Consider the following 57,671-nt stretch of genomic DNA (forward strand, 5'->3'; position numbering starts at 1 on the left):
GGGTGGTCATGCGGACTCCTTCGGTGGAAGAGGTGGATGCCGGTGCGATGCGACGGCGACGGCGGTGTCGCGGCGCCCGCGGTCACGGCATCCGGGTCAGAAAGCGGGGAGGCCGAGCACTTCGTCGGGGTGCTCGTGGGTCATGTAGGCGTCGAGGGTCGCGGAGCGGTGGCGGCGCGAGGCCTTCTCGATCTCGGCGAGCGGGGCGCCCCGCTCGATGAGGACGAGGATGTTCTCGTGCTCGCGCACGGACTCGGCGGCGCGACCGGGGACGAAGCTGAACGTCGAGTCGCGCAGGTGCCCGAGTCGGGCCCACTCGGCCTGGACGAGTTCGAGCATGCGCGGATTGGCGCACTTCTCGAACAGGATCGCGTGGAACTCCTGGTTGAGAGCGGTGAAGGCGCGCGGGTCGAAGTGCTCGAGCGTCTCGACCATCAGCTCGTTCACCTGGCGGGCGCGGCGCACGTCGTCGCTGGTGAGGGCGCGCGCCGACAGGGCGGTCGCGGCGCCCTCCAGGATGCTCAGCGACTGCATGCTGAAGCGGTACGCGGTGTCGTCGACCATCGACACGCGCGCGCCGACGTTGCGTTCGAACATCACCAGGCCCTCGGCCTCGAGCTGGCGGATCGCCTCGCGCACCGGGACGACGCTCATACCGAGCTCTCCCGCGATCGTGCCGAGCACGAGCCGGTAGCCCGGCGTGAACTCCTGCGACGCGATGCGCTGCTTGATCCAGTGGTACGCCTGCTGCGACTTGCTCCGGCTCTCGGCGCCGGTGTGCGCGGTTGCGGGGGACGTGGCATCCATCAGTTCCGCCTCTCGCTCTCGTAGCGGGCGCGCCATTCGGCGTTCATCGGGAAGAGCCCGTCGACGGGATGACCGGATGCCACCTGTGCGGCGATCCACGCATCCTCCTCCTCCTGGGCGAGCGCGGCGTCGACCACTTCCTCGGCGAGCGCCGGCGGAAGGACGATCACGCCGTCGCCGTCGCCGACGAGGATGTCGCCGGGCTCGACGGTGGTGCCCCCGCAGCCGATCGCGACGTCGGTCTCCCACGGCACGTGCCGGCGACCGAGGACCGCGGGGTGGGGACCTGCGGTGAACACCGGGATGCCGACGGCGGCGACGGCCTCGGCATCCCGGACGCCGCCGTCGGTGACGATCGCGGTGGCGCCGCGCGCGTGGGCGCGGATCGCGAGGATGTCGCCGAGGGTGCCCGATCCGGTCTCGCCGCGGGCCTCGATCACGAGGACCTCGCCCTCCTCGACGGCGTCGAACGCGCGCTTCTGGGCGTTGTAGCCGCCGCCGCGCGCGGCGAAGAGGTCTTCGCGGTGGGGGAGGAAGCGGAGGGTGCGGGCCGTGCCGACGAAGCGGCTGCCCGGGGTGAGGGCGTGGACGCCGTCGATCGTGACGTCGTTCAGTCCGCGCTTGCGGAGCTGGCCGCTGAGCCCCGCGACGGGGACGCGTGCGAGCTTCGAGCGGAGCTCGGGGGTGAGGGCGGGCCGGGTGTCGGGGGCGTGGAGGACAGGAGAATCGGTGAGAACAGGAGAGTCACCGGCGGATCGTCCTGTTTCGGAACGACCGCCTGTTCTCGCGGCGGCGGCGGCCTCGGCCGAGCCCCAGGCCTCGGCGCGCTGGGTGTCGTCGGCCGAGGGGAGGGAGCCGACCGCGCCGTCGAAGGACCGGCCGCCCTGGACCACCGTGGTGCGGAGCCGGCCGGTCGAGAGCGAGCCGGCATCCACCTGCACCTCGACGAGGTCGCCGGGGACGACCACCGACGAGCCCGCGGGGGTGCCGGTGAGGATGACGTCGCCGGTCTCGAGGGTGAAGTGCTGCGACAGATCGGCGACGATCTGCGCGAGCGGGAAGAGCAGGCCGGCGGTGGTGTCGTCCTGCACGACCTCGCCGTTCACCCAGGTGCGCAGGCGCAGCGCGGCCGGGTCCACCGCCCGCGCGTCGATGAGCGCGGGACCGAGGGGCGTATACCCGTCACCGCCCTTGGAGCGGACGTTGGAGCCCTTGTCGTTCGCGCGCAGGTCGTACAGGCCGAAGTCGTTCGCGGCGGTGAGGGATGCCACGTGGGTCCACGCGGCATCCGGGGCCACCCATCGCGCGGGCTCGCCGATGATCAGCGCGATCTCGCCCTCGAAGGCGAGGAGCTCGGTGCCGGCGGGGCGCTCGATCTCGGCGCCCGAGGCGGCGAGCGAGCTGGACGGCTTGAAGAAGTAGGACGGCGCCGCCGGGCGGCGGCCGCGTTGGTCGGCGCGAGAGATGTAGGAGAGGTGGACGGCCACGATCTTGCCGGGACGCGCGCCGAGGACGGTGAACCGGTCGTCGATGTCGGTCATGGATGCTCCCTTGCGTCGTATCTGAAATCGTATACGATACGAACCACCCCAGCAACCTGCGCCTCGTCGCCGACGACGACGACCGAGGTGACGACGACGACGTCTCTAAGGAGTCCCCATGTCCCGCTCTCAACCATCGGGCCTGACGCCCACCGGTACCATCTCCACCTCGACGGACCGCCGCCGCGTGGTCTTCGCCACCGTGGTCGGCACCACCGTCGAGTGGTACGACTTCTTCATCTACGCGCAGGCCGCCGGCCTCGTGTTCGCCACGGTGTTCTTCCAGCCCGCCGGTCCCGGCATCGCCCTGATCCTGTCGTTCCTGACGGTGGGGCTGAGCTTCCTCTTCCGGCCGCTCGGCGCATTCCTCGCCGGACACTTCGGCGACAAGTACGGCCGCAAGACGGTCCTCATGTGGACGCTGATCCTGATGGGTGTCGCCACGGCCCTCGTCGGCGTCCTCCCCACGTACGCGGCGATCGGTGTCGCGGCACCCATCCTGCTCATCGTCCTGCGCATCCTGCAGGGGATCTCGGCGGGCGGCGAGTGGGGCGGCGCGGTGCTCATGGCCGTCGAGCACGCCCCCAAGAAGAAGCGCGGGCTGTTCGGGGCCTCGCCGCAGATCGGTGTGCCGATCGGTCTGCTGCTCGCCTCGGGCATGATGGCGCTCATGGCGACGATCGCCCCCGGGGACCAGTTCCTCGAGTGGGGATGGCGCATCCCGTTCCTCTTCAGCGTCGTGCTGATCTTCGTCGGCTACTACATCCGCAAGCGCGTCGAAGAGAGCCCCGTCTTCCTCGAGATCGCCGAGCGCCGCCAAGAGACCAAGACCCCGATCATCCAGCTGTTCCGCAAGCACGCGGTGCTCGTGATCATCGCCGCGTTCGTCTTCGCCGGCAACAACGCCGCCGGCTACATGTCGACCGGCGGCTACATCCAGAACTACGCGACCAACCCCGACGGCCCCCTGGGCCTCGAGCGCGGTCCCGTGCTGCTCGCCGTCACCGGCGCCTCGGTCGGCTGGCTCGTCTTCACCTGGCTCTCGGGGTGGCTGAGCGACATCATCGGGCGCCGCAACACGTACATCTTCGGCTGGATCGCGCTGGCGATCGGAGCGGTGGTGCTGTTCCCGCTGGTGAACACGGGCGACATCTTCCTGCTCTTCCTCGGGCTGCTGATCCTCACGGTCGGTCTCGGATTCACCTACGGCCCGCAGGCCGCGCTCTACACCGAGCTGTTCCCGGCATCCGTCCGCTTCTCGGGGGTGTCGATCTCGTACGCGATCGGCGCGATCCTCGGCGGTGCGTTCGCCCCCACGATCGCCACGGCGCTCGTGCAGGCGACCGGCAGCACGTGGTCGGTGTCGCTGTACCTCGTGGGTATGGCGGCCCTCGGGCTCATCGCGACCCTGCTGCTGCGCGACCGCCGGGGGATCGCCCTCGGCCCCGACGCCGAGCTGCAGCCGCAGGAGAGTCCGGTCTACGGGATGTCCAAGGCCTGAGCCGTCTCATCGGGGAACGGCCGGTGCTCCTCGCGGGGTGCCGGCCGTTCGCCGTGCTCATGGGGCGACGGTGACGTCGTCGAGCGGTGTGCCGGCGCGGTAGGGGCCGAAGAACAGGTCGGCGCCGTCCTCGGTGAGAGCGAGTTCGCGGCCAATCGCGCCGTCGAAGCAGCCGACCGTGGCGAAGGGCAGCCGCACCGCGGGGTCGTCGGGGTCGGCGATCTCCAGCGTCCACGCACCGTCGCTCTCGACGAGCGCCGGATCGGCGATGCGCACGCGCATCATGCCGTTGTGCCCGGTCAGCGTCACCGCGCCCGTGAAGCGCAGCGCGTGGCCGGGGAAGGAGAACCCGGATGCCACTTCCTCCGCGCCGTCCGACACCTCGACGCGTCCGTCCGGCATGCCGCGCACGTACGCCCGCAGCGACGACTTGATGCCCCAGGTCAGGATGGTCATCGTCCGACAGCTCCCCAATCGATCGTGCGAGCGAAGGCGATGAGGGCGGTCACCCGCTCGGGCGGTTCGTGCGTCGCCGACCAGATCACATCGATCCCCACCGGCTCGACGGTGGGGGAGATCTCCTTCGTCACGACAGGGTAGCCCTCGTAGCTCGCGGGGTTCGCGACCCTCTGGACGAGGATGCCGTACCCCAGCCCGCGCCCGACCAGGGTGCGCACCGCCTCGTAGCTCGTCACGCGATGACGGATGTGCGGGGTGAGCCCGCGTGTGGCGAACAGCGCCAGCGTGTGCGCGCTCGACGGGGGAGCATCGAGCAGGATCAGGTCGCGATCGACCAGTTCCTCCAGCCGTACCGTGTCGGCGGCGGCGAGGGGATCGGCGGCGCTCACGAGCACGTGGGCGGGCAGGGCGTAGAGCGTCTCGCGACGGGGGTGGCCGGGCACCAGGGTGTCGTACACGAACGCGACGTCGACCTCTCCGGATTCGAGGCGACCCTCCAACTGGTCGTGCGTGGCCTCGCGCACCTGCAGGTCGACACGGGGGTGAGCGCCGCCGAAGTCGTGCAACAGGGGCGGCAGTACGACCGGGGCGAGGGTCGGATAGCACCCGATCGTCAGGGGACCGACGAGTTCTCCCGGCGCCCCGCGCAGATCATCGACCAGTTCGCGCGCGTCGATCAGGAGGCCGCGCGCCCGCTCGACGACGCGGTGCCCGGCGCTGGTGAGCGAGACACCGCGCGCGCGGCGACGCACGGTGAGGGGTGTACCGAACGCGCGATCGATCTCGGCGAGGGCGTCCGACAGCGCCGACGGCGAGATGTGCAGCGACGCCGCGGCGCCGGCGACCGTCCCCGCCTCGGCGACCGCCACGAGGTACGCCAGCTGTCGCAGGGTGTACTCGGGGACCGGACCCATCGCGTAAACCTCGACTCCATCGATGTGAAACGGCGAATAAAACCGCTTTTGCCAGCGTATCGAGGAGCGCACACTGGTGGCATCCATCGACCGGATCCGACACGAGGAAGTGCCATGAGCCGTACCGCGCCCGTCGCCGATTGGGTGAGCATCCCCGATCTGTACCGCGACCCGTTCCCGATCTACGACCGCCTGCGCGCGGAGGGCGGAGTGCACTGGGTGCCGAGCGTCGGTCGCTATCTGATCACGTCCTACGAGGCGGTGCACACCACCGAGTTCGAACAGGAGACCTTCTCGGCGAACGAGGAGGGGTCGCTGCAGATCCGCGCGATGGGGCACTCGATGCTGAGGCGCGACGACCCCGAGCACTACCCGGAGCGCAAGGCCTGGCAGCCGGTGCTGCGCCCCGGCGTCGTCAAGCGCGTGTGGACGGACGTCTTCGAGCGCAACGCCGCCCGCTATCTCGATGAGATGGTCGCGAAGGGGCCCGGCGCGGATGTGATCTGGGACTTCGCGGCTCCCTACGCGGCCGAGAACCTGCGCGAGATCCTCGGGTTCCACAACGTGCACCAGGAAGACCTGCAGCGCTGGTCGCAGACGCTCATCTACGCCACCGGCAACTATGCCGACGACCCCGAGGTGTGGGCCAAGGGTCAGCGCTCGTTCGACGAGGTCGACATCGCCCTCGACGAGATGCTGCGGTGGCACGCCGACCACCCCGACCATTCGCTGATCTCGACGCTGCTGCGCATCCCCGACTACGAGATGCCGATCGAGAAGATCCGCGCGAACATCAAGATGACGATCGGCGGTGGACTCAACGAGCCGCGAGACGCCCTCGGCGTCGCCGCCTGGGCCCTGCTCACGCACCCCGAGCAACGCCGCGCCGTCGAGGCCGACCCCGGCCTGTGGCCGACTGTCTTCGACGAGGCGATCCGTTGGATCGCACCGATCGGGCTCTACTCCCGCCAGGTGACGCGCGAGACCGAGCTCGCCGGTGTCGCGCTTCCGGCGGGGGCCAAGCTCGGCATCTGCATCCTCTCCGCGAACCGCGACGAGACCGTCTGGGACGAGGCGGACCGCTTCGACATCCGCCGCGAGGTCAAACCCCACCTCGCCTTCAGCAAAGGCGTGCACGTGTGCCTGGGCGCGTGGGTGGCGAAGGCCGAGGTCGCGACCGTCGGTCTTCCCCGCCTCTTCGAGCGGCTGCGCGGCGTCGATCTGCACCCCGAGCGTCCGGCCGTCATCGGCGGGTGGGTGTTCCGCGGCATGCTCGAGCTCCCCGTCACGTGGGACACCTCGGCATCCCTCCCGCTCCCGCCCGAAGCCGTCGCGCCGCGCCCGACGCTGCGCGTGGCCATCGTGGGCGCGGGGCCCTCGGGCTGCTTCTCCGCGCAGGCGATCCGCCGAGCGTTCCCCTCGGCCGAGATCGACGTGTTCGACCGGATGCCGGTTCCCTATGGCCTCGTCCGCTACGGCGTCGCGGGCGACCACCAGGGCACGAAGTCCGTCGCGCGCCAGTTCGATCGGCTGTTCGCCGACGGCGGTGTGCGATTCCACGGCGGTGTGGATTTCGGTCCGAACGGCGATGTCGACCTGGCCGGCTTTCGCGCGGCGTTCGACGCGGTCGTGCTCGCCACAGGGGTGCACGACGACGTGCCCCTCGAGGTCGACGGCGCTGATCTGCCCGGCGTCGTCGGGGCGGGACGCATCACCCGCGCGCTCAACGGCCATCCCGCCGAGGCATCCGACGTCCCGATCCTCGGCGAGCGGGTCGTGGTCGTCGGGCAGGGGAACGTCGCCCTCGACGTCGTGCGTCTGCTCAGTCGGACCGCGGCCGATCTCGACGGCAGCGACATCGACGACGCGGTCCACGCGCGGTTGGCCGGGCGGGTGCGCACCCTCCACGTCATCGGTCGGTCCGCCCCCGGGAACGCCAAGTTCGACCCCGTGATGCTCCGCGAACTCGCCGGGCTCGATGGCGTCGCGCACGTCGTCCACGGTGCCCGTATCGACGCGGTGGAGCCCGGGAAGGACGCCCGGGTCGACGCGGTGCGGGGGCTGACGGATACCGAGGACGCCCGTGTGCGCGTCCACTGGTGGTTCGGTTCGCGCCCGACGCGCATCGCCGGAGAGGATCGCGTGACGGCGGTCGTCCTCGACGTCGACGGGGACAGCGTCGAGATCGAGGCCGACGACGTCGTCACCGCGATCGGCTTCCGGGGCGACGCCCGCTCGCTCGCCGAGGCGGGGGCGCACCCCGACGGGCGGATCGAGCCGGGACTCTATGTCGCGGGCTGGCTGCGCCGAGGTCCGCGCGGCACGATCCCCGACCAGCGCACCGACTCCCGCACCCTGGCGCGTCTGCTCGCCGACGACCTCAGCTCCGGGGCGCTGCGGATCGGATCGCCCGGCATCGGCGCCCTCGGCGATCTGTCCGGGGCGATCGACTTCGGCGGCTGGCGGCGCATCGATGCCCGCGAGACGCTCGCCGCGCCGCCCGGGCGGGTGCGCGCGAAGCTCACCTCGCTCGACGAGCTGTTCGCCACGGCGGGCGACCCGTCGATCGTGCTCCCCGACGTCGAGGCGGAGCGGATCCCGGGTGCCGCGGACGGGGGGATCGCGCTGACGATCCTGTTCGGCACGGAGTCCGGCAATGCCGAACTCGTCGCCGAGGACCTCGCACGTCACCTCGCGGATCGCGCGCATGTCGAGGTCAGAGACCTGGCGGACCTCGACCCGACGGAGATCGACGCCGGCCGCTCGCATCTCGTGGTGTGCTCGACCTATGGGGACGGCGAACTGCCGACCACCGTGCGCGAGACATACCGCGCGCTGGTGAGTGACCGGCCGGACCTCTCCCGGCTGCGCTACGGGGTGCTCGGCCTCGGTGACCGCAGTTACACCAAGACATACTCGCGCGGCAGCGAGCTCCTCGACGAGGCTCTTACGGCGTGCGGCGCGCAGCGGGTGGGCGAGTACGGCCGCCACGACGCCGGCGGCCCCGTGGAGGCCACCGAAGTTGCGCGGGAGTGGGCCGACGGCGTGGTGGCCGAGATGCTCACCCGGGATGCCGTGGTCCGCCGGGGCTGACGCGCACCGGCGTGCGCGCGCCGAACTCCGGAGATTCCGTGCTCGCGCGGGCTGAACCTGGGGCCCAGCGGGTGGAACGTGCGGTTTCTCCGGAGTCCGGCCCGGGGAGGGCGGCTGGTGGGCGTCAGATCGCCCGACCCGGGGTCAGGATGCCACGGGGGTCGAGCGCGGCCTTGATCGCGCGTTGCACGTCGAGGGCGGCGGCATCCTGCTGCCAGGGGAGTTCGTGACGCTTGACCGAGCCGATGCCGTGCTCGCCGGAGATCGTCCCGCCCAGCGACAGGGCGAGGCGCGTGATGTCGTCGATGACCCGTTCGGCGGCGGCGTACTCCTCGGGCGTCTCGCCCGCCTCGACCGTGGGGTGCAGGTTGCCGTCGCCGGCGTGCGCGACCACAGCGATACGGCGACCGTGGCGCACCGTGAGCTCGCCGATGCCGCGGAACACCGTCGCGAGCTGCGCCACCGGCACACCCACGTCGCACGAGACGCGGAGCCCCTGGGCGGTGAGCGCGGGGTTCGCGAGCCGGCGCGCTTCGAGCAGGCTGTCGGAGTCCGAGATCTCGGTCTCGACGGCGCCGTGGCGACGGCAGATCTGCGCGATGGCCTCGGCCGTCTCCTTGGCGGCGAGGCCCACCGTCTGCCCGACGAGCATCGCGGCGCCGGGCGAGGGGAGACCGCTGGGGTGGAACGCCTCGATGATCTCGACGCTGCGCGCGTCGATGAGCTCGAGCACCTCGGGCGCGGCCGGCCCCGAGACGATCGCCGTGACCGCGCGTCCGGCCTCCTCGATGTCGTCGAAGCTCGCGCGGAACGTGCGCGGCTTCCCCGGCGGCACCGGCTTCAGGCGGACGGTCGCCGCCGTGATGACGCCGAGCGTCCCCTCGGAGCCCGTGAACAGGCTCGTGAGGTCGTAGCCGGTGGTGTTCTTGCGCGTGCGGGCACCGGTGCGCATGACCCGGCCGTCGGCGAGCACTATTTCGAGCGCGGCGACGACGTCGGTCGTCACCCCGTGCGCGATGCAGCGCAGCCCCCCGGCGTTCGTCGCGATGTTGCCGCCGATCGTCGACCACTGCGCGCTCGCCGGATCGGGTGGGAAGAACAGGCCTCGCGCGAGGGCGGCGGCATCCAGGTCGGCGGTCACGACCCCGGCCTCGACGTCGGCGAGACGGTTGTCGACGTCGATGTCGAGGATGCGGTTCATCGCCTCGAGGGAGATGACCAGGCCGCCGGGGTACGCGACGGCGCCGCCCGAGAGACCCGTGCCCGCTCCGCGGACGGAGACCCGGATGCCACGGGCGTTCGCCCACGCCAGGGCCGTGGACACGTCGTCGGTCGAGGTCGCCCGCGCCACGGCGATCGGAAGCCCCTCCGGCTGCGCACGCGAGCTGTCGCCGGCGTAAGCGGCGAGGCTGTCGGCATCCTCGAGAAGGCGCTCGCCGAGCGCGGTGCGGAGCTCGTCGAGGTCGACGGCGCTCACGAGTTCACCTTGATGATCTCGCGCTGGTACGGCGCGATCACGTCGCCGCTGATGCGCAGGTCGAGCAGCAGGAACGGACGGTCCTCGGGGTCGCGGGCCGTCCAGCCGGCCACGGCGTCGAGATCGGCGACCTCCCGGACGACCACGCCCTCCGCGCCGAAGCCGCGGGCGACGGCGGCGAAGTCGACCTCGGGGATGAGCATCGGCTCGCGGGCCAGCCCCTTCAGGCCGTACAGGTTGACTTCGGCGCCGTAGGCCGCGTCGTTCCACACGACGGCGATGCCGTGTCCGCGGGCGGAGCGCACGGCGCTCTCGAGATCGGCGATGGCCATGAGCCCGCCGCCGTCGCCCGTGGTGAGCACGACGGTGGACTCCGGGCGGGCCGCGATGGCGCCCGCGACCGAGGGGAAGCCGAGACCGATCGACTGGTAGGCGGTGCCGATCATCATCACGCGGTCGGGGGAGGCGACGGGCCAGTACATGTTCGACCAGCCGAGGAAGTGCCCGCCGTCCGAGACGACCACGCGATCCTCCGGCAGCAGCTCCGCGAGCCGCGCGGCGGCGGAGCGGGGATCGAGGCGGCCGTCCGGGGCGATGCCGTCCCCCGGGTCCTGCGCGCGCAGCGGTGCGATGTCGATGCGTTCGCGCCAGCCCGACGCGGAGGCGCCGCGCGCGCGGAGCCGCTCGACGAGCGCCTCGGCCGCGATCGCGGCATCCCCTCGCACGAATCCGCCGACCTGTGCGTGGGTGGCGGTCGCGGTGACGTCGATCTGGAACACGGCGGTGTCGGGGGCGAAGAGCTCGCCGAATCGCATCGTGAACTGGTTGAGACCCGCCCCGAAGACCACCGCGACATCGGCCTCGCGCACGAGCCGCATGGCGCCCTCGGCTCCGAAGCCGCCCGTGACGCCGAGGTCGTAGCGGGCGTCGGGGAAGATCCCCCGCCCGAGAGCGGTGGATGCCGTGACCGCGCCGGTCGCCTCGGCGAGACGCCCGAGCGCGTCACCGGCGTGCGCGAGCCACGCCCCGCGACCGGCGAGCAGGAACGGACGTTCGGCGGATGCCAGGGCGTCGGCGATGCGGTCGAGGGCGGCCTCGGAGGCGGGTCCGCGCGGCGCGAGCGGGGCGGGCAGCGTCACCGTTCCGGCATCCGTCAGCGGACCCGCCTCGCGCGTGACGACGTCGTACGGGATCGCCAGCACGACCGGCACGCGGTAGGTCAGCGCGTGCTCGAGGGCGATGAGGACGGTGGCCGTCGCATCCCGGTCGCCCACCGTGTAGGTGCGCACGCCCACCGCCGAGGCGAGCGCGACCTGGTCGACACCCCACGGGCGCGGCCCCGAGGTGGGCTCGTCGCCCACGACGAGGAGGAGGGGGATGCGGGCCTGGGCCGACTCGGCCAGCGCCGTGAGGGTGTTGGTGAAGCCCGCGCCGTAGGTGGCGGTCGCGGCGGCGAGACGTCCCGAGGCGCGATAGTGGGCGTCGGCGGCGACGACTCCGCCGGACTCGTGCCGCATCGCGGTGAAGGGAAGGTCGGTCTCGCGGTGCAGCACGTCGAGGAAGTGCGCGTTCCCGTTTCCCATCACCCCGAAGACGTGGTGGAGGTGGCGGGCGAGGGTGTGCGCGACGTGGGCGGAGACGGAGGGCATGGCGAAGGTGGCCTTTCGAGACGAACGGAATGGATGCCGTATGTGTCTCGCGCCCTTCGCGCTACGTGCCCCTTTTTCGAGCAGCGACGCACGACCTCGTGCGCCTGACGAGGTGATCATATACGATCGCGCGGGCTGGGGGTGGGTGTCGGGGCCGGGGCGCGGGGCGCGGGGCAGGGCGCGGCGCGGTTACAGCGCTCCCCGGATCGCCTTCGCCGCAGCCTCCAGCCGGGCCGCGATCGCCGCGTCGTCGACCTCGGTGCTGACGTGCACGGCGGCGACCGCGGCGGGTTCGCGGCCCTGCACCGGGAGGGGGACGGCAACCGCCCGCAGCGTCGGGATCACCTCGTCGTGGCTCGTCGCCCAGCCGCGCTCCGCGGCCTCCGCCACCTCGGCCGCCAGGCGCGCGTCGACCGCGTCGGGCCACCGTCGCGGAGGCAGCTGCGCGAGGATCGCGCGACCGGGGGCGCCCCGGGTGACCGGATGCCGCGACCCGGGGCGCTGGGCCACGGCCGTGACCGCGTGCCGCGGTTCGACGCTGGTGAGGGTCACGCACTCGTCATGGTCGAGCACGACGAGGAAGCAGGTCATGCCGAGATCGTTGGCGGCAGCGGTCAGTTCGGGCAGGGCTTCGGCCTGGAGATCGGCGGCGACCCCGGCGGCCAGGGCGGCCAGGCCCGTGCCCAGGCGCACCGCGCCGGCGGCGTCGCGCGTCACGAGCCCGTGGTCCTCGAGCGTGCGCAGGAGTCGGTACGCGACCGAGCGGTGCAGACCGACCCGCGCGGCGAGGTCGTCGATCGTGAGCGGCGCCCGAGCGTCGGCGAGCTCTTCGAGGAGCCGGATGCCACGGCTCAGCGTTTGCGAGGCAGGGGGAGCGTCTTGCCGCGGGGGCATGGGTGGGCTAGCCTCTCGTTCGATAGCGGAACGTCGTGTTCGAATATAGAACTTCGCGATCCGCCCGGCAAGCCCGACATCGGAGTCAGGAGAGACGATGCAGTTCCACCACCACGGCTACATCTCGGGGGATCCGCGCGTGCAGCCCGCTGTCGGCACGGGTGTCGACCGCCCCGCGGCGCTGCCCGATGAGGTCGACGTGCTCATCGTCGGCTCCGGTCCCGCGGGGATGCTGCTGGCCGCCCAGCTGTCGCAGTTCCCTCAGCTCACCACGCGCCTCATCGAGAAGCGCGACGGGCGCCTCGTGCTCGGCCAGGCCGACGGCATCCAGCCCCGCAGCGTCGAGACGTTCCAGGCGTTCGGCTTCGCCGACCGCATCACCGCCGAGGCGTACAACATCGGCTGGATGAACTTCTGGGCGCCCGACCCCGAGAACCCCGATCGCATCGTCCGCACCACCCGAACCGAGGACTACGGCCTCAAGATCAGCGAGTTCCCGCACCTCATCGTCAACCAGGCGCGTGTGCTCGACTACTTCGCCGAGTCCGCAGCGAACGGCCCCGCACGGATCGTCCCCGACTACGGCGTGGAGTTCGTCGGCCTCACGGTGCGCGCCGACGACGTGGAGGTGCGCGTGCGGACCGCCGAGGGCGAGCGCACCGTCCGGGCGACTTACGTGGTGGGCTGCGACGGAGCGCGCAGCGGCGTGCGGCAGGCGATCGGCCGCACGCATGTCGGCGCGGCCGCACGGCACGCGTGGGGCGTCATGGACGTGCTCGTCGAGACCGACTTCCCCGACTGGCGCATCAAGTGCGCGATCAATGCGGCGGCGGGCAACATCCTGCACATTCCGCGCGAGGGCGGGTACCTCAGCCGCATGTACATCGACCTCGGTGAGGTCGCGGAAGACGACGACCACCGTGTGCGGCAGACCCCGATCGAGGAGGTCATCCGGCGGGCGAACGAGATCCTCCACCCGTACTCGATCGACGTGAAGCAGGTGGCGTGGCACAGCGTCTACGAGGTGGGGCACCGGGTCACCGACCAGTTCGTCGACGATCTCGACGACCCCCGTGTCTTCCTGACCGGCGACGCCTGCCACACGCACAGCGCCAAGGCGGGTCAGGGCATGAACGTCTCGATGCAGGACGGCTTCAACCTCGGTTGGAAGCTCGGCCACGTCCTCACCGGTCTGACATCCGCCGCTCTGCTGCGCACATACGACCAGGAGCGCCGCCCCGTCGCTCAGCAGCTCATCGACTTCGACCGCGAGTGGTCCTCGCTCATGGCGCGCAAGCCCGGCGAGATCACCGACCCCGACGAGCTCGCGACCTACTACCTGGCCACGGCCGAGTTCCCCTCGGGCTTCGGCACGCACTACGCGCCGTCGGCGCTGGTCTCGGACGCGGCGGCGCAGGATCTGGCATCCGGGTTCCCGGTGGGCAAGCGGTTCCACAGCGTCGAGGTCGTGCGGGTGTGCGACGGCAACGCCGTGCACCTCGGTCACCACGCGAGAGCCGACGGGCGGTGGCGGATCTACGCCTTCGCGGATGCCGAGGGCTCGGCGCTGCGCACGTGGGCGGACGCCGCACGCGCGATCGTCGAGCGCTTCACGCCGGCCGGCGCCGACCCCGACTCCGTGTTCGACGCCAAAGTCGTCTTCCCGGGGCGGTGGGAGGACGTCGTGGATGTGCCGGACCTGTTCCGGCCGCGGTCGGGACCGCTCGGCCTCACCGACCTCGAGAAGGTGTTCGCCGCCGCGCCCTCGGCGTGGACGAGCGCCGACATCTTCGCCGAGCGCGGGATCGGAGCCGACGGCGCGGTGGTGGTGGTGCGCCCCGACCAGTACGTCGCCCACGTGCTGCCGCTGACGGACCCCGCCGGCCTCGAACGGTTCCTGTCCGGCGCCCTGCGCGCCCCGGTCCCGGCCTGACGGCTGCGTCCGCCGCCGCCCGCCGCCCGCCCCGCCCCCGCTGCTCCCGACAGCGATAAACGCGATCCACGGGCAGAAACGGGACGTCGTCACGTTTCCCGCCGTAGATCGCGTTTATCGCCGGGCCGCGGATGCCGCCGCCTCCCTCGCCCGTCCACGGCGGCGACATTGCGGCTCGCTTTGTACAGCACGTATATCGGCGCGGAGCCCCGCGCTGACCAGAATGAGCGGGAACGCCCCGCACCGACACAGGAGGACCCATGACCGACCCCCGCGAGAGCGAGCTGCTGGCATCCGTACCGACCGGCCTGCTGATCGGCGGCGAGTGGCGTGCGGCCGAGGGGGGCAAGACCGTCGCGGTCTCCGACCCCGCCACGGGCGATGTCATCCACGAGATCGCCGACGCGTCCGTCGCCGACGGCGTCGCGGCGATGGATGCCGCTGCTGAGGCGTTCCCGTCGTGGGCGGCGACGCCCGACCGCGAGCGTGCCGAGATCCTCCGCCGCGCGTTCGATCTCCTGCAGGAGCGCAAGGAGGACGTCGCGCTGCTGATGACCCTCGAGATGGGCAAGCCCCTGGCCGAGGCGCGCGGCGAGGTCGCGTACGGCGGCGAGTTCCTGCGCTGGTTCAGCGAGGTCACCGCCCACACCCAGGGTCGCTACGGCGCGAACCCCGAGGGCACCGGTCGCATGATCGTCACGCAGCACCCGGTCGGCCCGTGCTACCTGATCACGCCGTGGAACTTCCCGCTCGCGATGGCGACCCGCAAGATCGCGCCCGCGCTCGCCGCCGGCTGCACCGTGGTCATCAAGCCCGCGACGCTCACGCCGCTGACGACGCTGTTCTTCGCCCAGATCCTGCAGGACGCGGGCGTCCCCGCGGGTGTCGTGAACGTCGTGACCACCACGAACACCGGTGCGGTCTCGGAGCGCATCATCTCCGACCCGCGGCTGCGCAAGCTCTCGTTCACCGGGTCCACCCCGGTCGGCGTGAAGCTGCTGCAGCAGGCGGCTCCCGGGGTGCTGCGCACCTCGATGGAGCTCGGCGGCAACGCCCCGTTCGTCGTGTTCGAGGACGCCGACCTCGACAAGGCGGTCGACGGCGCGATGCTCGCGAAGTTCCGCAACATCGGGCAGGCGTGCACCGCCGCGAACCGTTTCATCGTGCAGCGCAGCGTCGTCGAGGAGTTCACGCGCCGCGTCACCGAGCGCGTGCAGGCCATGAAGATCGGCCGGGGCACCGAGGACGGCGTGCAGATCGGACCCCTCATCGACGACCGCGCGGTCGACAAGGCCAAGAGCCTGGTGGGGGATGCCGTGGAGCGCGGCGCCACGGTCACCACCGGCGGTTCGCCCGTCGAGGGCCCGGGCACGTTCTTCGAGCCCACCGTCGTGTCCGACGTGCAGCCGGGCAGTGACATCCTCCGCGAGGAGATCTTCGGACCGGTGCTCGCGATCGTCCCGTTCGACACCGAGGACGACGCCGTGCGCATCGCCAACGACACCGAGTACGGTCTCGTGTCCTACGTCTTCACCGAGTCGCTCTCGCGCGGCCAGCGCATGATCGAGCGCCTGGAGACCGGGATGATGGGCCTCAACGTCGGCGTCGTCTCCAACGCGGCCGCTCCGTTCGGCGGGTGGAAGCAGTCCGGCCTCGGTCGCGAGGGCGGCGACGAGGGCATCCACGAGTACCTGCAGACGAAGTACACGCTCACGGCGAACCCCTACGCCTGAGACACCGGATGCCACGGCCCGCCGCTCCTCGGAGCCCCGGGCCGTGGCATCCGTCGTTCGGGGCCACCCACGGCGGTGTGCCGGGCTCCGGACTATCGCGCGTGACGGCCCTGTATTGCGTGAGCAGGCGGCGGGTTTGGGCGGGCTGTTCCGGAGCGCGGCACGTGGACGGGAAGATCAGCGGCGCCGCGCCCCCGGCCGGAGGCCGCCTCAGTCGCCGGCGTGACGATCCAGGAACGCGAAGACCTCGGCGTCGTCGACGCCGGGGAACATGCCGCGGGGGAGCGGCGAGAACATGTGCCGGTGCACGCGCGCACTCGGCCAGGCCTTGCCCGACCAGCGCTCAGCGGCCTCCGAGTCGGGGCGGCGGCAGCACGACTCGTCGGGGCAGCGTGAGACGCCGCGGGTCGTGGTCTCACGCCCGCGGAACCACCGGGCGTCGTCGAAGGGCACGCCGACGGTGATGGAGAAGTCGCCGTCCGAGGTCGTCCCGGTCTGGGTGGAGCACCAGAACGTGCCGGCGGGGGTGTCGGTGTACTGGTAGTGCTCGGTGGTGCGGTTGTGCTCGGCGAACGCGGCGCGGGCCGAGAACTTCTTGCACACGATCTGTCCTTCGACCGAGCCCGTGACGTCGGTCGGCAGCGGCAGCCCATCGTTCTCGTAGACGCGTGAGATCGCCCCGTCGCCGTCGACCCGGAGGAAATGCTGACGGATGCCGAGATGCACCGTCATCAGGTTCGTCATACGCATCGCGGCGGCTTCGTGCGTCACACCGAACGCGTCGCGGAAGTCCTCGACGGCGAGGTTGCGGTCCTTCTTCGCCTGCGCGAGGAACGCGACGGAGCTGGTCTCCGGCATCAGGCAGCATGCGGCGTAGTAGTTGATCTCGAGCCGCTGCTGCAGGAAGTCGGCGTAGTCGGTCGGCGGGCGGTGCCCGAGCAGGCGGTGGGCCATCGCCTGCAGCGCCATCGAACGCAGCCCGTGTCCGCCGGGGATGGATGCCGGCGGCAGGTAGATGCGTCCGTTCTCGAGGTCGGTGACCGACCGCGCGGAGTGGGGGAGGTCGGCGACGTAGATGAGCTCGAACCCGAGCTGCTCGGCCATGATGCTCACGGTGCGGTGGGTGAGCGCGCCCGAGGTGTGACCGGCGGCCTTGAGCTGCTTCTCGGCGAGCTTCTCGATGTCGGGGAGGTGGTTGTCGAGCGCGCGCATGCGCAGACGGAGCTCGGTGTTGGCGCGACGGGCCTCCTCCGGACTCGCGATCGTCTCGCGCTCACGACGTTGCAGCTCGCGGTGCAGGCCCAGCACGGCCTCGATGGTCTCGTCGCTCGTGCCCTTGCTCACTTTGATGGCGGGGATGCCGAGCTGCCGGAAGAACGGGCTCGACTGCGCGCGCTCCAGCTCGATCTCGAGTGCCGCTCGACGGTTCGGCGGCTCGGTCGAGAGCAGCTCGGTGACCTCGGTCTCGGTCGCGCGCGCGATCTCCTGCAGGAGCGACAGCTTCGGTTCGCGCTTGCCGTTCTCGATGAGGCTCAGCTGGCTCCCCGCCACCCCGACCAGCGCCCCCAACTCGTCGAGGGTGTATCCGCGGGCGAGGCGGTGGTGTCGGATGCGGTGTCCGAGCGTGGTCAGTTCGAGCGACGAGGCCATTCCTTGACGATAGCGAAAGAAGTGCACTTCTTGTGGCGATATTCACTCGAAAGTCGGGCCCTGGGGTCGCAAAGTGGAGGAAGACCACCGAATTCGCTCTCAATCGAGGAGATCGACCCATGGCACTCGCCGACATCTTCGCCGGACGCCCCTCCGGTCGCACCGCACCCGCCGTCCGACAGCCCCAGGCCGGCCGCGGCATCCGTCCCTCGGTCGAGGGCCCCGGACTCGCCGCCCTCACCGCCTGGGTCGACCAGGTCGCCGCGCTCACCCAGCCCGACCGCATCCACTGGGTCGACGGCTCCGCGGCCGAGAACGACGCACTGCTGCGCGAAATGGTCGACGAGGGCAAGCTCATCAAGCTCAACCCCGAGTGGCGTCCCGGGTCGTACCTGGCGCGTTCGCACCCGAGCGACGTCGCGCGGCTCGAGTCCCGGACCTACATCGCGTCCGAGAGCGAAGAGGATGCCGGTCCCACCAACAACTGGATCGCCCCGGCCGAGATCCGCGAGACGCTGAACGGCGTCTTCGAGGGGTCGATGCGCGGACGCACCATGTACGTCGTCCCCTTCTCGATGGGAACCGTCGGCGGTCCGCTCAGCCACATCGGCGTGCAGATCACCGACAGCGCGTACGCCGTGGCATCCATCGGCATCATGACGCGCGTCGGCACCGCGGTCCTCGAGCAGATCGCCGCGGGTGCGCCGTGGGTCAAGACCGTGCACTCCGTCGGTGCGCCCCTGGCGCCGGGCGAGGCGGACGTCGCGTGGCCCTGCAACGACGAGAAGTACATCGTGCACTTCCCCGACACGCTCGAAGTGTGGTCGTTCGGCTCGGGCTACGGCGGCAACGCGATCCTGGCGAAGAAGTGCTTCGCGCTGCGCATCGCCTCGGTCATCGGCCGCGACGAGGGCTGGCTCGCCGAGCACATGCTGCTCATCCGCGTCATCGACCCTCAGGGCAAGGCGTACCACGTCGCCGCCGCGTTCCCCTCGGCGTGCGGCAAGACCAACCTCGCGATGCTGCGCCCCACGATCCCCGGCTGGCGCGTCGAGACCCTCGGCGACGACATCACGTGGATCCGCCCGGGTGAGGACGGCCGCCTGTGGGCCATCAACCCCGAAGCCGGCTTCTTCGGCGTCGCCCCGGGCACCGGCGAGTCGACGAACGTGACCGCGGTCGAGACGCTGTGGGGCAACACGATCTTCACCAACGTGGCGCTCCGCCCGGACGGCGACGTCTGGTGGGAGGGTCTGACCGACGAGGCTCCGCCGCAGCTCATCGACTGGGAGGGCAAGGATTGGACGCCGGCGTCGGGCCGCCCCGCCGCGCACCCGAACTCGCGCTTCACCGTCGCGGCCGCCCAGTGCCCGCAGATCGCACCGGACTGGGAGACCCCCGAGGGCGTCCCGCTGGATGTCATCCTGTTCGGCGGACGTCGCGCCACGAACGTCCCGCTGGTGCTCGAGGCCACGGACTGGTCGCACGGCGTCTTCCTCGGTTCGACGGTGTCGAGCGAGAAGACCGCCGCCCAGGAGGGCACCGTCGGCGAGCTGCGCCGCGACCCGTTCGCGATGCTGCCCTTCTGCGGTTACAACATGGGCGACTACTTCGGCCACTGGCTGAAGGTCGGTGAGAAGCTCCGCTTCGACCGCGCGCCGCGCATCTTCCAGGTCAACTGGTTCCGCAAGGGCGACGACGGTCGGTTCCTGTGGCCCGGTTTCGGTGACAACGCCCGGGTGATCGACTGGATCATCCGCCGTGTCGACGGTCAGGTCGACGCGGTGGACAGCCCCATCGGACGCCTGCCCTACGCCGACGACCTCGACCTCTCGGGTCTCGACCTTCCCGAGGCCGACCTCGCCGAGCTCTTCGCCGTCGACGCGCAGTCGTGGCTGGCCGAGGCCGACCTCACCGAGGAGTTCTTCGACACGTTCGGCAGCCACCTCCCGGCCGCCCTCCGGGCCGAGCTGGCCGCCCTCCGCTACCGCCTGCAGCGCGCGTAGCCGCACAGACCCGCCCGCCCCGTCGCCCTGCGGCGCGGGGCGGGCGCGAACTCGACGCCCCTCCCTGCTCTTGGCGCGCGGGAGGGGCGTCGTCGTGCGCCCTCCCGCGGGGAGTCCCGCCCTCCGCGTTCCCACCCCCCCCCGTTGACTTCGGGGAAACGTACGCGCGGGGCGGCATCACGGGTACGTTCGGCCGAAGTCAACGCCGCGGATGCGCGTGCCTCACACCAGCAGCTGGTGCTTCGCCAGGTCGCGGTAGAGCGGGACGGATGCCACGAGCTCGCTGTGCGTGCCCTGGCCGACGACACGGCCGTGCTCGAGCACCACGATCACGTCGCTGTCGACGACGGTGGAGAGGCGATGCGCGATGACCAGCAGCGTCCGCCCGGTGGCGACGGCGTCGATCGCCTCCCGCATGCGCTGCTCATTGACCCCGTCCAGCGACGAGGTCGACTCGTCGAGCAGCAGCACCGGGGGAGCGGCCAGCAGCGCCCGGGCGATCGCGAGTCGCTGACGCTCGCCGCCCGAGAGCATCACCCCGTCTTCGCCGACCGGCGCATCCACGCCGAGCGCACTCCGCTCGAGCACGTCGCCCAGGTTCACCGCCCGCAGCACGCGCTCGCAGTCGGCGTCGGATGCCTCGGGGGAGGCGAGCCGCAGATTGTCGGCGATCGTGCCCGCGAGGGTGGGGGCGTCCTGCTCGACGTATCCGAAGCGGGCGCGCAGGTCGTCGCGGGACAGATCGCGCGCATCGACGCCGTCGACCAGGATCGCCCCGCCGGTGGGGTCGTAGAACCGCTCGATGAGCGAGAGCACCGTGCTCTTGCCCGCGCCGGAGGGGCCGACCAGCGCGACCCGCGCGCCGCGGGGAACGGTGAACGACACACCGCGCAGCACGTCGCGCGCGGTCTCGTCCGCTTCGGCCTCGGCCTCGTCGGTGGCGCGGTCGAGGTGTGCCTGGGCGAGCACCGACCGAGCCTCCTCCGCCGCGGCCTCGCGCGCCTTGACGACGTGGTCGGGGTAGCGGAAGCGCACGTCGCGGAACTCGATGGCCGCGGCATCCGGTTCGGGGGTCGCCGTGCCGGGGCGGTCGCCCGCGCTCTCCTCCGGGAGGTCGAGCACCTCCTGGATGCGCCCGAGGGCGCCGAGCGCCTGGTTGACCGACATGATGGCGCCGATCGCCGAGGCCAGGGGCTGGACGAGCAGGAAGAGGAAGATGACGAACGTGACGAGGGAAGCGACGTCGATGGCTCCGGATGCCACACGGAACCCGCCCACGCCGAGCACGACCAGGAGCGACACCTGCAGCGCGATCCCGGCCACGGGGACGATGAGCGCCGACACCTTCGCGATGCGCACGCCCGCGTGATAGGCCTCCGTGGCGGTCGCACTGACCGTCTCGACCTCGCGCTCGGTCGCCCCCGACGCACGGATGGTGCGGATCGAGCCGACGGCGCGCTCGACCCCCGAGGCCAGCTCGCCCACCTTCTCCTGCTGCGCGGCGGACGCCGCGCGGATACGCAGGCTCAGGACCGCCACCGTTCCGATCGAGACGCCGAGCACGAGCACGATGAGGCCGAGCAGCAGCGGGTCGATGAACGCCATCGCCACGACTGCCCCGACGAGGATGAGCGCGTTGCCCATGGCATCCGCGAGTCCCTGCGTGAGGACCGCGTACAGCAGAGTCGTGTCGGTACCGACCCGCGAGACGAGGTCGCCCGTGCGCCGGGCGTCGAACTCGCTGATCGGCAGACGCAGGATGCGCGCGATGAGACGCCGTCGCGACGAGTACACGACCGCGGTTCCGGTGCGCTGCAGCAGATAGTGCTGGTAGCCGGAGATGAGCGACGACAGCACGACGAACCCGATGAGCAGCCACACGAGGGCGCCGAGGGGAACCGACTCCTGCACGCGGGAGATGACCTGGCCGACGAGGAGCGGCTGGACCAGCGTCGCGCCGGCACCGAGCACGCTCAGGACAGCCACCACGACGAGCGTGCCCTTGTGTTCGAGCAGGAACGGCAGCAGCTGGCGGAAGGACGCGCGCGGGCCCTCGGGGGTGCGGCGGCCGCGGCGGCCACGGGCGGGAGCGGACAGAGACATGCTCACCTCGGGAGAAGAACGGGTCCTTCGACCGTACCCCGCCTCGCCGACACCGGAGCACGCGTCTGCTCGTCGGTGGAACGACGGATGCCACGGAGCCGAGGCCCCGTGGCATCCGATGCTCTGTGCAGAACCGGTTACGGCGCGGTCGCGCCCGCGGCGAGGTTGTCGTCGTAGTCGACGTCCTTCGTCTCGGGCGACAGGGACACCGCGATCAGGGTGAGGACGCCCATCACCGACAGGTACACGCCCACGAGCCACGGGTTGCCACCGCCCGCGGCCCACAGGGCCACGGCGACGATCGGGGCCAGGGCCGCGCCGAGGATCGACGACACGTTGTACGAGATCGCCGAGCCGGTGTAACGCGTGTTCGTGGGGAACAGCTCGGGCAGGACCGCGCCCATCGGCCCGAACGTCGTGCCCATGAGCAGGAACCCGATGATGAGGAACGCCTGGACGTAGACGCGGGTGAGACCGGCATCCGCCTGCGGCAGCAGGAAGAACGAGAACGTCAGGCCGAACAGGATGATCGCGATCGTGACGCCGATGAGCAGACGCTTCCGCCCGAACCGGTCGGCGAGAGGACCCGACAGCAGCGTGAACACGCCGAAGAACACGACACCGATGATCTGCATGATCACGAAGTCGGTGTAGCCGAAGCCGAGGCCGGGCACGAATGCGGCCGCGTCGAACGGGGTGCCCGCCTTCTCCGCGGCGGCGGCAGCGCCCTCGAGCGTCGGCTTGGTGCCGTACGAGAGCGTGAAGCTCGTCATCAGGTAGAAGAGCACGTAGGTGGCCAGCATGATGAACGTGCCCAGGATCAGCTGCACCCAGTTGCGACGGATGACCTCGCCCAGCGGGAACTTGCGGATCACGCCGCTCTTCTCGGCCTTCGCGAACGACTCGCTCTCGACCAGGCGCAGGCGCACCCACAGGCCGACGATGACCATCACGGCCGAGAACAGGAACGGCACGCGCCAGCCCCACGCGAGGAACTCCGCCGACCGCTGCGCGGTGCCGTCGGGGTGCGGAAGGGCGAAGTTGATGATGAGGAAGATGCCGTTGGCGATGATGAAGCCGATCGGCGCGCCCAGCTGCGGGAAGGTGCCGTACCAGGCGCGCTTGCCCTTCGGGGCGTTCTCGGTCGCGACCAGCGCCGCGCCCGACCACTCGCCGCCGAGCGCGAAGCCCTGCGCGAGGCGCATGATCAGCAGAAGGACGGCCGCCCACACGCCGATCTCGTTGACGGTCGGGAGGCAGCCGATGAGGAACGTCGCGACACCCATGGTGAGCAGGGATGCCACGAGCGTCGCCTTGCGACCGAACCGGTCGCCGAAGTGGCCGAAGACGACGGCTCCGAGGGGACGCGCGACCATGGCGGCGCCGAAGACGCTGAAGGACAGCAGGAGCGAGGTGGTCTCGTTGCCGGTCGGGAAGAAGAGGATCGGGAAGACGAGGACGGCCGCGGTGGCGTACGCGTAGAAGTCGTAGAACTCGATCGTCGTGCCGATGAGGCTCGCGGTGATGACACGCGAGCGCGGGTTGGCGGGCGCCGACGAAGAGCGGAGGGCGGGGGAGGAGGAGGTCATGACTGCCTGACGAGAGATCGAGCGATCGCGTCCGTCGTGAGGGCGCAGCGGTGGCGTGATTCGGTCACGGCAGGTGTGCGTGGCCGGGCGCGCGGCGGGGGGCACCGGGAAGGACCCGGGTGTGGGTCCAGACCCTCCAGTCTATGCGCCTGCCGAGAAAGCTCTGCCGACGGTGCGGTATCGCGCGGACGTCAGTGCCAGATGACGGCGAGTCCGGCGTTGAGCAGCGCCAGGATGCCGACCGGCCAGAAGATCGCGGGGGAGAGCGAGCCGGTGCGCTTCTGTCGCGCCGAACCGATGCCGAGAAGCGCGCCGATCACGAGGAGCACGACCAGCTTGATGCCGATCTTCGTGTAGTTGAGGTCGTGATCCAGCCCCCAGGGTGCCGAAAGCGCGAGCCCGGTCACCAGCGAGATCACGATGGCGTAGTTCATCAGAGGCGTCACGCGCACACGACGGGAGACCGCCTCGACGGCCCACGCACCGAACAGCAGCGCGAACCCGACGAGATGGATCAGGATGACGACGTTGCGCAGGATCTCCATGCCCGTCACCTTAGGGATGCCACGCCCCGGACGCCAGCAAGGCGCGCCTCACCGCCGGGGGAGACGCGCCTCGCGGGGGTGAGGGTCAGCCGCGCAGGTCGCGCAGCACCAGGGCCGTGCGGAGGGCCGCATCGGCCGCCTCGGCGCCCTTGTCCTCCTTGGAGCCCTCGAGCCCGGCGCGGTCCAGGCCCTGCTGCTCGTCGTCGAGGGTCAGGACGCCGAATCCGACCGGCTTCCCGGCGTCGATCGCGACGCGGGTCAGTCCGTCGGTGGCCGCCGACGAGACGTACTCGAAGTGCGGCGTGCCGCCGCGGATGATGACGCCGAGCGCGACGACCGCGTCGGCCCCGCCCTCGAACGCGGCCACGGCGGCGACGGGCAGTTCGAACGAGCCCGGCACGCGCACGACGCGGTACGTCGCGCCCGTGGCATCCAGGACCCGCGTCGCTCCCGCGATCAGTCCGTCGGTGATGACCTCGTGCCACGTGCCGGCGACGACGACGACGTCGAGTCCCGTCGCGTCGATGCCGCCGGTCTCGGGTGCTCCGCTTCCCGCCATCAGACGAGTCCTTCCTTCATGTGCGCGAGTGCGTCACGCAGGTCGTCCTCGGCGATGACGTGACCCATCCGGTCGCGCTTCGTCTCGAGGTACTGGTGGTTGTTGGGCCCGACGCCCACGAGCAGGGGGACCTGCTCGACGACGTCGAGGCCGAAGCTGCGCAGCTGCGCCACCTTGTCGGTGTTGTTGGTCAGCAGGCGCACCTGCTCCACGCCGAGGTCGGTGAGGATGCCCGCGGCGGCCGCGTAGTCGCGCGCGTCGGCGGGGAGGCCCAGCGCGAGGTTGGCATCCACCGTGTCCAGACCCCGCTCCTGCAGGCTGTACGCGCGGAGCTTGTTGATGAGACCGATGCCGCGACCCTCGTGGCCACGCATGTAGATCACGATGCCGCCCTCGCGGTCGATCGTGTCGAGCGCGGCATCCAGCTGGGGGCCGCACTCGCACTTCAACGAACCGAACGCCTCGCCCGTCAGGCACTCCGAGTGCACGCGCACGAGGGGGGCCTCGTCGGTGATCTCCCCCGACACGACGGCGATGTGGTCGGTGCCGGTGATGCGGTCCTTGTACGCGAGGAAACGGAAGTTCCCGTGCGAGGTCGGCACGTTCGCTTCGGCTCGCAGGCTCACACGGCGACGTGCGACGGGGGTCGCCGCCACCGGCTCGGTCTCGTTCAGGTAGGCGATGAGCTGCTCGATCGTCACGACCGGGACGCCGTCGCGCTCGCCGAGCTCGATGAGGCCCGGAAGGCGCATCATGCTGCCGTCCTCGGCCACGACCTCGGCGATCGCGCCCACCGGCTCCAGGCCCGCCAGGCGCATGAAGTCCACCGCCGCCTCGGTGTGGCCCGCGCGCTCGCGCACACCGCCGTCGACGGCGCGCAGGGGGAGCACGTGACCGGGACGGATGAGGCTCGACGGCACCGACTCGGGATCGGCGAGGACGTTGAGCGTGTGCGCGCGATCGGCGGCGCTGATGCCCGTGGTCACGCCCGACGCGGCATCCACGCTCACCGTGTACGCCGTGCCGCGGGCGTCCTGGTTGACCTCGACCATCGGGGGCAGGTCGAGTCGGTCGGCCCAGTCGGCCGGCATGGGTGCGCAGACGTACCCGCTGGACCAGCGGACGGTCCACGCCAGCCATTCCGGGGTCGCGAGCTGCGCCGAGATGATGACGTCGCCCTCGTTCTCGCGGTTCTCATCATCGGCGACGAGGATCGGTCGTCCGGCGCGGAGGGCCTCCAGGGCCTCGGGGATGGTGGACAGGCTCATGCGGAGCCCCTCTCGGTCGTTGCGGCGGGGGCCGCGGGGTTCTCGGTGATGCGGAAGGCCAGCATGCGCTGCACGTGCCGGGCCAGGATGTCGGTCTCGAGGTTGACGGGGGTGCCCGCCTCCGCCCGGCCCAGGGTCGTCGCCTCGAGGGTCTCGGGGATGAGCGACACCTCGAGCCAGGGCTCGGGGTCGCCGGCCTCGCTCACCGCGCTGACGGTCAGCGAGACGCCGTCGATCGCGATGGACCCCTTGTCGACGACGAGGGGGGCGAGGTGGGACGGGATGCCGATGCGCACGACGCTCCACTGCGCGCCCGGACGCACCTCGCGAACGACACCCGTTCCGTCGATGTGTCCCTGCACGATGTGGCCGCCGAGGCGGCCGTGCGCGGCGGTCGCGCGCTCGAGGTTGACCGGGCGCCCCGCGGCGACGTCGGCGAGCGTGGACATGTCCAACGTCTGCTTCATCACGTCGGCGGTGAACCAGTCGGGGCCCTGGTCGACGACGGTGAGGCACACGCCGCTGACGGCGATCGAGTCGCCGTGACCGGCATCCGAAACGGACAGCGGGGCTTTCACGGTCACGCGCACGCCGTCGCCGTCGGGCTCGACCGCGGTGATCTCGCCGATCTCTTCGACGATTCCGGTGAACATCAGGATTCTCCCTGGGTGTCGTGGGCGGGACGGGCGACGACGCGGATGTCGTCGCCCAGGAGGTCGATGGAGGCCACCTCGAGCCGGTGCGCCGAGGCGATCCCCGGTACTCCGAGGTCGCCGAGCGCGAGCCGCGAGCCGCCCAGCAGCACGGGGGCGACGTAGACGAGCACCTCGTCCGCCAGCCCGTCGCGCAGCAGCGCGCTCTCGAGGGTGGGGCCGCCCTCGACGAAGACGGTCTGGATGCCACGACCGCCGAGTTCGTCGAGGACCGCGGCGAGGTCGCGGGTCGCGAAGAACAGCGCTTCGCGCGGGTGGCGACGGACGGCGGCGTCCGCGGAGACCGGCGTCTCGCCGACGATCACGGGGATCGGCTGGCGATCGAGGAGGGCGCCGTCCGCGTCACGAGCGGTGAGTGCCGGGTCGTCGGCGAGCACGGTGCCGGTGCCGGCGAGGATCGCGTCGGCCCTCGCGCGGCGCTCGTGCACGTCGCGGCGCGCGTCGGGGCCGGTGATCCACTGGCTGGACCCGTCGTCCGCGGCCGCGCGCCCGTCGAGGCTCTGCGCCCACTTCACGGTCACCCGCGGCCGGCCGGTGCGCTGCAGGTGCACCCAGTCGCGGACGAGCTCGGTGGCGGCCTCGCGCTCGAGTCCCGCCTCGACGTCGACCCCGCCGGCACGCAGCCGGTCGGCGCCGCCCGCCGCCGCATCCGTCGGGTCGTCGAGGGCGTACACGACGCGCGCGACACCGGCCTCCAGCAGCGCCACGGCGCAGGGACCGGTGCGTCCCGTGTGGTTGCACGGCTCGAGCGTCACGACGGCTGTCGCCCCGCGGGCCTCGCCCGGCGCGAGCTTCGACAGCGCGTCGACCTCGGCGTGCGGCGTACCCGCACCGCGGTGGTGGCCCTCGGCGAGGATCTCGCCGTCGGGGGAGAGGATCACGGCACCGACCTGCGGGTTGAGCCCGCGGGGGCCGTTCCGCGCGAGACGCAGCGCTCGGCGCATGGCGTCTGTTTCGGCGGCGGATGCCATTTCCCTGTCCTTCCCGTCGTGAGCGGGGCAGGAGCGCAGGGCGGCGCGGCGCGCCGACCGTGCTGCCTCCTATCCGGACTAGAGGAGATCTCTCGCCTCATCACCGTCGGTTCCGGAATTCCACCGGATCGGCCCCACCGCATGAAGCGGAGGGGTTCGCGGACTGTCACCGCCGGTTCGGATTCTCACCGACCCCGGAGCACGTTTTGCTTGGTCGAAGTCTAATCAACACCGCCGACACGGATTCATTCCCGCCGACTCGGGGCGAAACCGTGCTATTTGAGCAGACGCGAAAGCCGTCGGTCGGCGAGGATCTTGCCGCTCGTCTGGCAGGTGGGGCAGTACTCCAGGGAGTTGTCGGCGAAGAAGACGCTGCGCACTTCGTCTCCGCACACCGGGCATGCTTCGCCGCGGCGCCCGTGCACGCGCATGCCCCGCCGCTTGGCATCCTTCAGGTCGGCCGGAGGCTTGCCGCGCGCGGCATCGATCGCCTCGGTCAGAGTGGTGATCATCGCGGCGTACAGGGTGTCGACCTCGGCCTCCGTGAGGTTCGCCGCCAGAGCGTACGGCGACATCTTCGCCGCGTGGAGGATCTCGTCGGAGTACGCGTTGCCCACGCCGGCGATGACCGACTGGTCGCGGAGGACGCCCTTGATCTGGGTGCGACGCCCCGCCAGCAGAGCGGCGAACGCATCGCGGTCGAGGCCGGCGTCGAGGGGATCGGGGCCGAGCCGCGCGATGCCCGGCACGTCGGCGGGGGATCGGACGGCGTAGACGGCGAGCGACTTCTTCGTCCCCGCTTCGGTGAGGTCGAAGCCCGAGCCGTCGTCGAACCCCACCCGCAGCGCGATCGGCGTCTTCCCGGGCTTGATGATCGTGGAGGGGAGCACGTCGTACCAGCGCAGCCAGCCCGCCTTCGCGAGGTGGAACACGAGATGGATGCCACCGGTCGTGGCGACGTCGACGAACTTGCCGTGGCGCTCCACCCCTGTCGCCGCGGACCCGACGAGCGCGTCGATCGGCGGATCGTACGTCTTCAGGGCGCTGAAGGCGGTGACGGAGGCCTTCGTGAACGTCAGCCCCGTGACCCGCGCGCGCAAGAACTCCACGAGTCCTTGGACCTCGGGCATCTCGGGCATGCCGCCATCCTGGCATCCGCGTCCCACATCCGACAGGCCCTTGCCGCGCTCCCGCCACGCCCCACCGAGTGTCCAAGACACGCCGCATGCGATCGGGGCGCCGCGGCGTGTCTTGGACACTCGACCTCGCCGCCAGGGGGGCTACTCCAGGTCGAGAGGCCAGTCCTGCGGCGTGCGGTCGTCGCCGCGGAGCAGGCCGCCGATCCAGAGGTCGGCGCGGCCGAGGCTGTTGACATGCGCCTGCCGCAGCAGACCCTCGTACCGGAAGCCGAGGCGCCGCGCGATCCGGGCCGAGCCGAGGTTGCCGACCACGGCGCGCCACTCGATGCGTTCGACCGCGGGCCGGTCATCGGCGAAGGCCCAGTCGATCACCGCTGTCGCCGCTTCGACGGCGACGTTCTGACGCCGGGCGTCGCGGGCGATCCAGTACCCGATCTCGGGCGCTCCGGTCTCGAGCTTCGCCAGCCCGATCATGCCGATGAGGCGCTCACCGCGCCGGATCGCCCACGTCGGCTGCGTGCCGTCCGCCCACCACTCGGCGGTCAGGTCGACGAAACGCTCGGCGTCCTCGACGAGGTACGGCGACGGAACGGTGGTGTAGCGCTGCAGATCGGCATCCTGGCACGCCGCGTGGATCGCCGCGACGTCGGCCGTGATCGGGGCCGAGAGTTCCAGTCGTGGGGTCTGCAGGTGGTCGGGCTCCATCCGCCCACGCTACTGGCCGGCTCCCCGCGCGGTCTCAGCCGCGGCGCAGCAGGCCGATGCGATCGTAGACGTCGGCGAGGGTCTTCTCGGCGACGGATGCCGCCCGCTCCGCGTTCTGAGCGAGCACGCGGTCGAGTTCGGCGGGGTCGTCGAGCAGCTCGAGGGCACGCGCACGCACGGGCTCGAACTCCGCGACGACGACCTCGGCCAGACCCTTCTTGAAATCGCCGTACCCGCGGCCCGCGTACTCGTCCTCGATGGAGGCGATCTCCCGGCCGGTGAGGGCCGAGTAGATGACGAGCAGGTTCGAGACGCCGGGCTTCTCCTCGCGGTCGAAGCGGACCGCTCCCTCGGAGTCGGTGACCGCCCGCATGATCTTCTTCGCGCTCACCTTGGGGTCGTCCAGCATCCACAGCACGCCGGCATCGGACTCCGCCGACTTCGACATCTTCGACGTCGGGTTCTGCAGGTCGTAGATTCGCGCCGTCTCGCGCTGGATCATCGGCTTCGGCATCGCGAACGTCTCACCGAAGCGCTGGTTGAAACGCTCGGCGAGGTCGCGGGTCAGCTCGATGTGCTGCTTCTGGTCGTCGCCGACCGGCACGACATCGGTCTGGTAGAGCAGGATGTCGGCGGCCATCAGCACCGGGTACGTGAACAGGCCGACGTTGGTGGCATCCGTGCCGTACCGGGCCGACTTGTCCTTGAACTGGGTCATGCGCCCGGCCTCGCCGAAACCGGTGAGCGTCGACAGCACCCACTGCAGTTCCGCGTGCGCGGGCACGTGCGACTGCACGTACAGCGTCGACCGCGAGGGCTCGATGCCCGCCGCGATGTACTGCGCCGCCGTCCGGCGGGTCTTCTCACGACGCTCGGCCGGGTCGCCCGGCTGCGTCAGGGCGTGCAGGTCCACGACGGAGAAGAACGCGTCGTACTGGTCCTGCAGCTCGCGCCACTGCAGAAGCGCCCCGATGTAGTTGCCGATCTGAAGGCTGTCGGCGGAGGGCTGCATTCCGGAGTAGAGGCGCTGCTGAGTCACCGTACGATCCTAGGCCGCCAGGCCTCGGGACCGCGCCCGGCGACCGGAGCCGCTCAGAGCCCGAGCGTGTAGTCGACGATCACCGGGGCGTGGTCGCTCCAGCGGGTGTCGTACGAGGGCGCACGATCGACGCGGTAGTCGGTCACCCGCTCGGCGAGCGCCGGGGTCACCACGTGGTAGTCGATGCGCCAGCCCGAGTCGTTGTCGAACGCCTTGCCGCGCATCGACCACCACGTGTACGGGCCATCGACCTCGCCCGCGTGGCGTCGCCCCACGTCGATCCAGCCGAGGCCGGGGCCGGTCGAACCGTCGGCGCCTTCGACCGGTTCGCCGGCGGCGCCGAAGAAACGGTCGAAGTAGGCGCGCTCCCGCGGGAGGAAGCCGGCGTTCTTCCGGTTGCCCCTCCAGTTCTTGATGTCGAGCTCGCGGTGGCCGACGTTCAGGTCGCCCATCACGACGGCCAGCTCGGTCGAGGAGCCGAGTTCGGCGAGACGCCGCTCCATGGCATCCAGGAAGAGCCACTTGGCATCCTGCTTCGGAGTGTCGACCTCGCCACTGTGCACGTAGGCGCTGACGACCGTCACCGTTTCGCCGTCGATGTCGAAGTCGGTCTCGATCCACCTGCCCGCCGCGTCGAGCGGTTCGGGGCCGAGGTGCGTGCGCGTCTCTACCCCGGGGAACCGGCTGACGATCGCGACGCCGGCACGGCCCTTCTGCAGTGCCTCGTCGTTCACGATCTGCCAACCGGGGAGGGCGGCGGCGAGCTGCTCGGCGGTGGCCCGCACTTCTTGCAGCGCGAGGATGTCGGCGCCCGAGGCGTCGAGCCACTCGGTCATGCCGTTGCGGACGGCGGCGCGGATGCCATTGACGTTGACGGAGACGATGCGTACGGAACGAGCCACCCCTCGAGCGTAGCCGGGGCCTCCGACATCGACTCGTGGCCTCTGCCGACCCGGAGCGACGCCCCTAGTCGAGGGGCAGTATCGAGCGCCGTGGTGCGGGCAGCTCCGCCTCGAGCCGTTCGAGGTGCGCCCGTGCCCCGCGCAGACGGCGTCGCGCCAGCCAGCGCCGAGGCCAGCGCGCGAGAGCCGCGACCTCCTCCGCTTCCCGGACCGCGACCTGGGCCGCGATCACCAGGGCCGTCTGCTCCATCGCCCGGCGGTCCTCCGGCGAACGCAGCGGCACGTCGCGATCGCCGGCCGCGACCGCGATCCAGGCGGCGGCGACGAGGATGACGATCCCGACCAACCGGAACCAGAGGAGGAATCCGATGAGCACGGTGAACGTCGCCAGGAGCGGGTTCGACGGCGAATAGACGAAGAGGAAGCCGGCGGCGACCTGCAGGACCACCAGCCCCGCCGACCCCACGACCGCACCGGGCCAGATGCGGCGCCAGGGGAGTGCCGTGCCGGTGAGGAACCGGAAGAGCGACGCCAGGGCGACGGTGTTGACGCCGAAGGCGACCACGACCGACACCGCGCGTGCGCCCACGGTCCACCCGAGGGTGTCGCGAGTCCACCCGATCCACCCGAATACGAGGTCGACGGCGCCGGTCGTGATGGAGCCCAGGAGCGCGCCGAGCAGCAGCGAGAGGCCGAACAGCAGGGACGCGACGAAGTCGCGCGCCTTCAACAGGACGTAGTTGCGCAGGTCGAAGGGCAGCCCGAACGTGTCGCGCACGGCACGCCGGGTGAACGTCACGAAGCCGATCGCGGTCCAGACGACCACGACACCGGCCACACCTCCGGTGATGCCGAGGAGCTTGCCGCTCTCCTGAGCCACGGCCTCGACCTGCTCGGGCTTGACCAGTCCGGTGTCGCTGATGATCCCGGGGATGTAGCCGTTGATCAGCCGGATGAGTCCGTCGATCGCGGGCTTGCTCCCGCCCAGCCAGATCCCGACGCCCGCGAATGCCAGGTACAGCGCGGCGAACAACGTGAACAGGCCCTGGTAGCTCATCCCGGCGGCGAGCAGGAATCCGTTGTGCCGCAGGAAGTGTCGCCAGACCCGGATGGGGAACAGTTGCGCCAGCTGGGCCGCGCGCGCGATCGGCTCGTCCAGGCGGTCGCGCACCGCCGACTGCGCCGCCTCGAACCGGTCGCGCAGCGACGTCTCCTCGACCTCGGCGCCGGGCAGCGGTCGGGGGTCGTGGTGGCGGTCGGTCACCGTCCGAGCCTAATGAATGGATGCCGGACGGTCGGGCGCCGTGCGCGCGGCGGGGCTGTGTCTCCGCCGCCGCGGGCCCGGGCCGGAAACGTCGGCAGACGCCGAACGGCGGGGCGCCGAAGCGCACCCGCCGTTCGAGGAGTGAGGCTCAACGGCCGCGGAGGACCGCCTGCTTGACCTCGGCGATGGCCTTGGTGACCTCGATGCCGCGCGGGCACGCCTCGGTGCAGTTGAAGGTGGTGCGGCAGCGCCACACGCCCTCTTTGTCGTTGAGGATGTCCAGACGCACATCCGCCGCGTCATCGCGGGAGTCGAAGATGAAGCGGTGCGCGTTGACGATCGCGGCCGGACCGAAGTACTGGCCGTCGGTCCAGAACACGGGGCACGAGGACGTGCACGCGGCGCACAGGATGCACTTCGTGGTGTCGTCGAAGACCTCGCGGTCGACGATCGACTGGACGCGCTCCTTGCCGGGCTCCGGCTTGCTGTTCGCGATGAGGAAGGGCTGCACCTCGCGGTAGGAGGCGAAGAACGGCTCCATGTCGACGATGAGGTCCTTCTCCAGCGGCAGACCCTTGATCGCCTCGACGTAGATCGGCTGCGAGATGTCGAGGTCCTTGATCAGCGTCTTGCACGCCAGTCGGTTGCGGCCGTTGATGCGCATGGCATCCGATCCGCAGATGCCGTGCGCGCACGAGCGGCGGAACGACAGCGACCCGTCGGTCTCCCACTTGATCTTGTGGAGGGCGTCGAGCACGCGGTCGGTGGAGTAGAGCTCCACGTCGTAGTCGACCCAGCGCGGTTCGTCGTCGACCTCGGGGTCGAATCGACGGATGTTGAAGGTCACGAGGAACGACTGGATCCCCGTGTCCTCGGGGGTCTGCTCGACCTCGTCGGAGGTGTCGACGGTCTCGATGACGGTGGATGCCATCTCAGTACTTCCTCTCCAGGGGCGGGTAGCGCAGCTCGCCGGCGTCGTTCTTGGTGAACACCACGGGCTTCCAGCCGAGTTCGATGTGGTCGGCCGGGTGCGACGAGTGCGGGTCGCCGGTCAGATACGCCATGGTGTGCTGCATGTAGTTCTCGTCGTCACGCGTCGGGAAGTCGTCGCGCATGTGACCGCCACGGCTCTCCTCGCGGTTCTGCGCCGAGTACACGACGACCTCGGCGAGATCGAGGAGGAAGCCGAGCTCGACGGCCTCGAGCAGGTCGGTGTTGTACCGCTTGCCCTTGTCGTCGACGTGGACGTTCTTGTACCGCTCGCGCAGGTCGGCGATGATGTCGAGCACTTCGGCGAGGGAGTCGTGGGTGCGGAACACCTGGGCGCCCTTGTCCATCTCGTCCTGCAGCGTCTTGCGGAGGACCGCGATGCGCTCGGTGCCCGAGTTGGCCCGCAGGCCTTCGATCATCTCGCGGACCTCCTTGGCGGGGTCCTCGGGGAGGGGCACGAAGTCGGCCGTCCGGACGTACTCGACCGCGTTGCGGCCGGCGCGCTTGCCGAAGACGTTGATGTCGAGCAGAGAGTTGGTGCCGAGGCGGTTGGAGCCGTGCACCGAGACGCACGCGCATTCGCCGGCCGCGTAGAGACCGGGGACGACGGTGTCGTTGTCGGAGAGCACCTCGGCCTTGATGTTGGTCGGGATGCCGCCCATGGCGTAGTGCGCCGTCGGCATGACCGGGACGGGCTCGACGACCGGGTCGACGCCCAGGTACGTGCGCGCGAACTCGGTGATGTCCGGAAGCTTCGTCTCGAGGACCTCGGCACCCAGGTGCGTGCAGTCCAGGAGCACGTAGTCGCGGTGCGGCCCCGCGCCCCGACCCTCGGCGACCTCCTGCACCATGCAGCGCGCGACGATGTCACGCGGCGCGAGGTCCTTGATGGTCGGCGCGTAGCGTTCCATGAACCGCTCACCGCTGGCGTTGCGGAGGATCGCGCCCTCACCTCGCGCACCCTCGGTCAGCAGGATGCCGAGACCGGCGAGACCGGTCGGGTGGAACTGGAAGAACTCCATGTCCTCGAGCGGCAGGCCCTTACGCCACACGATGCCGACGCCGTCACCGGTGAGCGTGTGGGCGTTCGAGGTGGTCTTGAAGATCTTGCCGAAGCCGCCCGTGGCGAAGACGACGGCCTTCGACTGGAAGACGTGCAGATCACCGGTGGCGAGCTCGTACGCGACGACGCCGGCGACCTGGGTGTTCCCCGCGTCGTCCTTCACGGTCACGAGGTCGAGGACGTAGAACTCGTTGAAGAAGTTGATGCCGAGCTTCACGCAGTTCTGGAACAGCGTCTGCAGGATCATGTGACCGGTGCGGTCGGCCGCGTAGCAGGCGCGACGCACGGGGGTCTTGCCGTGGTCGGCCGTGTGTCCGCCGAAGCGGCGCTGGTCGATCTTGCCCTCGGGCGTGCGGTTGAACGGCAGACCCATGTTCTCGAGGTCGATGACGGCGTCGATCGCCTCCTTGGCGAGGATCTCCGCGGCATCCTGGTCGACGAGGTAGTCGCCGCCCTTGATGGTGTCGAAGGTGTGCCACTCCCACGAGTCCTCTTCGACGTTGGCGAGGGCCGCGGCCATCCCGCCCTGGGCCGCTCCGGTGTGGGAGCGCGTCGGGTACAGCTTGGAGATGACGGCGGTCTTGGCTCCGGGGCCGGCCTCGATGGCTGCGCGCATGCCGGCGCCGCCGGCGCCGACGATCACGATGTCGAACTGGTGGTAGTGCACGCCGTCCTTGACGATCGTGTCCGCGTTCTGAGTGCTCACGTGTGCAATGCCTCTGCTGTCTCAGTCGAAAAGGAGGATGCCGAGGCTCACGCCTGGCAGATCTCCCACAGGGAGCTGCTCTCGGTGACGCCGAGGCAGGGGTCGAAGGTGAAGACGACGAGCGTGCCGAGAAGGATCAGGAACGCGGCCGACAGCCCGATCGCCCAGACCAGGACGCGGCGGACGGAGGGGGTGGTGACGTAGTCGTTCACGATCGTGCGCATGCCGTTCGCCCCGTGGATGAGCGCCAGCCAGAGCATGAGGACGTCCCACCACTGCCAGAACGGCGAGGCGAGCTTCCCGGCGACGAACGCGAAGTCGATCTGGTGGATGCCCTCGCCCGTCATCAGGTTGACGAAGAGGTGGCCGAAGATGAGGACGACCAGCAGCACGCCGGAGGCGCGCATGTAGACCCATCCCCACTTCTCGAGGTTCGAGCCCTTCTTCCGCACGGCGGGCGTGCGGGGGGCGGGGATCGTGCTGGCTTCCTGGGCGACGGACATCAGTGGCTCCCCGTGACGGCGCTGAAGACGTTGATGAGGTGGCGCGGCGTGAAGCCGAGCATCGTGACGACCCAGAGGCCGAGGACACCCCACCACAGCTGACGCTGGTGGCGTGTCGCCCACGGCCAGAAGTCCACCGCGATGATGCGCAGACCGTTGAAGGCGTGGTAGGCGATGGCACCCACGAGGGCGACCTCGCCGAGACCCATGATCGGGTTCTTGTACGTGCCGATCACGGCGTCGTACGCCTCGGGGGACACCCGGATGAGGGCGGTGTCGAGGATGTGGACGAGCAGGAAGAAGAAGATCGCCACACCGGTGATGCGGTGCAGGACCCACGACCACATGCCCTCACGGCCGCGGTAGAGCGTTCCGCGCGGCCTCTTCGAGGTGGTCTCTTTCACCGACGGCGTGGCACGTGCTGGTGCTGACACGGTCGTCCTCCCTGATCGAACACGGTGTGGGGCCGGCACAGGCCCCGAGCGTCACACGGGCGCCACTGAATACTACGGCCGGGCTATGAAACGGAGGGATGAGGGTCGCCTAACACTCTCTCGATGTCGAGATAGTTTCGCGCGAATTTCCGTGCGGAGTTGTTTCCCCCGCGTGGGCGGAACCGGCGGGGCTCGCCGAGTAGGGTCGGTGCCATGGCCGAACCTGCTATCGACGACTTCTACGCCGTTATCCCCGCCGGTGGGATCGGCAGCCGCCTGTGGCCGCTCTCCCGTGCGGACGCACCCAAGTTCCTCCACGACCTCACCGGATCCGGCCAGACGCTCCTGCGCGACACCTGGGACCGTCTCGCCCCGCTGTCGGGCGACGACCGCATCGCGGTCGTGACGGGCCGTGCGCACCGCGCCGCGGTCGAGCGCGAGCTGCCCGGCGTGCCCGATCACAACGTGTTCCTCGAGTCCGAGCCGCGCGACTCCAGCGCCGCCATCGGCCTGGCGGCCGCGATCCTCGTCCGCCGCGAGCCCGACGTCATCATCGGCTCGTTCGCCGCCGACCACGTCATCCGCCAGACGCGGCAGTTCGACTTCGCCGTCCGTCAGGCGGTCGCCGTCGCCCGTGCGGGTTACATCTGCACGATCGGCATCCAGCCCAGCGAGCCCTCGGTCGGCTTCGGCTACATCAAGCAGGCGGACGAGCTCATCGTCGACGGCGCGCCCGAGGCCTATACGGTGGAGCGCTTCGTCGAGAAGCCCGACCTCGACACGGCCAAGGCGTACTTCGCGGATCGCGCCTACCTCTGGAATGCGGGCATGTTCATCACCCGCGCCGACGTCCTCCTCGCCGAACTGGCCGTCAACGAGCCCGAGCTGCACGCGGGTCTGATCGAGCTGGCCGAGGCCTGGGACGACCGCGACCTGCGCGGTCCCGCGGTCGACCGCATCTGGCCGGGTCTGAAGAAGATCGCGATCGACTACTCCGTCGCCGAGCCCGCGGCCGAGAAGGGGCGTCTCGCCGTGATCCCCGGTCACTTCGACTGGGACGACGTGGGCGACTTCGCGAGCCTGTCCAAGCTCAACTCCTCCGGGGGGCGCAACGAGCTGGCGATCCTCGGTGAGGACGCGCGCGTCCTCTCCGACGCTTCCAGCGGCATCGTCGTCTCGCAGACCAAGCGCGTCATCAGCCTCATCGGTGTCCGGGACATCGTCGTCGTCGACACCCCCGACGCGCTCCTGGTCACCACCAGCGAGAACGCCCAGCGCGTCAAGGGCGTGGTGGACGCGCTCAAGCTCACGGGCCGCGGCGACGTCCTCTGACACCGGATGCCGCTGCCGGCGGCATCCGGTCCCGTCGGGGTCGCGGCTGTGTGGCGCGCGCATCACGCGAGATTGCGTCTTTGTAACCATTGCCGCGCGCGGCCCGTCCGGGCGCGCAAGCGATTCGTCACAGTGGGTAACGTGACTCCATCGTCCCCCGAACCCGTTGGGGGCCCCCGTCTTGGAGGACCATTCGTGAAGACCACGAAGAAGGCCGTCGTCAGCGGCCTCGCGATGATCGGCGCGGCCGTGCTGCTCGCCGGCTGCGGTGCCGCGCCCGAGAGCACCGGCTCGTCGGCCGCTGCCGGTGCCAGCGACTACCTGCCCTGCATGGTGTCGGACTCGGGTGGGTTCGACGACAAGTCGTTCAACCAGCTCGGCAAGGAGGGCCTCGACGCCGCGGCCCAGGAGCTCGGCTCGAAGAAGCCGATCGAGGTCCAGTCGCAGGCCGAGACCGACTTCGCCTCCAACCTCTCCAGCCTCGTCGACCAGGGATGCAACACGATCATCACGGTCGGCTTCCTCCTGGCGCCCGCCGCGCTCGAGTCGGCGACGGCCAACCCCGATCTGCAGTACGTCTCGATCGACGACACCGTCGACCAGAACTTCGACGGCACGACGGACGCTCCGAACATCAAGCCGATCATCTTCGACACCGCGCAGGCCGCGTACCTGGCGGGCTACCTCGCCGCGGGTGTCTCCAAGACCGGCGTCGTGGGCACCTTCGGTGGCATGAACATCCCGACCGTCACGATCTTCATGGACGGCTTCGCCCAGGGCGTCGAGAAGTACAACGCCGACAACGGCACCTCCGTGCGCGTCGTCGGCTGGGACCGCACCGCCAAGGACGGTTCCTTCACCGGTGGCTTCGAGGCCAACGACACCGCGCGTCAGACCGCGCAGGCGATCATCGACCAGAACGTCGACGTGCTGCTGCCCGTCGGTGGCCCGATCTACCAGTCGGCCGCCGTCGCGATCCAGGACTCCGGCCGTGAGATCGCCATGGTCGGCGTCGACGCCGACGTGTTCCAGACCGACCCCTCGGTCGGCAGCCTGCTGCTGACGTCGATCCTCAAGGGCATCGACGTGGGTACGAAGGACGCCATCGTCGCCGCGGGCAAGGGCGAGTTCGACACCAAGCCGTTCGTCGGCACCCTCGAGAACGAGGGCGTCGGAATCGCTCCCTACCACGACTGGTCCGACCGCGTCCCCGCCGACCTGACCAGCAAGGTCGACGCCCTCAAGGCCGACATCGTCTCGGGCAAGATCAAGGTCGAGTCCTACCTGGCCGGCTGAGAGATCCACTCTCCTGGGGGAGGTCGGCTCCGTGCCGGCCTCCCCTCCCTTATGGGAGCCGCGGCCCCGGCTGCGGCGATCGGAACCGATCCGCTCACGAGGCGGATCCTCCCCGTCGCACCCCGCGTGCGGCGCCACAGAACTTAGGATCGGGAACATGAAGCTCGAACTCCGCGGGATCACGAAAACCTTCGGATCCCTGGTGGCGAACGATCACATCGACCTCACCGTCGAGGCCGGAGAGATCCACTGCCTGCTCGGCGAGAACGGTGCCGGCAAGTCCACCCTGATGAACGTCCTCTACGGCCTCTACCAGGCCGACGGGGGAGAGATCCTGCTGGACGACGCCGTCCAGCACTTCGCCGGACCCGGCGACGCGATGCGCGCGGGCATCGGCATGGTGCACCAGCACTTCATGCTCATCCCGGTCTTCACCGTCGCCGAGAACGTCATGCTGGGCCACGAGCCCACGAAGTTCGGCGGGCGGCTCGACCTCGCCTCGGCCCGCGCGAAGGTCAAGGAGATCTCCGACCGCTTCGGCTTCGACGTCGACCCCGACGCGCTCGTCGACGATCTGCCCGTGGGGGTCCAGCAGCGCGTCGAGATCATCAAGGCCCTCTCCCGGGATGCCAAGGTGCTCGTGTTCGACGAGCCCACCGCCGTCCTGACACCGCAGGAGACCGACGAGCTGATGGCGATCATGCGTCAGCTGAAGTCGTCGGGCACCTCGATCGTCTTCATCACCCACAAACTGCGTGAGGTCCGCGAGGTCGCGGATCGCATCACGGTGATCCGCCTCGGCAAGGTGGTGGGAGAAGCCGACCCGCAGGCTTCCAACGCCGAACTCGCCTCGCTCATGGTGGGCCGCGCGGTCGAGCTGACCGTGCACAAGGAGGCCCCGACGCTGGGCGACGTGGGTCTCTCCGTCTCCCGCCTGACGGTGGTCGATCCGATCGGGCAGCTGGTCGTCAACGACGTCAGCTTCGACGTGCGCCGCGGGGAGGTCCTCGCGATCGCGGGTGTGCAGGGCAACGGCCAGACCGAGCTCACCGAGGCGTTGCTCGGACTTCAGGAGCGCGTCGAGGGATCCATCGTGCTCGACGGCACCGAGATCAACGGCCACAGCGTGCGAGCGGTCCTCGAGGCGGGCGTCGGCTTCGTGCCGGAGGACCGCAAGGAGGACGGGCTGGTGGGGGAGTTCTCCATCGCCGAGAACCTCATGCTCGACCGCGCGGACGGCGCTCCGTTCGTCAAGGGCGGTGCGCTCCAGCTCTCGACCCTCGCCGATTTCGCGCGGGAGAAGGTGAGCGAGTTCGACGTTCGGACCCCGTCGATCGAGACGCCGGTCGGACGCCTCTCCGGCGGCAACCAGCAGAAGGTCGTCCTCGCACGCGAGCTGAGCCGCGACCTGCGTCTGTTCGTGGCCGCCCAGCCCACCCGTGGCGTGGACGTCGGCTCGATCGAGTTCATCCACAAGCGGGTCATCGAGACCCGCGACGCCGGTGTGCCCGTGATCGTCGTGTCCACCGAGCTCGACGAGGTCACCGCCCTCGCCGACCGCATCATGGTCATGTACCGGGGCCGCGTCGTCGGCATCGTCCCGGGAGACACCTCGCGCGACGTGCTCGGCCTGATGATGGCCGGCGAAGCGCCCCAGAACGAAGGAGTCGCCGCGTGAGCGATTCGCACAGCCCGCACGACCCGACGGCGGCGCGCGCCGATCGCGCCGCGGAGATCGCCGCGGCGACCGACACCGACGTCGCCCTCGAGGGAACCGTCGCCGTCGACACGGCCGCGGGGGCCCGCGTGGTGACGCCTCCGCCCGCGCCCGAAGAGAGCCGCTGGAGCCGCGCCCTGCGCGAGATCGCGACGGGCAACGCCATCATCTCGGTGCTCGCCGTCATCCTGGCGCTGCTCGTGGGCGCCGTCATGATCGCGGCCACCGACGAGAACGTCCAGGCGACGTCGGCCTACTTCTTCGCGCGGCCGGGCGACACGCTCGCCGCCATCTGGCAGTCGGTGTCGGGGGCGTACGCCTCCTTCTTCCAGGGCGCGATCTACAACTTCCGGCGTCCGGAGTTCGCCACGGGGATCAAGCCGCTCACGGAGACGCTGACGTTCGCGACGCCGCTGATCGCGGCGGGCCTGGGTGTCGCCCTCGCGTTCCGCGTCGGCATGTTCAACATCGGTGGTCGTGGCCAGATGCTCGTCGCCGCGGCGGCGGCCGGCTGGGTCGCCTTCTCGTTCGACCTGCCGTGGGGCGTCCACATGGTCATCGCCCTGGTCGCCGGTGTCGCCGCCGGTGCGATCTGGGCCGGCATCGCGGGAGTCCTCAAGGCCCGCACCGGCGCGCACGAGGTGATCGTGACGATCATGCTCAACTACGTGGCGTACTACCTCGTGTACTACATGCTCCGTACGCCCGGCCTGCTCCAGGCGCCCGGTTCGAGCAACCCGACGACCCCGCCGATGAAGGACACCGCGGTCTTCCCGGACCTGTTCGGCTCGGGCTACAACCTGCACTTCGGGTTCATCCTGTCGCTCCTCGCGGTGGTGCTGGTGTGGTGGATCCTCGAGCGCTCGTCGCTGGGTTTCCGGTTCCGCGCCGTCGGCCTGAACCCGAACGCCGCGCGCGTCGCCGGCATCAACGTCAAGTCGATGTACATCTACTCGATGCTCATCTCCGGGGCGCTCATCGGCCTCGCCGGCGTCGACCAGGTCCTCGGTACGGTGACGACCGGGTTCTCCAGCGGTATCGACGCGGGCATCGGGTTCGACGCGATCACGGTGGCGCTGCTCGGCCGCTCCACTCCCGTGGGAGTGCTCGTGGCCGGCATCCTGTTCGGCGCTTTCAAGGCCGGCGGATTCGCCATGCAGGCCGCCAACGGCGTGCCGATCGACATCGTCCTGGTCGTGCAGTCGCTCATCGTCCTGTTCATCGCGGCACCCCCTCTGGTGCGCGCGATCTTCCGTCTGCCGGCCCCCGGGGCGCGTCAGCCCCAGGCCCGCGCCGCCAAGAAGAAGGAGGCGGCCCGGTGAGCACCACCGCCGCACATTCCGAGACCGCTCCCGCGGCCGACGCGCTCGACAAGGCCGTCGTCGTCAGCTGGAAAGCGCCGATCGTCTACGGCGTCATCACGGTGCTGGCCGCCGTGCTGTTCATCGTCGCGCGGCAGGACGGCGACGCCGTCTTCCGCATCTCCAGCCCGGGCGAGTTCATCCAGCTCCCCGAGCTGGTGCTCGGCGGGGTCGTCACGGGGGCCGTGTGCACCGTCCTCCTCGCGCTGGTCACCGTCGCGAGCGTCCTCATCGTGCGCGCGCACCGTCGCCCGCCGATCTGGCTGGCCGTGATCTTCGCCGTGGTGTTCATGGTCGGATTCCTCACGTGGGCCGCCGCGGGCGCGACGACCGCGGTCATCCCGCTGACGGGACTTCTCGCCGGTGGACTGAGCCTGTCGGTGCCCCTCATCTTCGGTGCCATGGCGGGCGTCCTCAGCGAGCGCGTCGGCGTGGTCAACATCGCCATCGAGGGCCAGCTCCTGGCCGGTGCATTCACCTCCGCGGTGGTGGCGACCGTGACCGGCAATCCCTTCGTCGGTCTGCTCGCCGCCGCGGTGGCCGGCGTCCTGGTGTCGTTCATCCTGGCCGCCTTCGCGATCAAGTACTTCGTCGACCAGGTCATCGTCGGCGTCGTGCTGAACGTCCTGGTGGTGGGGCTGACGAGCTTCCTGTTCTCGCAGCTGCTGTCGCCGCACGCCGACACGCTGAACTCGCCGCCCCGCTTCCCGCGCCTGCCCATCCCGGTGCTCGCGGACATCCCGATCATCGGCCCGATGCTGTTCAACCAGACGATCATCGTCTACCTGATGTACGTCACGGTGGCCGCCGTCTACGTCGGCCTCTTCCACACCCGCTGGGGCCTGCGTCTGCGCGCCGTGGGCGAGCACCCGCAGGCGGCCGACACCGTGGGCATCAACATCGCCCGCACCCGGTTCTGGAACGTCTCGTTGGGCGGTGCGATCGCGGGTCTCGGTGGAGCCTTCTTCACGCTGGGTTCGGTCGGCGCCTTCAACAAGGAGATGACGGCCGGTGCCGGGTACATCGCCCTCGCCGCGGTCATCTTCGGCCAGTGGGACCCGATTCGCGCCACCCTCGCGGCGCTGTTGTTCGGCTTCGCCTCGAACCTGCAGAACACCCTCGGCGTGATCGGATCGCCCGTGCCCAGCGAGTTCATGCTCATGCTGCCGTACGTCGTGACGATCTTCGCCGTCGCCGGTCTCGTCGGGAAGGTCCGCGGTCCCGCGGCCGCCGGCAAACCGTACGTCAAGGGCTGACCCGGCCCGCTTCCCCCTTCACGAGAGGACCCTCTGCTCCACGATGACCGACATCGACTGGGACGAACTCCGTTCCGCCGCCACCGAGGCCATGCACCGCGCCTACGCCCCCTACTCCCGTTTCAAGGTGGGCGCCGCGGCGCTCGTCGCCGACGGGCGGATCGTCGCGGGGTGCAACGTCGAGAACGCCTCGTACGGTGTGACGCTGTGCGCCGAATGCGGGCTCGTGTCCGAGCTCCACATGAGCGGCGGTGGTCAGCTCGTGGCCTTCGTGTGCGTCGACGGTGAGGGCCGCACCCTCATGCCCTGCGGACGGTGCCGTCAGCTCCTCTTCGAGCACGCGATCCCGGGCATGCTGCTCGAGACGGTCAGCGGCATCCGTACCATCGACGAGGTCCTGCCGGACGCCTTCGGTCCGCGCGACCTCGAGGAGGCGGCCCGGTGAGCGCCGAGCAGTACGACGCGGTCGACATCATCCGCGCGCAGCGCGACGGCCGACCCATCTCCGAGGGGGAGATCCGCTGGCTGGTCGACGCCTACACGCGCGGCTACGTGATGGACGCGCAGATGTCGGCCTTCACGATGGCGGTCCTCCTCAACGGCCTCGGCCGGGACCAGATCCGGGTGCTGACGGATGCCATGATCGCTTCGGGCGAGCGCATGGACTTCTCGTCGCTGGGCAAGCCCACGGTCGACAAGCACTCCACCGGCGGCGTCGGGGACAAGATCACGCTGCCGCTCGCGCCGCTCGTCGCCGCGTTCGGCGTCGCGGTCCCGCAGCTCTCCGGCCGCGGACTCGGCCACACCGGAGGCACCCTCGACAAGCTCGAGTCGATCCCCGGCTGGCGCGCGGCGCTCTCCAACGACGAGATCCTCGCGCAGCTCGCCGACGTCGGTGCCGTGATCTGCGCCGCCGGCACGGGCCTCGCTCCCGCCGACAAGAAGCTCTACGCGTTGCGCGACGTCACGGGCACGGTCGAAGCGATCCCGCTGATCGCCTCGAGCATCATGTCGAAGAAGATCGCGGAGGGCACCGACTCGCTCGTGCTCGACGTGAAGTTCGGGTCGGGCGCCTTCATGCAGGACATCGACCGGGCCCGCGAACTCGCGGAGACGATGGTCGCGCTGGGGACCGACTCGGGCGTCAACACGACGGCGCTGTTGACCGACATGAACATCCCGCTCGGCCGCGCCATCGGCAACGCCAACGAGGTGCGCGAGTCCGTCGAGGTCCTCGCGGGCGGCGGTCCTGCCGACGTGGTGGAGCTCACCGTCGCGCTCGCCCGCGAGATGCTGACGCTGGCGGGTCAGCCCGACGCCGACGTCGAGGCGGCTCTCGCCGACGGCCGGGCGATGGACGTGTGGAAGCGCATGATCCGCGCCCAGGACGGCGACCCGGATGCCGCGCTCCCGACCCCGCGCGAAACGCACACGGTCGTGGCCGACCGCGCCGGCGTGGTGACCCGCGTCGAGGCGCTGCCCTTCGGCATTGGTGCGTGGCGCCTGGGCGCCGGTCGTGCCCGCGCCGAGGACGCCGTGGTGCACGCCGCCGGCATCGACCTCCACGTGACGGTGGGCGACCGGGTCGCGGCCGGTCAGCCGCTGTTCACCCTCTCGGCCGATGATGAGACGCGATTCGACCGCGCTCTCGCCGCCGTCGAAGGCGCGTGGGAGATCGGCGACACCGCTCCGGCGCGCACCCCGCTCGTGCGCGAGCGCATCACCGCGTGATGGCATCCGACCCGAGGAGCACCATGGCCACCGACGACGTCCGCATCCAGGGCAAGAAGCTCAAGAACCTCCCGAAGGTGTCACTGCACGACCACCTCGACGGCGGGCTGCGCCCGCAGACCGTCCTGGAGCTCGCGGACGACATCGACCTCGACCTGCCCGCGGAGGACGCGAACGGGCTCGAGGCCTGGTTCTCCGACCACATCGACGGGGGTTCGCTCGAGGATTACCTCGAGAAGTTCGACGCCACCATCGGGGTGATGCAGACGCGCGAAGGGCTCGTGCGCGTGGCGAAGGAGTTCGTGGAAGACCTCGCGGACGACGGCGTCGTCTACGCCGAGGTGCGCTGGGCGCCCGAGCAGCACCTGACCCGCGGCCTGAGCCTGGACGACGTCGTCGACGCCGTGCAGGAGGGCATCGAAGAGGGCGAGGATGCCGCGGATGCGCGCGGCAAGGACATCCGCGTCGGGCAGCTGCTCACCGCCATGCGTCAGGGCTCGCGCTCGCGCGAGATCGCCGAGCTCGCCGTGTCGTGGCGTGGTCGCGGCGTCGTCGGCTTCGACCTCGCCGGTCCCGAGGACGGGTTCCCGGCATCGAATCACCGCGCGGCCTTCGACTACCTCGCCGAGCAGTTCTTCCCCACGACGGTGCACGCCGGCGAAGGGGCGGGGCTGGCATCCATCCGCTCCGCGCTCATCGACGGTCGGGCCGTGCGCCTGGGCCACGGCGTGCGCATCGCGAACGACCTCGATGTCGTCTCGCGCGAGGGCGAGGAGGTGCTGGTCACCTTCGGCGACATGGCGCGGTGGGTGCGCGACCGGGAGATCACGCTCGAACTCTCGCCGACGTCGAACCTCCAGTCGGGCGCGGTCACGGCCTGGGGCGACACGATGGACGCCCACCCGTTCGACCTGCTCTACCAGCTCGGCTTCTCGGTCACGGTGAACGTCGACAACCGCCTGATGAGCCGCACGACGCTGACGCGGGAGCTCGGGCTGCTGGCGCAGGCGTTCGATTATGACCTCGATGACCTCGAGGCGTTCCAGCTCAACGCCGCCGCCGGAGCGTTCCTGCCGGTGGAGGAGCGCGAGGAGCTCATCGAGATCATCGCTGAGGGCTTCCAGCGCTGAGCCGGCAGGTGGACGGGTGCGCTCGTCCCGCGCTCCGGAGAGATTCCGCGCTTGCGGGTCTCGCATGCGGGCGGCGAGGTCGTTCCCGCGCGTCGATCCGGAGCGCGGCGCATTCCCGCCTGGCGCACAGGAGCGGGAGGTCGCGGCGTGTCCGGCTGAACCGTAGTCCCGTGCTCCGGATCATCGCTGCCGAGACCGGCTGCGTCGCGCGGGTGTCGGCGCGAAAACGGAGCGTCCTCCGGAGCGCCGAACCGCCGGCCCGTGGCCGAGAATCTCCTCCAGCTGTGCGCGCACGGACTCTGGCCGCGAAAGCACGTCCGCCGCGAGCAGCCGGACGGTGACATAGCCGCGCGCGAGCGCGGCCGCGTCACGGCGACGGTCGCGCACCTGCGCATCCCACCCGGAGTGAAACCGGCGGCTGTCGCATTCCACGATGAGCCACCCGTCGACGACGAGATCGACACGCCCGACACCGTCGATGACCACCTGCAGCTGCGGTCGGTGGCCGAGGGTGCGGAGGATCAGGCGGACGAGCGTTTCCACTCCCGCCTCGCTGCGCGCATCCAGGAGACCACGAAGCACGCTGAATCGCGCGGGCAGTCGCCGGAACGCCTCGTCCACACCGCGCTCGTCGACGAGGCCGAGGTGCCAGGCACTGTCGAGCGTCGCGATGGCGTGCCGCGCGGGCTGACACAGGACAGCCTGCGCGAGCGCCCCCGTGAGGTCCGCGACGAGCGACTCCGCGGGTGCTGCCGTCGGGCGCCAGTGGCAACGTACCTCCGCCGGTCGTGACGGCAGACGTGTCGCGTGGGGATCGATCTGGATGTGCGGGCCTGTCCGCGAGTGCACGAAGACTCCGAGGTGTGACAACAACGAGACGCAGTCGAGGCGGCCTCCCCATCGAGCCACGTCGATCAGGAGCTGCGGGGTCTCCCGCGGCGCATATCGCCCCAACCGGAGGCGGTGCAGATCTCCTTGCGAAACGGCGGCGGTGATCGCGCGCTTCGTCATGCCCGCCTGTCGGAGCTCACTCGTCGTGAGCGACCGAGGGACATCGGCCGGGATTGCAGGGACGCGCACCGACCCAGTCTTGAACCATGGGCCCCACCAGGTGGTGAGTTTTCCGGAACGGTGGAGAGCCGAGCGCTGTGGAGGAAGGGCGGATGCCCCGAAGCTCGCGGGCCGCGCTCCGGACATACTGCGCCCAAGAAAGCGGGCCGAGCGCGAGGTATGGAAAAAGCGGCGAGATGATCCGGAGCGCGGGACGCCGCCGCACGTACGCCCGCGGCCCGGGGCGGAGAGGCCGCGTCAGGGCGTGGGAAGGAACGCCGCCAACTGCTCGGCGATGACCCTGTCCACCTCGGCCGGATCCGCCGTGGGCGTGCCGTCACCGGCCTGGGGGCCGTAGGCGCCGAACGACGCGTGCGAGGCTCCGGGGATCTCGACGAAGGTCGCGTTCGAGGGCAGCTCGCCCTTCGCCTCGGTGATCTTCTGGGGCGTGGACAGCCCGTCCTCCGAGCCGGACAGGCTCAGCACGGGAAGCCCCGAACCGGACAGGTCGTTCGCGCAGTAGGAGGCGAAGAGCACGAGCGCGTCGGCGTCCGTCGCGAGCTGACACGCGCGCACACCGCCGAGGGAATGGCCGCCGACGGCCCACACCGAGACGTCGGGGGCGAGCTCGGTGAAGGCCGAGAGGGGGCGCGGATCGAAGAACGCGAGGTTGAGCCACGGACGCGTGATGACGACCGTGATCCCGTCGTCGACGACCGTGTCGGCGAACGTCGCGATGTAGCCCTCGGCCTGGACTTTGGCGCCCGGGATGAACACCAGACCCTGCCCGGTTCCGCCGGCGGTGGGGGAGAGCACGACGGCCGATCCGTCCTCGGCGATCGTCATCCCGGGGTTGGCTCGGGCATCGGCGAGGGGGCCCGGCTCGGCTGCCATGACCCCGACCTGGCTGTAGATCAGGATGCCGCCGACCGCCAGCACAACGAGGGCGCCGAGGCCGCCCAGGATCCAGCGCAGGACACGAAAACGCCGACGGGGCGCTCTGGGCGCCCCGTCGGCGGACGGTGTGGTGTCGGTCACCTCACGAGCGTAACGCCGCCTGCCGTGCGGCGACGATCTCCTCGACGCGCGCGAACAACGGGTGCTCCGGTGCGAGCCCGGTCACCTCGGCGGTGACCGCCGCAGCATCCAGGTCGCCGAGCAGCCGCTGGAGCTCCACGGCCTGGGCATCCTCGGCATCCTGGAACTCCAGGGCGGCGGCCATCGCCGCCACGAGCGCGTCGACGGGGAGACCCCGCTCGATCGCCTCGGCCGCGGGCCCGACGAAGCGTTCGTGACGCGAGAGCTTGCGCAGCGGCTGTCGCCCGACGCGCCCCACGGTGTCGGGCAACGCGGGGTTGCGGAAGCGCCGCAGGATCGTGGCGCGGTACTGTCCCTGCACCTCGGGGTCGAGCTCGTGTTTCTGCACCAGGAGCGCGCTCGTCTCCTCCAGCGCCGCCTCGACCTTCGCCGCGATCGCCGGATCGGCGAGCGCATCGGAGATGCGCTCGATTCCGGCCTGGGCGCCGAAGTACGCGGTCGCCGCGTGGCCGGTGTTGACGGTGAACAACTTGCGCTCGATGTACGGCTCGAGGTCGTCGACGAAGTGCGCGCCCGGGATGTGGGGCGGGGCGTCGCCGAACGGCCCGCGCTCGATCGCCCACTCGTAGAACGGCTCGACGGTCACGTCGACGCCGCCGACGGCCTGGGCCGGGACGATACGGTCCACCGCGGTGTTGGCGAAGACCGCACGGGCTTCGAGGGCGTCCCACGACTCGCCGGCGATCTCGACCACGTGTTCGCGCAGCTGGTCGGTCGCCCCGATCGCGTTCTCGCACGCCATGATCTGCAGGGGGGCGAGCGAGGGGTCGCGGAGAGCGAGCCCGGCGACGATGTGCGGCGCGACGAACTTCAGGATCGTGGGGCCGACCGCGGTGGTCACCACGTCGGCGGTGGCGATCTCATCGACGAGCGCCTCGGCATCCGTCGAACTGTCGATGGCGCGGAAGCCGGTCACCGTCTTGTCGGTGCCGCCCTCGCCCACCTCGTGGACGGTGTACTCGGATGCCGCGTTGATGGCGGCGACGAGCGGGGCCGAGACGTCGGAGAAGACGAGCTCGTAGCCGCCCTCGTGGAGCAGCAGACCGACGAAGCCGCGACCGATGTTGCCGGCGCCGAAGTGGACGGCCTTCATGCGTTGACGGAGCCCGACAGGGCCTCGAAGAGCTCCGCGGGGGAGGAGGCGGCCTTCAGACGGGCGACATCGTCCTCCTCGGAGAAGAGGATGGCGATCTGCGACAGGATCTCGAGGTGCTCGTCACCCTTGCCGGCGATCCCGATCACGAAGCTCACCGGCTCCCCGCCCCAGTCGACGCCGCCGTCGTAGCGGACGACGGAGAGGCCGGAGGCGAGGATGGCCTGCTTGGTCTCGTTGGTGCCGTGGGGGATCGCGAGTTCGTTGCCCATGTAGGTGGACACCGTCTCCTCGCGCTGCTGCATCGCGGCGAAGTACTCGCCGGTGACGGAGCCCGCGGCTTCGAGCAGATCGGCGGCTTCCTTCATCGCCTCCTCACGGGTGGCGCTGCCGGGGTGGATGCGAACGGATTCGATGCGGAGGACATCCGACATGGTTCTCGCCTTTCTCGTCGTGCTGTCCAGCCTCGCAAAACGCGGGCCGGACGGGAAGACGAAGGGGCCGGGATTGTGTCCCGGCCCCTCCGTAGGGGTGTTACTTCGCCTCGTGCTGGCTGCGGACCATCTCCACGACCTCGTCGTACTTCGGCGAGTTCATGAAGTTGTCCACCGACACGTGGATCGCGTCGGGGTTCTGCGCCTTGGCGCGGTCGGTCAGCTGGTTCTGCGTGATGACCAGGTCGGCGGTGCCGTCGAGGTTCGCGATCGCCTGGTTGGTGACCGTGACGCCCTCGATGCCGGCCTTCTTGATCTTGTTGCGCAGGACGCTGGCGCCCATGGCCGAGGACCCCATGCCCGCGTCGCAGGCGAACACGATGGTGTTCAGCTGCTTCGTCGCGACGGCGCCTTCGAGACCGCTCAGCGAGCCTTCGACATCGCGGTCAGCCGACGCGAGCACGTCGTCGTTCGACGAACGGTTACGCAGCGCGCCCAGCGTGGACGACTCCTTGCCCTTATTCGCCTCGGTCGCCGCGATGGCGGCGGAGAGGTCACCGGCGCCTTCGGTGGCGAGATCGCGCTTGCGCGTGCGGATGAGGAAGAGCGCCGACAGCAGGAACGACACCGTGGCCGACAGGATCACCGACAGGATGACGCCGACGTAGCTGTCCGGTGCGGTGGCCAGCAGCACGGCGATGATGCTTCCCGGAGCTGCGGGGAATCGCAGGCCGCTGTTGAAGATCGCGTTCGTCGCCACGCCGGTCATGCCGCCCGCGATGACCGAGAGGAACAGGATCGGCTTCATCAGCACGTACGGGAAGTAGATCTCGTGGATGCCACCGAAGAACTGAATGATGATCGCACCGGGGGCCGAAGCCTTGGCCGCGCCGACGCCGAAGAAGGTGAAGGCGAGGAGGACGCCGAGACCGGGTCCGGGGTTGGCCTCGATGAGGAACAGGATCGACTTGCCGGTCTCGGCGGCCTGCTGGATGCCGAGGGGCGTGAACACGCCGTGGTTGATGGCGTTGTTCAGGAACAGCACCTTCGCGGGCTCGACGATGATCGACAGCAGGGGCAGCAGGCCGACGCTCACGAGACCGTTGACGATGGTCCCGAGGAACGAGCTGATGGCCGAGAAGATCGGGCCGAATCCGAAGAAGCCGGCGATGGCCAGCAGCATGCCGAGGATGCCGGCGGAGAAGTTGTTCACCAGCATCTCGAAGCCGGGGCGGATCTTGCCGTCCCACAGCTTGTCCATCTGCTTGGTGATCCAGGCCGCCAGCGGGCCCATGATCATCGCGCCGAGAAACATCGGGATCGTGGTGCCGACGATGACGCCCATGACCGCGATCGAGGCCACCACGCCACCGCGCTCGCCGTAGACCATGCGGCCGCCGGTGTTCGCGATGAGCAGGGGCAGCAGGTAGGTGATCATCGAACCGACCAGACCGACGTACTGCGGGAAGGTCGTGCCGTCGGGGTTGGCCGCCAGGGTGGTCATGGCGTGCTGCCAGCCCACCTTGCCGGCGTCGCCGAAGCCACCGAGCATGTCGGCGACGGGGTACCACTTGCCCAGCCATCCGGCCGAGATGAACAGGGTGGTGATCAGACCCCACGCGATGAACGCCGCGATGTTGGGCATGATCATGCCGGAGAGGAACGTGCCGAATCGCTGGACCGCGACCCGTGCACCTCCCGGCTTCTTGACTGTAGACGCCGTCGTCATTGCTGTGTCTCCTTGTTGTGGATGCGGCCGGGGCCGCGGGGGTGGTGCGCGGCTCAGGCCGCGGCGGATGCGGAGGCGGCCTGGGCGGCCTCCCGGGCGGAGGCCGCGTCGTCGGCGGCCAGGGCTGCCTCGGCGATGCGGCGGGCATCGTCGAGCGTGTGGGTCAGAAGCGAGGCGCGCACGTCGGCGAGCGCGGTGGGCGCCATCGACAGCGTGGTGGCACCGAGGCCGACGAGCACGACCGCGAGCAGCGGGTCGGCGGCGGCCTCGCCGCAGATGCCGACCGGCTTGCCGTTCGCACGGCCGGCGGCGCCGACCTCGCGGATCAGGCGGAGGACGGCCGGATGCCACGGGTCCTGGAACGACGCCACCGAACCGAGCAGCCGGTCGGCGGCGAGGGTGTACTGCGTCAGGTCGTTCGTGCCGATCGAGGCGAAGTCGGCGATCTGCAGGATGCGATCGGCCAGCAGAGCGGAGGAGGGCACCTCGACCATCACGCCGGTCGTCTTCAGGCCGTAGTCCTTGGCCAGCGCCGTGAAGTACCGGGTCTCCTCGACCGTGGAGACCATGGGCGCCATGACCCACAGATCGGCGGGGCCGGCCGCGGACTTGCGGGTCTCGGCATCCGCTTCGGCCAGCGCCGTCAGCTGCTCGCGCAGGATGTCCTCGCTCGCGCGGAGGGCCCGGAGGCCCCGCAGGCCGAGGGCCGGGTTCTCCTCGTGCGCGTCGTTGAGGAAGGGGAGCGGCTTGTCCGCGCCGGCGTCGAGCACGCGCACGACGACCTTCTTGCCGGGGAAGGCGCTGAGCAGCTCGATGTAGGCGGCGCGCTGCTCCTCGACGGTGGGTGCGGAGCTGGAGCTGAGGAAGAGGAACTCGGTGCGGAACAGGCCCACGCCCTCGGCGCCGAGCTCGACGGCTTCGGCAGCGCCGCCGGGCTTGCCGAGGTTGGCCAGCAGCGGCACCTTCGTGCCGTCGGCGAGAGCGCCGTCGGTGATGGGGGCGGATGCCGCGGCGGCCCGCGCGTCGGCCCGGTTCTTGGCCCGCGCCAGGTCATCGTCGCTCGGGTCGACCGTGACGACGCCGGCGGCGGCATCCACGATCACCGTCTGGCCGTCGACCAGGTCCTTCGCGCCGGTCGCGCCGACCACGGCGACGATCGACTTCTCCCGCGCGAGGATCGCGGTGTGCGAGGTGGGGCCGCCCTCGGTGGTCACGAGCGCGAGCACCTTGTCGAGGTCGAGGAGCGCGGTGTCGGCGGGGGCGAGGTCCTTCGCGACGAGCACGAACGGGTGGCCGGGATCCGGGATGCCGGGGGCGGCGACGCCGCGGAGGCGCGCGATGACCCGCTGGGCGACGTCGTCGAGATCTGCGGCGCGCTCGCCGAGATAGCCGCCGAGGGCGACGAGCTGCTCGCGGAAAGAGGCGAAGGCGTCGTGGACGGAGAACTCGCCGTTCTTGCCGGCGGCCAGGCGCGCGTCGACCTCGGCTTCGAGGGTCGGGTCCTCGGCGATCATCGCCTGGGCCTCGAGCACGTCGCGGGCCGCGCCGCCGGCCTGCGCACCGCGGGCTTCGAGCTCGCGGGCGACCGCGCCGACGGCTTCGCGGACGCGCGCCGTCTCCTGCTCGACCGACAGCTCGCTGGGGCCGTCCTTCGGCGCGGGCAGGGGTTCCGCCATGCGCGCGATGGGGCCCTGGGCCACGCCCAGTCCGATTCCGACTCCACGGAGTTCCGTCATGTTCCTGTGCTTCCTTTACTCGGCGTCGTGGTCGGTCGTCAGCAGCTCGCTGAGGCGGTCGAGGGTGGCTTCGGCGGTGTCGCCGTCGGCGGTGAGGGTCACGTAGTCGCCGTACTCCAGGCCCAGGGCGATGATCCCGAGGATGCTGGCGGCGTTCACCGGAGCCCCGGCGTCCTTCGCGATCGTCACGGGGATGCCGGACTCCTTGGCGGCCTGGGCGAACAGCTTCGCGGGGCGGGCGTGGAGGCCGTGCGACGATCCGATGCGGACGGTGCGGGTGAGCTGGGGCATGGGTGTTCCTTTCCGGCGGCGGGTCAGACGGTGTCCGCGGATTCCCGCGCGCCCATCGCCTCGTCCACGAGAGCGAGCGTGCGGGTACCGGTCAGGTCGGTGAAGACGTCCTCGGGCAGCAGCGCGACGCGCACCCCCCGTGTCGCGGCATCCTGTCGTATCCGCTCCAGGTCGGGGGCCAGGTGCGGGCCGACGAGGACGATGTCGGTCGCGTCGAGATCGATCGGGAGCGATCTCACGGTCCCCGCCGAAGCGGAGTAGGGGAGGCCGCGATCATGGGCGGCGCGTTGAACACGCTGTGCGACGAACGTGCTGGACGCACCCGCGCCGCACACCACGAGGATCCTCATCGACCCGCCTCCTTTCCCTCGATTCTCGGCACCGCGTTCACAGCGGACAACCAGGTTCGTTTCCCACCCCCCGGAACGCCGTTGCCGCGACCCGGCGCCCCGAGAGGAAGCGCGTGGTTGGATGGACGGAGCGCTGCCAACCTGGGGACGGCGCGGAGGACGGATCGTGACGACGAAAGCTCGCCAAGACCGCCTGCTGGCCCTGCTGCTGCGGGACGCGGAGTGGTCCACGGCCGCATCGCTGGCGGATGCGCTGGGCGTGACCCCCCGCAGCGTGCGTTCGTACGTGACGGCGGTCAACGCCCGCGTCTCCGGGGGTGCGGCGATCGAGTCCGGACCGCTCGGCTACCGCGCCGGCACGGACGCCGCCCTCGCCCTGCGCGCCGGTTCGCCCGCCGACAGCGGAACCCCGCGCGATCGCCTGCACACGCTCGTGCGCCGGCTCCTCGACTCCGCCGACGGCATCGACGTCTACGAGACCGCGGACTCGCTCCACGTCAGCGCCGCCACGCTCGAGGCCGACCTCGCGCGCGTGCGAGGGCTGCTGGGCGGAACGGAACTGACCCTCGAGCGCTCGGCATCCACCGCCCGCCTGCGCGGAACCGAGGTCGCGCAGCGGCGGCTGCTGTCCAAGCTCGCGCACGACGAGATGGATGCCGGCATGTTCGACCTCGACGCGCTGCGGCGGACGCTCGGCGAGAGGTCGGTCGGGGCGCGTGCGTTCGGCCCGTTCAAGGCCGAACTGGTCGCCGAGCTCGGGGCGCTCGGATACTTCGTGAACGAGATCGGCATCGGCGACGTCGTCATGCACATCGCCATCGCCGCCGACCGCGTCACGCGCGACCGGGGCCTCGGGGCCGCGGCGGGCGAGACCTCGGAGGCCGCGGACACCGTCGCCGACCTGCTCGACCGGCTCACCCTCAAGCACATCGGCGTGCAGCTCGGCGCGGGCGATCTGCGCCACCTCGCGACGCTCGTGCTGACCCGTATCGTCGCCCCCGGCGCGCCGGCGCGCGACGACGTGCGCTCGCGCCTCGACCCCGCGGTCGAGGGAGCGGTGCGCGCGGTCGTGGAGGCCGCGGCATCCCAGTACCTGGTGGACATCGCGCACGACGACTTCGTGCTGCGGCTGGCGCTCCACGTGCAGAACCTGCTGCACCGCTCGCGGGAACAGGCCTGGTCGCGGAACCCCCTGACGCGGTCCCTGAAGTCGACGTATCCGATGATCTTCGAGGTCGCCGTCTACATCGCCAGCGGTCTGCAGGACGCCCTCGGCATCCCGATCCTCGACGACGAGATCGCCTACATCGCGATGCACGTCGGCGGGCGCCTCGAGCGCAGCCGTCGCTCCGACCAGCAGCTCACCGCGACGATCGTGTGCCCGGGGTACTACGAGCTCCATGAGCTGCTGCGCTCCAGCGTCGACCGCTCGCTCGGGCAGGCGATCGAGGTCGTCGGCGTCGAGACGCGCATCGACCCGGCGTGGGACTCCATCGACACAGACCTCGTGCTCACCACGATCGACCCGCCCCGTCCCGGCGACCGATTCGTCCGCATCCAGCCGTTCCTCACCGACGCCGACGTCGAGCGCGTGCAGGCCGCGGCGTCGCGCGTGCGCCGAGGCCGCCGTCTCGCCCGCCTCCGCGCCGAGCTCGAGACGTACTTCTCGCCCGACGCGTTCGTGCGCGGGCTGGATGCCGACGGCGGCGAGGCGGGGGTCATCCGGCGCCTCGGCGGGCTGCTGGTGGACGAGGGCGTCATCGACGACGACTACGTGGCCCGGGCGGTGGAGCGCGAGGGGATCTCGTCGACCGCGTTCACCGACGCGCTCGCCGTGCCGCACGCCATGGGGATGACCGCGACCCAGACGCGCATCGCGATCGGCATCGCCGACCCCTCGATCGCCTGGGGCGAGGGGCGCGTGCAGGTGGTGGCGCTCGTGGCGTTCAGCGAGACCGACCGCGAGGCGTTCCAGACCGTGTTCGAGCAGTTCGTCGAGGTGTTCAGCGAGCGCGACAGCGTGCAGCGGATCGTCCGCCGCGCGACGGACTTCCCGGCGTTCCTCGACGAGCTGGTCGCGGTGATCGACGGCTGACGTCGGGCTGCGTGGCAGATCCCGCGGGTCGTAGGTGGCCCCGGGGCCACGCCGGCACAGGGGCGGCCCAGGATACCTACGTCGGGGAGCGGCCGGGGCGGATCCCGAAGGCTGCGAGCCGCCGCCCGAGCGTGGCGGCATCCGTGATGTCGGCCCACCCCCACCGAACGACAGGGCGTTCGGTCGGGGGTTCGTTCTGCATTGCCGAGAGCGCGGGTGGCCCCGGGGCCACTTCCGTCGCCCCGGGGCCACCCGCGCGCAGCTCCGCGCACCGCCGCACGCCTGGGCGCCGGACCCGCGTCAGCGCACGGCCGCGAGCAGCTCCTCCGCACCGGCGCGCAGGGCGGCCAGGCGACGGTTCGCCTTCTTCGCCGACGAGCCGCGCACGTCGAGGTACAGCTTCAGCTTCGGCTCGGTGCCGCTGGGGCGGACGATGAGGCGCGAGCCGTCCTCGAGCCAGATCCGCAGCACGTCGCCCGGGGGCAGCCCGTCGACGCCCTCGAGCAGATCGTCGACCTTCGACACCGCGACCTCGCCCACCGCGGACGGCGGCTGGGTGCGGAGGGAAGCCATGATCCCGCCGATCTCGCTCAGGTCGGTCACGCGCACCGAGATCTGATCGCTCGCGAACGCGCCGAAGGTGTCGCGGAACTCCTGCAGGAGGTCGGCGATCGTCCGGCCCTCGGCACGGGCGGCGGTGACGAGACCGAGGAACGCCACGGCGGCGGAGATGCCGTCCTTGTCGCGCACGGTTTCGGGGTTCACGAGGTAGCCCAGAGCCTCCTCGAAGCCGAAGACGATGCCGGGCGCCCGCGAGATCCACTTGAAGCCGGTGAGCGTCGCGTGGAAATCGAGTCCGTAATGCTCGGCCACCGCCTGCAAGCCGGGCGACGACACCAGGGAGCACGCGAGCGAACCGCCCGACGCCGAACGCGCCGCGCGCCACCCGAGCAGCAGCCCGATCTCGTTGCCCGACAGACGACGCCAGCCGCCGTCCGCGTCGGCGTCGGGGATCGCGACGGCGAGGCGATCGGCATCCGGGTCGTTCGCGATGACGAACTCCGCGTCGGCGGAGCGCGCCGTCTCGAACGCCAGGTCCATGGCCCCGGGCTCCTCCGGGTTGGGGAAGGCCACGGTGGGGAAGCGCCCGTCGGGGTGGATCTGCGCCTCGACGACCGTCGGCGCGGGATACCCGGCCGCGGCGAGTACGCGAGACACCGTCTCCCACCCGACGCCGTGCATCGCGGTGTAGACCCAGCGCAGCCCGTCGACGCCGGCCGGCGCGGGGGCCACGGCGGCGGTCGCGGCGACATAGGCCTCGACGAGCGACTCCGGCGCGTTCTCGAAACCGACCGAGCGGGGGAGGACCGTGACGTCGCCGGCATCGGCCACACGCTGGATGTGCGCGGCGATCTCGGCATCCGCCGGCGAGACGATCTGTGCACCGTCGTCCGCACCGCCGAGGTACACCTTGTAGCCGTTGTCGTCGGGCGGGTTGTGGCTCGCGGTCACCATGACGCCGGCGTCCGCGCCGAGGTGGCGCACCGCGAACGCGAGCACGGGCGTCGGCAGCATGCGGGGGAGCAGGATCGCGCGGAGCCCCGCACCGGCGAAGATCTCCACCGAGTCGCGGGCGAACACGTCGGAGTTGCGGCGTCCGTCGTAGCCGACCACCACGGTCGGCGTGCCGTCGGGCTGCTTCTCGCGCAGGTACGCCGCGAACCCCGCGGCGGCCTGGGCGACGAGCACCCGGTTCATGCGGTTCGACCCGGCGCCGAGCGTGCCGCGGAGGCCCGCGGTGCCGAAGGCGAGGCGGGTGGCG

General features: G+C 70.6%; 48 protein-coding genes (2 of these 48 only partly in view). 14 read left to right on the forward strand and 34 right to left on the reverse strand.

Going from position 1 to position 57,671, the window contains the following annotated elements; genetic code table 11:
- From hpaE to BGO45_RS08940, 3 genes are all read right to left on the reverse strand, one after another.
- On the reverse strand, positions 1–10 hold the start of the coding sequence (hpaE, locus tag BGO45_RS08930; RefSeq protein ID WP_292693080.1) for a 5-carboxymethyl-2-hydroxymuconate semialdehyde dehydrogenase. The gene continues 1,505 nt to the left of window position 1, outside the view; only the first 10 of its 1,515 coding nucleotides appear in the window; the start codon lies at positions 8–10; its stop codon lies off the left edge, out of view.
- Positions 11–96: 86 nt separating this feature from the next.
- Positions 97–807 (reverse strand): GntR family transcriptional regulator, encoded by a 711-nt coding sequence (locus tag BGO45_RS08935; protein ID WP_076491106.1) that lies wholly within the window; start codon positions 805–807, stop codon positions 97–99.
- Positions 807–2,348, reverse strand: a complete 1,542-nt coding sequence (locus BGO45_RS08940) for a fumarylacetoacetate hydrolase family protein (protein ID WP_292693083.1) — start codon at positions 2,346–2,348, stop codon at positions 807–809. The genes BGO45_RS08935 and BGO45_RS08940 overlap by 1 nt, the downstream gene beginning before the upstream one ends.
- Positions 2,349–2,466: 118 nt before the next feature.
- Here BGO45_RS08940 and BGO45_RS08945 point away from each other — a divergent pair, with 118 nt between their 5' ends.
- Entirely contained in the window at positions 2,467–3,849 is a 1,383-nt protein-coding gene (locus tag BGO45_RS08945) for an MFS transporter (protein WP_292693086.1), read from the forward strand.
- Positions 3,850–3,906: 57 nt separating this feature from the next.
- On the opposite strand, the gene BGO45_RS08950 is transcribed toward BGO45_RS08945, so the two are convergent.
- Both BGO45_RS08950 and BGO45_RS08955 read right to left on the reverse strand, forming a co-directional pair.
- Positions 3,907–4,305: an HtaA domain-containing protein gene (locus BGO45_RS08950; RefSeq protein WP_292693088.1), complete on the reverse strand. Its 399-nt coding sequence runs from the start codon at positions 4,303–4,305 to the stop codon at positions 3,907–3,909.
- Positions 4,302–5,222 (reverse strand): LysR family transcriptional regulator, encoded by a 921-nt coding sequence (locus BGO45_RS08955; RefSeq protein WP_292693090.1) that lies wholly within the window; start codon positions 5,220–5,222, stop codon positions 4,302–4,304. Before BGO45_RS08955 ends, BGO45_RS08950 begins: the two co-directional genes overlap by 4 nt.
- A 114-nt stretch (positions 5,223–5,336) precedes the next feature.
- Here BGO45_RS08955 and BGO45_RS08960 point away from each other — a divergent pair, with 114 nt between their 5' ends.
- A complete protein-coding gene (locus BGO45_RS08960) occupies positions 5,337–8,315 on the forward strand; it encodes a cytochrome P450 (RefSeq protein WP_292693092.1) in 2,979 nt (992 codons plus the stop codon).
- Between the two features lie 124 nt (positions 8,316–8,439).
- On the opposite strand, the gene BGO45_RS08965 is transcribed toward BGO45_RS08960, so the two are convergent.
- From BGO45_RS08965 to BGO45_RS08975, 3 genes are all read right to left on the reverse strand, one after another.
- Positions 8,440–9,792, reverse strand: coding sequence for an FAD-linked oxidase C-terminal domain-containing protein (locus tag BGO45_RS08965; protein ID WP_292693095.1), 1,353 nt, complete (start codon positions 9,790–9,792; stop codon positions 8,440–8,442).
- On the reverse strand, positions 9,789–11,441 hold the full coding sequence (locus BGO45_RS08970; RefSeq protein WP_292693097.1) for a thiamine pyrophosphate-binding protein: 1,653 nt from the start codon (positions 11,439–11,441) through the stop codon (positions 9,789–9,791). Before BGO45_RS08970 ends, BGO45_RS08965 begins: the two co-directional genes overlap by 4 nt.
- Before the next feature lie 189 nt (positions 11,442–11,630).
- Positions 11,631–12,335, reverse strand: coding sequence for a helix-turn-helix domain-containing protein (locus BGO45_RS08975; protein WP_292693100.1), 705 nt, complete (start codon positions 12,333–12,335; stop codon positions 11,631–11,633).
- A gap of 97 nt (positions 12,336–12,432) precedes the next feature.
- Here BGO45_RS08975 and BGO45_RS08980 point away from each other — a divergent pair, with 97 nt between their 5' ends.
- The gene (locus BGO45_RS08980) at positions 12,433–14,268 is read left to right on the forward strand and encodes an FAD-dependent monooxygenase (RefSeq protein ID WP_292693102.1); all 1,836 of its coding nucleotides are present in this window, start codon (positions 12,433–12,435) and stop codon (positions 14,266–14,268) included.
- A gap of 260 nt (positions 14,269–14,528) precedes the next feature.
- Positions 14,529–16,001, forward strand: a complete 1,473-nt coding sequence (locus BGO45_RS08985) for an NAD-dependent succinate-semialdehyde dehydrogenase (RefSeq protein ID WP_292693105.1) — start codon at positions 14,529–14,531, stop codon at positions 15,999–16,001.
- Between the two features lie 210 nt (positions 16,002–16,211).
- Here the strand turns inward: BGO45_RS08985 and BGO45_RS08990 are convergent, their stop codons facing one another.
- Positions 16,212–17,651 carry an XRE family transcriptional regulator gene (locus BGO45_RS08990; RefSeq protein ID WP_076491089.1) on the reverse strand — a complete coding sequence of 480 codons (1,440 nt, stop codon included), beginning with the start codon at positions 17,649–17,651 and terminating at the stop codon, positions 16,212–16,214.
- Between the two features lie 119 nt (positions 17,652–17,770).
- On the opposite strand from BGO45_RS08990, the gene BGO45_RS08995 reads away from it, so the two are divergent.
- Complete coding sequence (locus BGO45_RS08995) at positions 17,771–19,657, forward strand: phosphoenolpyruvate carboxykinase (GTP) (protein ID WP_292693110.1); 1,887 nt, start codon at positions 17,771–17,773, stop codon at positions 19,655–19,657.
- A 222-nt stretch (positions 19,658–19,879) separates the two neighbouring features.
- Here the strand turns inward: BGO45_RS08995 and BGO45_RS09000 are convergent, their stop codons facing one another.
- From BGO45_RS09000 to sdhC, 16 genes are all read right to left on the reverse strand, one after another.
- Positions 19,880–21,760 (reverse strand): ABC transporter ATP-binding protein, encoded by a 1,881-nt coding sequence (locus BGO45_RS09000; RefSeq protein ID WP_292693718.1) that lies wholly within the window; start codon positions 21,758–21,760, stop codon positions 19,880–19,882.
- 137 nt (positions 21,761–21,897) lie between these two features.
- Entirely contained in the window at positions 21,898–23,349 is a 1,452-nt protein-coding gene (locus BGO45_RS09005; protein ID WP_292693113.1) for an MFS transporter, read from the reverse strand.
- A gap of 191 nt (positions 23,350–23,540) precedes the next feature.
- Positions 23,541–23,894, reverse strand: a complete 354-nt coding sequence (locus tag BGO45_RS09010) for a Fe-S protein (protein WP_292693115.1) — start codon at positions 23,892–23,894, stop codon at positions 23,541–23,543.
- Positions 23,895–23,979: 85 nt separating this feature from the next.
- Complete coding sequence (gene ribH / locus BGO45_RS09015; RefSeq protein WP_292693117.1) at positions 23,980–24,453, reverse strand: 6,7-dimethyl-8-ribityllumazine synthase; 474 nt, start codon at positions 24,451–24,453, stop codon at positions 23,980–23,982.
- Positions 24,453–25,721, reverse strand: coding sequence for a GTP cyclohydrolase II (ribA, locus tag BGO45_RS09020; protein WP_292693119.1), 1,269 nt, complete (start codon positions 25,719–25,721; stop codon positions 24,453–24,455). The genes ribH and ribA overlap by 1 nt, the downstream gene beginning before the upstream one ends.
- Positions 25,718–26,374, reverse strand: coding sequence for a riboflavin synthase (locus BGO45_RS09025; RefSeq protein WP_292693122.1), 657 nt, complete (start codon positions 26,372–26,374; stop codon positions 25,718–25,720). The genes ribA and BGO45_RS09025 overlap by 4 nt, the downstream gene beginning before the upstream one ends.
- The gene (gene ribD, locus BGO45_RS09030; protein WP_292693125.1) at positions 26,374–27,405 is read right to left on the reverse strand and encodes a bifunctional diaminohydroxyphosphoribosylaminopyrimidine deaminase/5-amino-6-(5-phosphoribosylamino)uracil reductase RibD; all 1,032 of its coding nucleotides are present in this window, start codon (positions 27,403–27,405) and stop codon (positions 26,374–26,376) included. The genes BGO45_RS09025 and ribD overlap by 1 nt, the downstream gene beginning before the upstream one ends.
- Before the next feature lie 275 nt (positions 27,406–27,680).
- Complete coding sequence (locus BGO45_RS09035; protein WP_292693127.1) at positions 27,681–28,544, reverse strand: DNA-formamidopyrimidine glycosylase family protein; 864 nt, start codon at positions 28,542–28,544, stop codon at positions 27,681–27,683.
- 141 nt (positions 28,545–28,685) lie between these two features.
- The gene (locus BGO45_RS09040; RefSeq protein WP_292693130.1) at positions 28,686–29,249 is read right to left on the reverse strand and encodes a GNAT family N-acetyltransferase; all 564 of its coding nucleotides are present in this window, start codon (positions 29,247–29,249) and stop codon (positions 28,686–28,688) included.
- Positions 29,250–29,283: 34 nt separating this feature from the next.
- On the reverse strand, positions 29,284–30,288 hold the full coding sequence (gene trpS, locus BGO45_RS09045) for a tryptophan--tRNA ligase (RefSeq protein WP_292693133.1): 1,005 nt from the start codon (positions 30,286–30,288) through the stop codon (positions 29,284–29,286).
- 53 nt (positions 30,289–30,341) lie between these two features.
- Positions 30,342–31,190 (reverse strand): exodeoxyribonuclease III, encoded by an 849-nt coding sequence (locus BGO45_RS09050; RefSeq protein WP_292693136.1) that lies wholly within the window; start codon positions 31,188–31,190, stop codon positions 30,342–30,344.
- Positions 31,191–31,254: 64 nt separating this feature from the next.
- Positions 31,255–32,454, reverse strand: a complete 1,200-nt coding sequence (locus tag BGO45_RS09055; RefSeq protein ID WP_292693138.1) for a YihY/virulence factor BrkB family protein — start codon at positions 32,452–32,454, stop codon at positions 31,255–31,257.
- Between the two features lie 148 nt (positions 32,455–32,602).
- Positions 32,603–33,385 carry a succinate dehydrogenase iron-sulfur subunit gene (locus BGO45_RS09060; protein WP_292693141.1) on the reverse strand — a complete coding sequence of 261 codons (783 nt, stop codon included), beginning with the start codon at positions 33,383–33,385 and terminating at the stop codon, positions 32,603–32,605.
- Between the two features lies 1 nt (position 33,386).
- Positions 33,387–35,213, reverse strand: coding sequence for a succinate dehydrogenase flavoprotein subunit (sdhA, locus tag BGO45_RS09065; protein WP_292693143.1), 1,827 nt, complete (start codon positions 35,211–35,213; stop codon positions 33,387–33,389).
- 47 nt (positions 35,214–35,260) lie between these two features.
- Positions 35,261–35,716, reverse strand: coding sequence for a succinate dehydrogenase hydrophobic membrane anchor subunit (locus tag BGO45_RS09070; RefSeq protein ID WP_076491074.1), 456 nt, complete (start codon positions 35,714–35,716; stop codon positions 35,261–35,263).
- The gene (gene sdhC / locus BGO45_RS09075; protein ID WP_076491073.1) at positions 35,716–36,150 is read right to left on the reverse strand and encodes a succinate dehydrogenase, cytochrome b556 subunit; all 435 of its coding nucleotides are present in this window, start codon (positions 36,148–36,150) and stop codon (positions 35,716–35,718) included. The genes BGO45_RS09070 and sdhC overlap by 1 nt, the downstream gene beginning before the upstream one ends.
- Positions 36,151–36,363: 213 nt before the next feature.
- Here sdhC and BGO45_RS09080 point away from each other — a divergent pair, with 213 nt between their 5' ends.
- The 8 genes from BGO45_RS09080 (at position 36,364) to BGO45_RS09115 (ending at position 45,973) form a co-directional block, all read left to right on the forward strand.
- Positions 36,364–37,482 carry a mannose-1-phosphate guanylyltransferase gene (locus BGO45_RS09080; protein ID WP_292693147.1) on the forward strand — a complete coding sequence of 373 codons (1,119 nt, stop codon included), beginning with the start codon at positions 36,364–36,366 and terminating at the stop codon, positions 37,480–37,482.
- Between the two features lie 195 nt (positions 37,483–37,677).
- The gene (locus BGO45_RS09085) at positions 37,678–38,778 is read left to right on the forward strand and encodes a BMP family ABC transporter substrate-binding protein (protein ID WP_254845523.1); all 1,101 of its coding nucleotides are present in this window, start codon (positions 37,678–37,680) and stop codon (positions 38,776–38,778) included.
- A gap of 157 nt (positions 38,779–38,935) precedes the next feature.
- Positions 38,936–40,456, forward strand: coding sequence for an ABC transporter ATP-binding protein (locus BGO45_RS09090; RefSeq protein ID WP_292693154.1), 1,521 nt, complete (start codon positions 38,936–38,938; stop codon positions 40,454–40,456).
- Positions 40,457–40,584: 128 nt separating this feature from the next.
- Positions 40,585–41,817, forward strand: coding sequence for an ABC transporter permease (locus BGO45_RS09095; protein ID WP_292693721.1), 1,233 nt, complete (start codon positions 40,585–40,587; stop codon positions 41,815–41,817).
- Positions 41,814–43,112 carry an ABC transporter permease gene (locus BGO45_RS09100; RefSeq protein WP_076491070.1) on the forward strand — a complete coding sequence of 433 codons (1,299 nt, stop codon included), beginning with the start codon at positions 41,814–41,816 and terminating at the stop codon, positions 43,110–43,112. Before BGO45_RS09095 ends, BGO45_RS09100 begins: the two co-directional genes overlap by 4 nt.
- A gap of 43 nt (positions 43,113–43,155) precedes the next feature.
- A complete protein-coding gene (locus BGO45_RS09105) occupies positions 43,156–43,557 on the forward strand; it encodes a cytidine deaminase (RefSeq protein ID WP_022878797.1) in 402 nt (133 codons plus the stop codon).
- Entirely contained in the window at positions 43,554–44,843 is a 1,290-nt protein-coding gene (locus BGO45_RS09110) for a thymidine phosphorylase (protein WP_292693157.1), read from the forward strand. Before BGO45_RS09105 ends, BGO45_RS09110 begins: the two co-directional genes overlap by 4 nt.
- Positions 44,844–44,866: 23 nt before the next feature.
- Positions 44,867–45,973, forward strand: a complete 1,107-nt coding sequence (locus BGO45_RS09115) for an adenosine deaminase (RefSeq protein ID WP_292693160.1) — start codon at positions 44,867–44,869, stop codon at positions 45,971–45,973.
- Positions 45,974–46,153: 180 nt separating this feature from the next.
- Here BGO45_RS09115 and BGO45_RS09120 read toward each other — a convergent pair whose 3' ends face one another.
- The 8 genes from BGO45_RS09120 to BGO45_RS09155 all read right to left on the reverse strand — a co-directional run bounded on the left by BGO45_RS09120 (position 46,154) and on the right by BGO45_RS09155 (position 53,754).
- Positions 46,154–46,822 (reverse strand): hypothetical protein, encoded by a 669-nt coding sequence (locus BGO45_RS09120; protein WP_292693162.1) that lies wholly within the window; start codon positions 46,820–46,822, stop codon positions 46,154–46,156.
- Positions 46,823–47,281: 459 nt separating this feature from the next.
- Positions 47,282–48,061 (reverse strand): alpha/beta hydrolase, encoded by a 780-nt coding sequence (locus BGO45_RS09125; RefSeq protein WP_292693164.1) that lies wholly within the window; start codon positions 48,059–48,061, stop codon positions 47,282–47,284.
- Between the two features lies 1 nt (position 48,062).
- Positions 48,063–49,214: a mannitol-1-phosphate 5-dehydrogenase gene (locus BGO45_RS09130; RefSeq protein ID WP_292693166.1), complete on the reverse strand. Its 1,152-nt coding sequence runs from the start codon at positions 49,212–49,214 to the stop codon at positions 48,063–48,065.
- Positions 49,211–49,648 (reverse strand): PTS sugar transporter subunit IIA, encoded by a 438-nt coding sequence (locus tag BGO45_RS09135; RefSeq protein ID WP_076491064.1) that lies wholly within the window; start codon positions 49,646–49,648, stop codon positions 49,211–49,213. The genes BGO45_RS09130 and BGO45_RS09135 overlap by 4 nt, the downstream gene beginning before the upstream one ends.
- 100 nt (positions 49,649–49,748) lie before the next feature.
- Positions 49,749–51,377 carry a PTS mannitol transporter subunit IICB gene (locus BGO45_RS09140; protein ID WP_292693169.1) on the reverse strand — a complete coding sequence of 543 codons (1,629 nt, stop codon included), beginning with the start codon at positions 51,375–51,377 and terminating at the stop codon, positions 49,749–49,751.
- Between the two features lie 53 nt (positions 51,378–51,430).
- Entirely contained in the window at positions 51,431–53,113 is a 1,683-nt protein-coding gene (gene ptsP, locus BGO45_RS09145; protein ID WP_292693171.1) for a phosphoenolpyruvate--protein phosphotransferase, read from the reverse strand.
- A 15-nt stretch (positions 53,114–53,128) separates the two neighbouring features.
- Positions 53,129–53,404 carry an HPr family phosphocarrier protein gene (locus BGO45_RS09150; protein WP_076491061.1) on the reverse strand — a complete coding sequence of 92 codons (276 nt, stop codon included), beginning with the start codon at positions 53,402–53,404 and terminating at the stop codon, positions 53,129–53,131.
- Between the two features lie 23 nt (positions 53,405–53,427).
- On the reverse strand, positions 53,428–53,754 hold the full coding sequence (locus BGO45_RS09155) for a PTS sugar transporter subunit IIB (protein WP_076491060.1): 327 nt from the start codon (positions 53,752–53,754) through the stop codon (positions 53,428–53,430).
- Positions 53,755–53,875: 121 nt separating this feature from the next.
- Between BGO45_RS09155 and BGO45_RS09160 the strand changes: the two genes are divergently transcribed.
- Positions 53,876–55,849 (forward strand): PTS sugar transporter subunit IIA, encoded by a 1,974-nt coding sequence (locus tag BGO45_RS09160; protein ID WP_292693177.1) that lies wholly within the window; start codon positions 53,876–53,878, stop codon positions 55,847–55,849.
- A 300-nt stretch (positions 55,850–56,149) separates the two neighbouring features.
- Here the strand turns inward: BGO45_RS09160 and BGO45_RS09165 are convergent, their stop codons facing one another.
- Positions 56,150–57,671, reverse strand: partial view of a phospho-sugar mutase gene (locus BGO45_RS09165; protein WP_292693180.1) — the 3' portion only. It continues 137 nt past the right edge of the window; 1,522 of the gene's 1,659 nt are visible here — the last part of the coding sequence; the start codon falls outside the window, past its right edge; the stop codon is at positions 56,150–56,152.

The sequence above is a fragment of the Microbacterium sp. 71-36 genome (genome assembly GCF_001898305.1).
GTDB lineage: Bacteria > Actinomycetota > Actinomycetes > Actinomycetales > Microbacteriaceae > Microbacterium.

Coding starts and splice junctions, on each gene's coding strand:
- BGO45_RS08935 (WP_076491106.1), bottom strand. CDS start 807: ATGGATGCCACGTCCCCCGCAACCGCGCACACCGGCGCCGAGAGCCGG.
- BGO45_RS08940 (WP_292693083.1), bottom strand. CDS start 2,348: ATGACCGACATCGACGACCGGTTCACCGTCCTCGGCGCGCGTCCCGGC.
- BGO45_RS08945 (WP_292693086.1), top strand. CDS start 2,467: ATGTCCCGCTCTCAACCATCGGGCCTGACGCCCACCGGTACCATCTCC.
- BGO45_RS08950 (WP_292693088.1), bottom strand. CDS start 4,305: ATGACCATCCTGACCTGGGGCATCAAGTCGTCGCTGCGGGCGTACGTG.
- BGO45_RS08955 (WP_292693090.1), bottom strand. CDS start 5,222: ATGGGTCCGGTCCCCGAGTACACCCTGCGACAGCTGGCGTACCTCGTG.
- BGO45_RS08960 (WP_292693092.1), top strand. CDS start 5,337: ATGAGCCGTACCGCGCCCGTCGCCGATTGGGTGAGCATCCCCGATCTG.
- BGO45_RS08970 (WP_292693097.1), bottom strand. CDS start 11,441: ATGCCCTCCGTCTCCGCCCACGTCGCGCACACCCTCGCCCGCCACCTC.
- BGO45_RS08975 (WP_292693100.1), bottom strand. CDS start 12,335: ATGCCCCCGCGGCAAGACGCTCCCCCTGCCTCGCAAACGCTGAGCCGT.
- BGO45_RS08980 (WP_292693102.1), top strand. CDS start 12,433: ATGCAGTTCCACCACCACGGCTACATCTCGGGGGATCCGCGCGTGCAG.
- BGO45_RS08985 (WP_292693105.1), top strand. CDS start 14,529: ATGACCGACCCCCGCGAGAGCGAGCTGCTGGCATCCGTACCGACCGGC.
- BGO45_RS08990 (WP_076491089.1), bottom strand. CDS start 17,651: ATGGCCTCGTCGCTCGAACTGACCACGCTCGGACACCGCATCCGACAC.
- BGO45_RS08995 (WP_292693110.1), top strand. CDS start 17,771: ATGGCACTCGCCGACATCTTCGCCGGACGCCCCTCCGGTCGCACCGCA.
- BGO45_RS09000 (WP_292693718.1), bottom strand. CDS start 21,760: ATGTCTCTGTCCGCTCCCGCCCGTGGCCGCCGCGGCCGCCGCACCCCC.
- BGO45_RS09005 (WP_292693113.1), bottom strand. CDS start 23,349: ATGACCTCCTCCTCCCCCGCCCTCCGCTCTTCGTCGGCGCCCGCCAAC.
- BGO45_RS09010 (WP_292693115.1), bottom strand. CDS start 23,894: ATGGAGATCCTGCGCAACGTCGTCATCCTGATCCATCTCGTCGGGTTC.
- ribH (WP_292693117.1), bottom strand. CDS start 24,453: ATGGCGGGAAGCGGAGCACCCGAGACCGGCGGCATCGACGCGACGGGA.
- ribA (WP_292693119.1), bottom strand. CDS start 25,721: ATGAGCCTGTCCACCATCCCCGAGGCCCTGGAGGCCCTCCGCGCCGGA.
- BGO45_RS09025 (WP_292693122.1), bottom strand. CDS start 26,374: ATGTTCACCGGAATCGTCGAAGAGATCGGCGAGATCACCGCGGTCGAG.
- ribD (WP_292693125.1), bottom strand. CDS start 27,405: ATGGCATCCGCCGCCGAAACAGACGCCATGCGCCGAGCGCTGCGTCTC.
- BGO45_RS09035 (WP_292693127.1), bottom strand. CDS start 28,544: ATGCCCGAGATGCCCGAGGTCCAAGGACTCGTGGAGTTCTTGCGCGCG.
- BGO45_RS09040 (WP_292693130.1), bottom strand. CDS start 29,249: ATGGAGCCCGACCACCTGCAGACCCCACGACTGGAACTCTCGGCCCCG.
- BGO45_RS09060 (WP_292693141.1), bottom strand. CDS start 33,385: ATGGCATCCACCGTCATCGAGACCGTCGACACCTCCGACGAGGTCGAG.
- BGO45_RS09070 (WP_076491074.1), bottom strand. CDS start 35,716: ATGTCCGTCGCCCAGGAAGCCAGCACGATCCCCGCCCCCCGCACGCCC.
- BGO45_RS09080 (WP_292693147.1), top strand. CDS start 36,364: ATGGCCGAACCTGCTATCGACGACTTCTACGCCGTTATCCCCGCCGGT.
- BGO45_RS09090 (WP_292693154.1), top strand. CDS start 38,936: ATGAAGCTCGAACTCCGCGGGATCACGAAAACCTTCGGATCCCTGGTG.
- BGO45_RS09105 (WP_022878797.1), top strand. CDS start 43,156: ATGACCGACATCGACTGGGACGAACTCCGTTCCGCCGCCACCGAGGCC.
- BGO45_RS09115 (WP_292693160.1), top strand. CDS start 44,867: ATGGCCACCGACGACGTCCGCATCCAGGGCAAGAAGCTCAAGAACCTC.
- BGO45_RS09130 (WP_292693166.1), bottom strand. CDS start 49,214: ATGAAGGCCGTCCACTTCGGCGCCGGCAACATCGGTCGCGGCTTCGTC.
- BGO45_RS09135 (WP_076491064.1), bottom strand. CDS start 49,648: ATGTCGGATGTCCTCCGCATCGAATCCGTTCGCATCCACCCCGGCAGC.
- BGO45_RS09140 (WP_292693169.1), bottom strand. CDS start 51,377: ATGACGACGGCGTCTACAGTCAAGAAGCCGGGAGGTGCACGGGTCGCG.
- ptsP (WP_292693171.1), bottom strand. CDS start 53,113: ATGACGGAACTCCGTGGAGTCGGAATCGGACTGGGCGTGGCCCAGGGC.
- BGO45_RS09150 (WP_076491061.1), bottom strand. CDS start 53,404: ATGCCCCAGCTCACCCGCACCGTCCGCATCGGATCGTCGCACGGCCTC.
- BGO45_RS09155 (WP_076491060.1), bottom strand. CDS start 53,754: ATGAGGATCCTCGTGGTGTGCGGCGCGGGTGCGTCCAGCACGTTCGTC.
- BGO45_RS09160 (WP_292693177.1), top strand. CDS start 53,876: ATGGACGGAGCGCTGCCAACCTGGGGACGGCGCGGAGGACGGATCGTG.